The 56,897-nt window shown below is 61.2% G+C and carries 53 protein-coding genes (1 of these 53 running past the window's edge); 35 read left to right on the forward strand and 18 right to left on the reverse strand.

The features are described 5' to 3' along the window. Nucleotides 1-143, reverse strand: the beginning of a protein-coding gene (locus EI969_RS18440; RefSeq protein WP_160389056.1) for a branched-chain amino acid ABC transporter substrate-binding protein. Its footprint begins 985 nt before the window's first position; 143 of the gene's 1,128 nt are visible here — the first part of the coding sequence; its start codon is at nt 141-143; its stop codon lies off the left edge, out of view. A gap of 352 nt (nt 144-495) precedes the next feature. On the opposite strand from EI969_RS18440, the gene EI969_RS18445 reads away from it, so the two are divergent. Further along, a complete protein-coding gene (locus EI969_RS18445; RefSeq protein ID WP_160389057.1) occupies nt 496-801 on the forward strand; it encodes a DUF2288 domain-containing protein in 306 nt (101 codons plus the stop codon). Nucleotides 802-1,108: 307 nt separating this feature from the next. Here EI969_RS18445 and EI969_RS18450 read toward each other — a convergent pair whose 3' ends face one another. Continuing rightward, nucleotides 1,109-3,310 carry a hypothetical protein gene (locus EI969_RS18450; protein ID WP_160389058.1) on the reverse strand — a complete coding sequence of 734 codons (2,202 nt, stop codon included), beginning with the start codon at nt 3,308-3,310 and terminating at the stop codon, nt 1,109-1,111. Between the two features lie 196 nt (nt 3,311-3,506). On the opposite strand from EI969_RS18450, the gene EI969_RS18455 reads away from it, so the two are divergent. After that, complete coding sequence (locus tag EI969_RS18455) at nt 3,507-4,403, forward strand: NAD(P)-dependent oxidoreductase (protein WP_160389059.1); 897 nt, start codon at nt 3,507-3,509, stop codon at nt 4,401-4,403. Here the strand turns inward: EI969_RS18455 and EI969_RS18460 are convergent. Both EI969_RS18460 and EI969_RS18465 read right to left on the reverse strand, forming a co-directional pair. Beyond that, nucleotides 4,360-6,576 carry a bifunctional diguanylate cyclase/phosphodiesterase gene (locus EI969_RS18460; RefSeq protein WP_305989807.1) on the reverse strand — a complete coding sequence of 739 codons (2,217 nt, stop codon included), beginning with the start codon at nt 6,574-6,576 and terminating at the stop codon, nt 4,360-4,362. The two genes, EI969_RS18455 and EI969_RS18460, sit on opposite strands and share 44 nt — an antisense overlap. Nucleotides 6,577-6,722: 146 nt before the next feature. Continuing rightward, nucleotides 6,723-7,088 (reverse strand): YkgJ family cysteine cluster protein, encoded by a 366-nt coding sequence (locus EI969_RS18465; protein WP_150718595.1) that lies wholly within the window; start codon nt 7,086-7,088, stop codon nt 6,723-6,725. Nucleotides 7,089-7,339: 251 nt separating this feature from the next. On the opposite strand from EI969_RS18465, the gene EI969_RS18470 reads away from it, so the two are divergent. Next, the gene (locus EI969_RS18470) at nt 7,340-8,689 is read left to right on the forward strand and encodes an MFS transporter (RefSeq protein WP_160389061.1); all 1,350 of its coding nucleotides are present in this window, start codon (nt 7,340-7,342) and stop codon (nt 8,687-8,689) included. Nucleotides 8,690-8,900: 211 nt separating this feature from the next. Here the strand turns inward: EI969_RS18470 and rapA are convergent, their stop codons facing one another. Next, nucleotides 8,901-11,747, reverse strand: a complete 2,847-nt coding sequence (gene rapA, locus EI969_RS18475) for an RNA polymerase-associated protein RapA (RefSeq protein ID WP_160389062.1) — start codon at nt 11,745-11,747, stop codon at nt 8,901-8,903. Between the two features lie 218 nt (nt 11,748-11,965). On the opposite strand from rapA, the gene EI969_RS18480 reads away from it, so the two are divergent. The 3 genes from EI969_RS18480 (at nt 11,966) to ccoM (ending at nt 12,823) form a co-directional block, all read left to right on the forward strand. Next, nucleotides 11,966-12,307, forward strand: a complete 342-nt coding sequence (locus EI969_RS18480; RefSeq protein ID WP_008054180.1) for a hypothetical protein — start codon at nt 11,966-11,968, stop codon at nt 12,305-12,307. Nucleotides 12,308-12,406: 99 nt separating this feature from the next. Continuing rightward, nucleotides 12,407-12,568 (forward strand): hypothetical protein, encoded by a 162-nt coding sequence (locus tag EI969_RS30280; RefSeq protein ID WP_008016476.1) that lies wholly within the window; start codon nt 12,407-12,409, stop codon nt 12,566-12,568. Between the two features lie 144 nt (nt 12,569-12,712). Next, entirely contained in the window at nt 12,713-12,823 is a 111-nt protein-coding gene (ccoM, locus tag EI969_RS30810; protein WP_007976669.1) for a cytochrome c oxidase subunit CcoM, read from the forward strand. Nucleotides 12,824-13,099: 276 nt separating this feature from the next. Here the strand turns inward: ccoM and EI969_RS18485 are convergent, their stop codons facing one another. Both EI969_RS18485 and EI969_RS18490 read right to left on the reverse strand, forming a co-directional pair. Then, on the reverse strand, nt 13,100-14,575 hold the full coding sequence (locus EI969_RS18485; protein ID WP_160389063.1) for an inorganic phosphate transporter: 1,476 nt from the start codon (nt 14,573-14,575) through the stop codon (nt 13,100-13,102). 375 nt (nt 14,576-14,950) lie between these two features. Further along, a complete protein-coding gene (locus tag EI969_RS18490; protein ID WP_007986337.1) occupies nt 14,951-15,151 on the reverse strand; it encodes a hypothetical protein in 201 nt (66 codons plus the stop codon). A 676-nt stretch (nt 15,152-15,827) separates the two neighbouring features. On the opposite strand from EI969_RS18490, the gene pcaR reads away from it, so the two are divergent. The 11 genes from pcaR to pcaC all read left to right on the forward strand — a co-directional run bounded on the left by pcaR (nt 15,828) and on the right by pcaC (nt 26,642). Beyond that, on the forward strand, nt 15,828-16,670 hold the full coding sequence (gene pcaR / locus EI969_RS18495; RefSeq protein WP_095945396.1) for a pca regulon transcriptional regulator PcaR: 843 nt from the start codon (nt 15,828-15,830) through the stop codon (nt 16,668-16,670). A 124-nt stretch (nt 16,671-16,794) separates the two neighbouring features. Next, entirely contained in the window at nt 16,795-18,141 is a 1,347-nt protein-coding gene (locus tag EI969_RS18500) for an MFS transporter (RefSeq protein ID WP_160389064.1), read from the forward strand. Between the two features lie 267 nt (nt 18,142-18,408). Further along, on the forward strand, nt 18,409-19,266 hold the full coding sequence (locus EI969_RS18505; protein WP_020798340.1) for a CoA transferase subunit A: 858 nt from the start codon (nt 18,409-18,411) through the stop codon (nt 19,264-19,266). Beyond that, the gene (locus tag EI969_RS18510; protein WP_150718585.1) at nt 19,266-20,045 is read left to right on the forward strand and encodes a CoA-transferase subunit beta; all 780 of its coding nucleotides are present in this window, start codon (nt 19,266-19,268) and stop codon (nt 20,043-20,045) included. Before EI969_RS18505 ends, EI969_RS18510 begins: the two co-directional genes overlap by 1 nt. Further along, nucleotides 20,042-21,247, forward strand: coding sequence for a 3-oxoadipyl-CoA thiolase (gene pcaF, locus EI969_RS18515; protein WP_223459356.1), 1,206 nt, complete (start codon nt 20,042-20,044; stop codon nt 21,245-21,247). The genes EI969_RS18510 and pcaF overlap by 4 nt, the downstream gene beginning before the upstream one ends. A 29-nt stretch (nt 21,248-21,276) precedes the next feature. Then, on the forward strand, nt 21,277-21,981 hold the full coding sequence (gene pcaH / locus EI969_RS18520; protein ID WP_160389066.1) for a protocatechuate 3,4-dioxygenase subunit beta: 705 nt from the start codon (nt 21,277-21,279) through the stop codon (nt 21,979-21,981). Nucleotide 21,982: 1 nt separating this feature from the next. Then, nucleotides 21,983-22,549, forward strand: a complete 567-nt coding sequence (pcaG, locus tag EI969_RS18525) for a protocatechuate 3,4-dioxygenase subunit alpha (protein WP_160389067.1) — start codon at nt 21,983-21,985, stop codon at nt 22,547-22,549. 173 nt (nt 22,550-22,722) lie between these two features. Continuing rightward, on the forward strand, nt 22,723-24,027 hold the full coding sequence (locus tag EI969_RS18530) for an MFS family transporter (RefSeq protein ID WP_160389068.1): 1,305 nt from the start codon (nt 22,723-22,725) through the stop codon (nt 24,025-24,027). A gap of 43 nt (nt 24,028-24,070) precedes the next feature. Further along, on the forward strand, nt 24,071-25,435 hold the full coding sequence (locus EI969_RS18535; protein WP_160389069.1) for a 3-carboxy-cis,cis-muconate cycloisomerase: 1,365 nt from the start codon (nt 24,071-24,073) through the stop codon (nt 25,433-25,435). A 12-nt stretch (nt 25,436-25,447) separates the two neighbouring features. Then, on the forward strand, nt 25,448-26,239 hold the full coding sequence (gene pcaD / locus EI969_RS18540) for a 3-oxoadipate enol-lactonase (protein ID WP_160389070.1): 792 nt from the start codon (nt 25,448-25,450) through the stop codon (nt 26,237-26,239). A 10-nt stretch (nt 26,240-26,249) separates the two neighbouring features. Next, nucleotides 26,250-26,642 (forward strand): 4-carboxymuconolactone decarboxylase, encoded by a 393-nt coding sequence (gene pcaC, locus EI969_RS18545; protein WP_034146727.1) that lies wholly within the window; start codon nt 26,250-26,252, stop codon nt 26,640-26,642. Nucleotides 26,643-26,779: 137 nt separating this feature from the next. Here the strand turns inward: pcaC and EI969_RS18550 are convergent, their stop codons facing one another. The 4 genes from EI969_RS18550 to EI969_RS18565 form a co-directional block, all read right to left on the reverse strand. Beyond that, nucleotides 26,780-28,039: an OprD family porin gene (locus EI969_RS18550; protein WP_160389071.1), complete on the reverse strand. Its 1,260-nt coding sequence runs from the start codon at nt 28,037-28,039 to the stop codon at nt 26,780-26,782. Between the two features lie 439 nt (nt 28,040-28,478). After that, nucleotides 28,479-29,939, reverse strand: coding sequence for an efflux RND transporter outer membrane subunit EmhC (gene emhC, locus EI969_RS18555; protein ID WP_160389072.1), 1,461 nt, complete (start codon nt 29,937-29,939; stop codon nt 28,479-28,481). Continuing rightward, complete coding sequence (emhB, locus tag EI969_RS18560) at nt 29,936-33,100, reverse strand: efflux RND transporter permease subunit EmhB (protein ID WP_160389073.1); 3,165 nt, start codon at nt 33,098-33,100, stop codon at nt 29,936-29,938. Before emhB ends, emhC begins: the two co-directional genes overlap by 4 nt. 3 nt (nt 33,101-33,103) lie before the next feature. Further along, nucleotides 33,104-34,261, reverse strand: coding sequence for an efflux RND transporter periplasmic adaptor subunit (locus tag EI969_RS18565; RefSeq protein WP_160389074.1), 1,158 nt, complete (start codon nt 34,259-34,261; stop codon nt 33,104-33,106). A 265-nt stretch (nt 34,262-34,526) separates the two neighbouring features. On the opposite strand from EI969_RS18565, the gene emhR reads away from it, so the two are divergent. Next, complete coding sequence (emhR, locus tag EI969_RS18570; protein ID WP_160389075.1) at nt 34,527-35,159, forward strand: efflux system transcriptional repressor EmhR; 633 nt, start codon at nt 34,527-34,529, stop codon at nt 35,157-35,159. A gap of 355 nt (nt 35,160-35,514) precedes the next feature. Here emhR and EI969_RS18575 read toward each other — a convergent pair whose 3' ends face one another. The 3 genes from EI969_RS18575 to EI969_RS18585 are packed head-to-tail and all read right to left on the reverse strand — an operon-like array spanning nt 35,515 to nt 38,084. Beyond that, complete coding sequence (locus EI969_RS18575) at nt 35,515-36,564, reverse strand: alkene reductase (RefSeq protein WP_160389076.1); 1,050 nt, start codon at nt 36,562-36,564, stop codon at nt 35,515-35,517. Nucleotides 36,565-36,594: 30 nt separating this feature from the next. Beyond that, a complete protein-coding gene (locus EI969_RS18580) occupies nt 36,595-37,761 on the reverse strand; it encodes an MFS transporter (RefSeq protein WP_160389077.1) in 1,167 nt (388 codons plus the stop codon). Nucleotides 37,762-37,781: 20 nt separating this feature from the next. After that, complete coding sequence (locus EI969_RS18585; RefSeq protein WP_116262187.1) at nt 37,782-38,084, reverse strand: helix-turn-helix transcriptional regulator; 303 nt, start codon at nt 38,082-38,084, stop codon at nt 37,782-37,784. 170 nt (nt 38,085-38,254) lie between these two features. On the opposite strand from EI969_RS18585, the gene EI969_RS18590 reads away from it, so the two are divergent. Then, nucleotides 38,255-38,833 carry an ACP phosphodiesterase gene (locus tag EI969_RS18590; RefSeq protein ID WP_160389078.1) on the forward strand — a complete coding sequence of 193 codons (579 nt, stop codon included), beginning with the start codon at nt 38,255-38,257 and terminating at the stop codon, nt 38,831-38,833. 106 nt (nt 38,834-38,939) lie between these two features. Here the strand turns inward: EI969_RS18590 and EI969_RS18595 are convergent, their stop codons facing one another. Together EI969_RS18595 and olsB are read right to left on the reverse strand one after the other, a co-directional pair. After that, nucleotides 38,940-39,731, reverse strand: a complete 792-nt coding sequence (locus EI969_RS18595; protein WP_160389079.1) for a lysophospholipid acyltransferase family protein — start codon at nt 39,729-39,731, stop codon at nt 38,940-38,942. Continuing rightward, on the reverse strand, nt 39,731-40,486 hold the full coding sequence (gene olsB, locus EI969_RS18600) for an L-ornithine N(alpha)-acyltransferase (RefSeq protein WP_103394524.1): 756 nt from the start codon (nt 40,484-40,486) through the stop codon (nt 39,731-39,733). Before olsB ends, EI969_RS18595 begins: the two co-directional genes overlap by 1 nt. Nucleotides 40,487-40,641: 155 nt before the next feature. Between olsB and EI969_RS18605 the strand changes: the two genes are divergently transcribed. From EI969_RS18605 to EI969_RS18645, 9 genes are all read left to right on the forward strand, one after another. Beyond that, nucleotides 40,642-41,529, forward strand: a complete 888-nt coding sequence (locus EI969_RS18605) for an acyl-CoA dehydrogenase family protein (RefSeq protein WP_160389080.1) — start codon at nt 40,642-40,644, stop codon at nt 41,527-41,529. 165 nt (nt 41,530-41,694) lie between these two features. Next, on the forward strand, nt 41,695-42,789 hold the full coding sequence (locus EI969_RS18610; protein ID WP_160389081.1) for a serine hydrolase: 1,095 nt from the start codon (nt 41,695-41,697) through the stop codon (nt 42,787-42,789). After that, nucleotides 42,786-43,109: an amidase gene (locus EI969_RS18615; RefSeq protein ID WP_160389082.1), complete on the forward strand. Its 324-nt coding sequence runs from the start codon at nt 42,786-42,788 to the stop codon at nt 43,107-43,109. Before EI969_RS18610 ends, EI969_RS18615 begins: the two co-directional genes overlap by 4 nt. Before the next feature lie 153 nt (nt 43,110-43,262). After that, a complete protein-coding gene (locus EI969_RS18620) occupies nt 43,263-44,438 on the forward strand; it encodes a M20 aminoacylase family protein (protein ID WP_160389083.1) in 1,176 nt (391 codons plus the stop codon). A gap of 83 nt (nt 44,439-44,521) precedes the next feature. Next, on the forward strand, nt 44,522-45,832 hold the full coding sequence (locus tag EI969_RS18625; protein WP_160389084.1) for a citrate-proton symporter: 1,311 nt from the start codon (nt 44,522-44,524) through the stop codon (nt 45,830-45,832). Further along, nucleotides 45,826-47,277, forward strand: a complete 1,452-nt coding sequence (locus tag EI969_RS18630; protein ID WP_371926001.1) for an amidase — start codon at nt 45,826-45,828, stop codon at nt 47,275-47,277. The genes EI969_RS18625 and EI969_RS18630 overlap by 7 nt, the downstream gene beginning before the upstream one ends. A gap of 69 nt (nt 47,278-47,346) precedes the next feature. Then, on the forward strand, nt 47,347-48,117 hold the full coding sequence (locus EI969_RS18635; RefSeq protein WP_160389085.1) for an IclR family transcriptional regulator: 771 nt from the start codon (nt 47,347-47,349) through the stop codon (nt 48,115-48,117). A gap of 102 nt (nt 48,118-48,219) precedes the next feature. Further along, entirely contained in the window at nt 48,220-48,810 is a 591-nt protein-coding gene (locus tag EI969_RS18640) for a YceI family protein (protein WP_160389086.1), read from the forward strand. A 1-nt stretch (nt 48,811) separates the two neighbouring features. Further along, nucleotides 48,812-49,969 carry a phosphatidylserine/phosphatidylglycerophosphate/cardiolipin synthase family protein gene (locus tag EI969_RS18645; RefSeq protein WP_160389087.1) on the forward strand — a complete coding sequence of 386 codons (1,158 nt, stop codon included), beginning with the start codon at nt 48,812-48,814 and terminating at the stop codon, nt 49,967-49,969. A gap of 140 nt (nt 49,970-50,109) precedes the next feature. On the opposite strand, the gene bglX is transcribed toward EI969_RS18645, so the two are convergent. Beyond that, nucleotides 50,110-52,401: a beta-glucosidase BglX gene (gene bglX / locus EI969_RS18650; protein WP_160389088.1), complete on the reverse strand. Its 2,292-nt coding sequence runs from the start codon at nt 52,399-52,401 to the stop codon at nt 50,110-50,112. A 262-nt stretch (nt 52,402-52,663) separates the two neighbouring features. On the opposite strand from bglX, the gene EI969_RS18655 reads away from it, so the two are divergent. The 5 genes from EI969_RS18655 to EI969_RS18675 all read left to right on the forward strand — a co-directional run bounded on the left by EI969_RS18655 (nt 52,664) and on the right by EI969_RS18675 (nt 55,484). Beyond that, nucleotides 52,664-53,269, forward strand: a complete 606-nt coding sequence (locus tag EI969_RS18655) for a LemA family protein (protein WP_160389089.1) — start codon at nt 52,664-52,666, stop codon at nt 53,267-53,269. Nucleotides 53,270-53,306: 37 nt separating this feature from the next. Beyond that, the gene (locus EI969_RS18660; protein ID WP_160389090.1) at nt 53,307-54,062 is read left to right on the forward strand and encodes a YgcG family protein; all 756 of its coding nucleotides are present in this window, start codon (nt 53,307-53,309) and stop codon (nt 54,060-54,062) included. Nucleotides 54,063-54,090: 28 nt separating this feature from the next. After that, nucleotides 54,091-54,708, forward strand: a complete 618-nt coding sequence (locus tag EI969_RS18665) for a TPM domain-containing protein (RefSeq protein WP_160389091.1) — start codon at nt 54,091-54,093, stop codon at nt 54,706-54,708. Between the two features lie 130 nt (nt 54,709-54,838). After that, on the forward strand, nt 54,839-55,141 hold the full coding sequence (locus EI969_RS18670; RefSeq protein ID WP_160389092.1) for a helix-turn-helix domain-containing protein: 303 nt from the start codon (nt 54,839-54,841) through the stop codon (nt 55,139-55,141). Further along, complete coding sequence (locus EI969_RS18675) at nt 55,128-55,484, forward strand: putative holin (RefSeq protein ID WP_160389093.1); 357 nt, start codon at nt 55,128-55,130, stop codon at nt 55,482-55,484. Before EI969_RS18670 ends, EI969_RS18675 begins: the two co-directional genes overlap by 14 nt. A 23-nt stretch (nt 55,485-55,507) precedes the next feature. Here the strand turns inward: EI969_RS18675 and EI969_RS18680 are convergent, their stop codons facing one another. Then, entirely contained in the window at nt 55,508-55,930 is a 423-nt protein-coding gene (locus EI969_RS18680) for a helix-turn-helix domain-containing protein (RefSeq protein ID WP_160389094.1), read from the reverse strand. A gap of 288 nt (nt 55,931-56,218) precedes the next feature. Between EI969_RS18680 and EI969_RS18685 the strand changes: the two genes are divergently transcribed. Then, nucleotides 56,219-56,497, forward strand: a complete 279-nt coding sequence (locus tag EI969_RS18685; RefSeq protein WP_160389095.1) for an ogr/Delta-like zinc finger family protein — start codon at nt 56,219-56,221, stop codon at nt 56,495-56,497. A 2-nt stretch (nt 56,498-56,499) separates the two neighbouring features. Next, entirely contained in the window at nt 56,500-56,862 is a 363-nt protein-coding gene (locus EI969_RS18690; RefSeq protein ID WP_160389096.1) for a hypothetical protein, read from the forward strand. Nucleotides 56,863-56,897: the final 35 nt, after the last annotated feature.

Genomic DNA, 56,897 nt, shown 5'->3' on the forward strand with positions numbered 1-56,897 from the left:
ATGTCGCCGTATTGGGCTACAGGGCCGGTTTTAGGGCCGGCGATGCCGATCTTGATGGTGTCAGCTGCGAACGAATGGCTGGCAACCCCGGCCAGAACCATAGCGGCAAACAGTTTGGAAATCTGCTTAGTAGCCTTAGTCATAGTGCTCCACTCTTACTGTTGTAGTTTTTATAGTCCTGGCGCCGAAAGCAGCAGAACCGGGTCAGATATCTGCGACATTCCCCGGAAAAGTCCCTCGGCAACTGTACCGGTACAGTGTAGAGCGCCGATTGTCAGCCTGGGAAGGCAGCGCCGGGGGACAAAACCTGCAGGTGTCGCTTTATTGAAAGTAAAAGACAGAATTGCGGCGGGGGCGTTGAGGGGCTTATAGCCGGATTCGGTGCATTCCCTGGCTTTCCTGCGCTTTTCATTTCGGTCACTCAATTGCATCCGGGTTTTTCTGCCAGACCACCGACGTTATCATTCGCCGTCGATTTCTTTTCCGGACAGTCCCATGAATCAAGAACCTAGCACCCTCTATGCCAAGCTGCTTGGTGAAACCGCATCTATTACCTGGAAAGAGCTGGAACCGTTCTTCGCCAAGGGTGCCCTATTGTGGGTCGATCGCGGCCTGGATTTGATCGCTGCCGCCGAGGCCGTGGCCCAGGATGAGGGGGAGAAAGTGGCTGCCTGGCTGGCCGCTGACAAACTCGCCAAGCTCTCTGAAACGCGGGCGCTGGATCTTTTTGAGCGTGATCCGCCGTTGTGGGCCGTGGTGGTTTCGCCGTGGATTCTGATCCAGGAAAGAGCGCAGGCTTAAAGGTCGCACCTTATTGGTGCGCGCCTTTCAAAGGGAAAAGTGTGTAGCCGAGTAGCGTGATGGCAGGTTGCCGTAGAGAAAGGCCACAGCCTCACGGTGACGTAAACGTAACGGGAACAGTTGGGAGGGCAACTGAACGGCTGCTCAATTGTTTCTGGATGTTGGGATGGCTGAAATCCTCAGCGAATTTCAGGGCCTTATCGCTGGCAAGCCAGCTCCCACAATGTCCGGGACGTTCACAATTAATGTGTCCGCCACGAACCTGTGGGAGCTGGCTTGCCAGCGATTGGAGCAACTCGGTTCTGGATCAGACCGAGAAAGTCTTGCCTGTGTGGTTATTCAACGAAATCACCTTGGTCTTGCCGATGCGGTGACGGTAGATCTCGCGCAGGTACTTGATCGCTTTCTTCACGCAATCGCGGGACAGGCGGATGTCGTTGATCGAGACGAACTTTTCCTTGTCGTTGATCAGCTCGCGGTACTTCTTCTCGTACATCGGTTTGATCGCGTACCAGTTGGTATCGAGGATCTTCGCCGGGTTCTCGAATTCGTTGAGCAAGTCGTCGATACGGTCTTCGTCGAATTCTTCCTGGACGATGAAATCCAGGATCGAGTTGTCCAGGGTTTCGTCGAAACGGTACGGCGTCTTCGCGAAGCAGCGCTTGATGAAGGCCACGATCAGCGTCAGGAAATCGTCCGACAGGCACGGGCTCTTGGCGATCAGGGTGGTCAACGACAGGTTGGCCGAAGCACCGATCACCAGCGCGTAACGCTTGAGCGTGGTGTTGGGGAACAGGCTGTTGAGGTGAGTCTTCAACCGGTTCAGGTCCATGTAGGACAGCTTGTAGTCCTTGGGCAGGGACACGATCGACACCACCGACGAGCAGTTCTTGAAGAAGTGCAGGTCGTGCAGCGCGGCCGCGTCGTAGCCCGAATTCTTGTATTGCTCCAGCGACGCGCGATAGCGCTTGGACTCGATCGGCAGCAGGCTGATGCCTTCGATGGCCTGGGTGACCTTGTTGAAGTGCGGCAGGTCGATCGAGCGGAAGAACAGGTCGTCGATGTTCAGGCGCTGCGGCTCTTTCTCGAACACCTTGAACTTGTCGCTGCTCGGCGGCGGGGTTTCCGGCACCACGGACTCGGCGTAGGCAATCGCCACCGGGCCGGCCAGGCTCATGAACAGGTCGTTGGCGTCCAGGCGGATGGTTTCGCCGATGTCGATGCCGGCGCGACGGAAATAGTTCTGGTCGTAGTCGGTGGTCACCGCCTGGGCCGTAAGAATGTTGAAGATCTGCTGCGAGATGTATTGGTTGGCATGCTTTTCCATGGCATTGACATCAATGTTCTGGATGTTGCCGTCATCGTTCTCTTCGGCGTAACGCATGATGTCGTTGGAAATCAGCATCATCGCGTTCCACGGGCGGATGCGGCCCATGACGCTGGCTTCGCTGCTGTCCTCGTTGGCGAAGTTGTAGGAAAAGTCCCACTCTTCCGACAGGTATTTGCACAGCAGTCGACCGGCGTTGATGTGCAGCGCCTCGGACATTTCACTGCGGTGGTCGGAAATGTTCGGCAGCACGCAGATGCCACTGGTGAAGATCGGTTCGAAGACGAAGGAGTGACCGCTCTTGCTGTCGTGCTCGTCCATCGGTTTGGTGTCGAACGTCTTGTTCATGTACGAATGCTGCTGGGCCAGGCCGAACTCCGAGGCCATGCCCGAGCCGGTACCGCCGCCGGCACTGAAGATCGAGAAATACAGGCGCGACTGGTTGGCCTTGATGCCGCAGCTGTCGATCAGGTACGAGTGAATCATCTTCCAGTCAGGGCTGGAAAAACGCTGGGTGTCCTTGTTCAGGATGATCTTGGCCAGGTACTGGCCGAGGATCGGCGCGTTACCGGCGCCACCGGCGTGGACTTCCGACAAATCCATGATTTTCATCTTGCTGTAGTCGCGCAGGAAGCCGCTTTTTTCGCCCTTGCGCGAGAAGCGGATGCGTCCGGCGATGTCCTTGTCCAGGTCGCCGAGCATCACCAGCGGCTCGACCAGGAACACCGGCTTGGTGTTCTTGTTCTGGCCCAGGCGCAGGTTGTTGCGGATCCATTGGGCCGGGCTGTAGCCCTTTTCGGCAAAACGCTTGTCCGGCGACAGGCGATCTTCGTTGTTGAATTCGTTGAGGTAGAACTTGCGGGCGTTGTACACCAGTTCCGCCACGTCCAGCGCGATGTTCGAGCCGCAACGGCCCAGGCCGATCAGGCACACCGACGGGAATTCCTGATCGTTGTGCTGTTCGCTGTCGCCTTCCAGATGCGGTGCGCGCGGGAACACCATGTCGCGCAGGCCGTCGAGGTTGTCGAGGATACGGTCGGTGTTGGTTTCGGTGAAGTACAGGTATTGCTGGGTCGCCAGCGGGCGCGATTGAATCAATGGCTTCGGTGATGACGGGCTGTTGGCCGCTGGGCTCAACGTCAGATCGGTTACCGCAGTGGCCGGGTTGTTTTTAGAAGTCATTGTTCGCCATCTACCTGGGCTGATTGGTTGGCCGACTCACTGTCGTCGAACCGTCACGGAATACAATCGCGTCTTTTTTCAGCGCGTACTTGGACCTTGCCTTGGTCTTTGACCTGAGCATTGCTCGGGGTGAATCCTTTCCTAAGTCATGATGAATCGGCCAATATTTGGCGATCTTTAATCAAAAGGAGGCTAAATGATGTCAACGCTACCTTCGTTGGGGTTTGCCGGGATCGGCCTGATGGGGTTGCCGATGTGCCGCCGCCTGCTGGCCGCGGGTTATCAGCTGGCGGTATGGAATCGCAATCCGGACAAGTGCAAGCCGCTGGTGGAGGCGGGTGCACGCCAGGTCTCCAGCCCGGCAGAACTGTGCCGGCACGCTGATGTGGTGATGTTGTGTCTGGCGGATACGTCGGTGGTGCGCGAGGTGGTGTTTGGTCCGACCGGCATTGTCGAGGGGGCAAAAAAGGGGCAGCTGCTGGTGGATTTTTCCAGCCTGGAACCCAACGCCACGCGGGAAATGGCCGCTGAGCTCGCCGGTAAAACCGGCATGGGCTGGCTCGACACGCCGGTCTCCGGTGGCGTGGTCGGCGCCGAGGCCGGAAGCCTGGCGATCATGGTCGGCGGTGAAGCGCAGGACCTGGAACGGGTCCGGCCTGTCCTGTTGAGCCTGGGGCAGCGCGTGACGCACATGGGCGGCGTCGGGGCAGGGCAGGTGACCAAGGCGTGCAATCAGATGATCGTCGCCTGCAATGCCTTGGTGATTGCCGAAGTGGTCGCGCTGGCGGAACGCTCCGGGGTGGATGCCAGCCTGATCGCCGAAGCGCTGGCCGGTGGTTTTGCCGATTCGAAGCCCTTGCAGTTCCTTGCCCCGCAGATGGCGGAAAACCGTTTCGAACCGGTCAAGTGGCACGTGCGCACGTTGCTCAAGGATCTGGACGCGGCGGTGAAGTTTTCCCGCGAGCAAGGCTCGGCGACACCGATCAGCGGGCTGGCCGCGCAGCTGATGCGCCTGCACGGGAGTCAGGGTTTCCTCGAAAAAGACCCGTCTACATTAGTGCAGATGTACCGTGAGCCAGGCTCAGCGTCGTGACGGTGTAGGCGTGCTTGCGCTGGTTGATTTCGTCTAGCACCGGAAGCAGTTCGGTCAGCGGCACCGGCCGGCTGAGCAGATAGCCCTGGACGAAGTCACAGCCATGGTCTTCCAGGAACTGGTATTGCTCGAAGGTTTCGACCCCTTCGGTGACCACTTGCAGTTGCAGGGTGTGGGCCATGACGATAATCGCCTGGACAATCTCCATGTCCTGGGTCGCCTTGGGGATGTCCTGGATGAACGAGCGGTCGATTTTCAGCGTGTTGAGCGGCAAGCGCTTGAGGTAGGCCAGGGATGAGTAGCCGGTGCCGAAGTCATCGATGGACAGCGATACGCCGAGGGCGCGTATCTGTCGCAGCAACACCAGTGTGTTGGCGATATTGCCCATCAAGGCATTTTCCGTGACTTCCAGTTCCAGCCGCTGGGGCGCCACCCCGGCCACCCGCAATGCGAACTCGATTTCATCGGCGAGTTCTTCACGCGCCAGGTTAAGGGGCGAGCAATTCACGGCGATCTTCAGGTCTTCACAGCCCTGGCGCGACAACTCGGCCAGATCCTCGCAGGCCTTGCGCAGCACCCAGTTGTCCAGCTCGGCGATCAGGCCGTTGGCCTCGGCGATGGCGATAAAACGATCCGGTACAAGGAAACCGTGGACCGGGTGCTGCCAGCGGATCAAGGCTTCGAGCTTGCTGACCTGACCGGTCTTGAGGTCGTATATCGGTTGGTAGTAGAGCATCAGGCCGGAGTCTTCACGCAGGGCGTGGCGCAACTCTTCTTCCAGTTGCAGCTCCAGCGTGGCACGGGTTTTCAGGTTGGCGCTGAAAAAATTCAGGCCGTTGCGGCCGCTGCCCTTGGACTGATACAGCGCCAGGTCGGCGTTCTTCAGCAGTTCTTCACAGGTCTTGCCGTCTTCCGGAAACAGGCTGATGCCGATGCTGGTGGTCATCACCATGCGCCGTCCGGCCAGCTCGATGGGATCCTTCATTTTAAGCATGATCCGTTGCGCCAGCTGGCGCGCCTCGTCACGGTCATGCAGGTCGATGAGCAGGCAGAACTCGTCGCCGCCGAAGCGTGCGACCACATCTTCGTGACTGCGAACCGAGCTCTTGATGTGCCCGGCAAGCACTTTGAGCAACTCGTCGCCGGCATCGTGGCCAAGGCTGTCGTTGATCCGCTTGAAATGGTCGATGTCCAGGAACAGGACCGCCAGCATTCCGCCTTCGTTGGTTTTCTCGATGAGTTTTTCGGCGAAGATCTGATTGAACCCTCGGCGGTTGATCAGGTTGGTCAGCGCGTCGTAGTGCGCCACCTGTTGCAGCGACATGCGCGCCTGATCCAGCTGGCTGAGCAGGGAGTTGACCCGTTGCAGGTCGTGGTCCTTGTGTTGCAGTTTCTTGTCCGCCAGTGCAGCGCTGATGCTGCTGCCGATGATCAGCAGCGTCATGACCGTCACGGTCAGCGCCAGTTGCAGGTGACTGTGCTCGCCGTTCTGCGCAGGCAGGCTGCCTTCGGGCAGCACCAGGTTGAAGGCGGCCATGGCCGTGAGGTGCATGCCGAGGATGCCCGCCCCGAGCAACAGGCTGGCGCAGTATTTGAAGAGCTGATGCAGCATGCCGGCGCCGTTGCGCAGATACCAGGCCAGCAACAAGGCTGCCAGCGCGGCGCCGATCGCGATCGCGATGGACAGGGCAAACAGGCCTGGGTGGTAATAGACCGAAGCACTGGAGTGCATGGCCGTCATGCCCACGTAATGCATGGTCGCGATACCCAGGCCAACCCCGATGGATGCCTTCAGGCACCGTTGAAAACTCAAATCAGGACGACTGAGGGTCTGCATGGCCAGCCACGCGGCGAGCAGCGCGATGGTCAGCGAGAACACCGTGACAGGCAGTTGATAGTGCAGGTCGACGGGCGCCTGGAATGCCAGCATCCCGACGAAGTGCATGGCCCAGATACCGCCGGCCAGGCACCCGCTGCCCACCCAGCGCCAGCGCGTCTGGGATGCGGATTTTTCAGCGTGAGCAACCCGCTCGGCCATGTCCAGCGTCGCGAAACTGCCGACGCAGGCGACCAGATAAGCCAGCAGCACCAGAAAAGGGTCATGTGTGCAATTGAGTATGACCTGTCCACTCTCTGGTAGCTCGGTAATGAAATGCACACCAAGCCACTCCATAGCATGCCCCATCGTTATCCCTCAGGCCGGCGCAAGAGCGCCGACGAATGTCTTGGAGTATAGAGGGCATGGGTGGAGCGCAAGCGGTAGTGGCACATTGGTGCCAATCATTTTTACATTAGCCTAATAGCGATTGGTGCTAATACTCAGGCGATTTGCTTCTGAGGCGTCTCGAACGCGGGTTGCAGCGCCGGCAAGCCGAAGGCGGCGCGGGCGGCGTCGCAATCTGGGTTGGCCAGGCCATCGACCCAGGACGCATCGAACTCCCGACAGGTGCTGGAGCGTTTTTCGTAGATCGAGCACTGCACCGTACTGCCGACATCTCCCACCAGGCTGGTGCAGCGCACGGGTTTGCAGCCGGTGCCGATCATCGCGACCCGGCTGGGGCTGATCTGCTCGACAAGCTCATCGGGTACCGTCCCCCCGGACGAGGCGCACTCACCCCAGAAAAATGACACGCGAAAATGAGAACAGCAGGCACCGCAATTCAGACACGGACTGGCTTCGGACATGGGCGATTATCGTAAGGAGAGTGGAGACACAGGGGGGGAATCAAGGCCGCTATTCTAGGCTTCGCCATCGGCTTGGGAAGGGGGGGCGAGAGGTATTTTTCATCAACCGGACGGGCTGCGAAATACCCTGTGAGTGTGCGCCATGGGCAGGTATCAGCCTGGCGAATAATGAAAGACAGTTGTGCCTGGCCTGTCTAGATTGCAAAGTCCGGGGGCAGTGACGCCCCAATAACAATAAAAGAGACGGATCCATGCAGAACTCGACCCAAGCGGCCAATGCCTGGCGCATCCTGTTCCTGTTGTTCCTGGCCAACCTGTTCAATTTTTTCGACCGCACCATCCCGGCCATCATCATCGAGCCCATTCGCATGGAGTGGCACCTCAGTGATTTCCAGTTGGGGATCATCGGGACGGCATTCACCCTCGTCTACGCCATTGCCGGCTTGCCGCTCGGACGCATGGCCGATACCGGCTCGCGCAGCAAGCTGATGGGGTGGGGGCTGGCGGTGTGGAGCGGGTTGACCGCCGTCAACGGCATGGTGGGCAGTTTCTGGAGTTTCCTGATCGTGCGCATGGGCGTGGGCATTGGTGAGGCCAGTTACGCGCCAGCCGCCAACTCGCTGATCGGCGACCTGTTTCCGGCGCACCGCCGGGCCCGGGCCATGGGTATCTTCATGCTCGGGCTGCCATTGGGGCTGTTGCTGGCGTTCTTCACCATCGGCGCGATGGTCAAGGCCTTCGACAGCTGGCGCGCACCGTTCTTTATCGCGGCGGTGCCCGGGCTGATCCTTGCGATCTTCATGTTTTTCATCAAGGAACCGAAGCGCGGCGCCGCCGAGAGCGTTCAGGTCTCGCAGGAAAAGATCGATCGGCCGATCCGGCGGGTATTGGCAGTGCCGACCTTCCTGTGGCTGGTGATGGCCGGCCTGTGTTTCAACTTCGCCACCTATGCCTGCAACTCGTTCCTGGTGCCGATGCTGCAGCGTTATTTCCTGATGCCATTGCAGGAAGCGGCGGTCGCTACCGGGGTTATCGTCGGCGTGACCGGGTTGGTCGGCCTGACCCTGGGCGGCTGGATCGCGGACAAGATTCACCAGCGAGTCGCCAACGGTCGACTGTTGTTTGCGGCGTTCAGCCTGGTGATTTCGACGGTGTGCACCGCGTGGGCGCTGCATTCCGGGCGGATCGAGATCGGCGTTTTTGTCGCCGTGTTCAGTTTGGGCTGGCTGTTCGCCTACAACTTCTATACCTGCGTCTATACGGCGATTCAGGATGTAGTCGAGCCGCGTCTGCGGGCGACGGCCATGGCGTTGTTCTTCGCCGGACTGTATCTGTTGGGCGGTGGTCTTGGCCCGGTAGTGGTCGGCGCGTTGTCCGATCACTTCGCCCACACGGCGATGCTCGCGGCGGGTGCCGAACAGATGACCGAGGCCTTCAAGGCGGTCGGCCTGCATGACGCGATGTACCTGATTCCGGTGGCGCTGCTGTTCACCGTGGTGTTTCTGTTCCTGGCTTCGCGGTGTTTCGTGCGGGATGCCAAGCGGATGAAGGAAGGGTTGGTGGCGGTGGTTGAGCCTGATGGTTCTGCAGTGACTGCCTAGCCGCCATCGCGGGCAAGTCGGATCGCCGCACCGCCGCTCCCACAGTGGTTGGTGTTGTTCACAAGTTATGTGGTCAACTCTAAACCTGTGGGAGCGGCGGTGCGGCGATCCGACTTGCCCGCGATGAGGCCATCGGCATCACCACAAAAATCAGATAAAAAAAGGCCCGCATCACTGCGGGCCTTCTTTTTAGCAGGGTAGAGCAGGGGACTTAACCCGCCACCAACACCCGAATCGCTTCCAGTCGCAGCGCAGCCTTGTCGAGCATGGCCAGGCCTTGCTCGCGTTGTTTGCGCAGGGCTACCAGTTCGCTGTCGCGCACGGTCGGGTTGACCGCTTGCAAGGCAGTCAGGCGCGCCAGTTCTTCGTCGGTATCGGCGGCCAGGCGACGCTGCGCCTCGGCGACACGTTCGGTGTGGCGAGGCAGGATCTTCGCTTCACCGGCGTTGATCCGCGGCGTCAACTGGTCGCGCTGGGCCTGGATGAACTTGTTGGCGCTGGCACGCGGTACGCTTTCGAGCTGGTCGTTCAAGGTTTCGAACGCCACGCGGGCCGACAGGTCGTTGCCGTTGGTATCGAGCAGGCAGCGCAGGGCGGCCGGCGGCAGGTAGCGGCCCAGTTGCAGCGAGCGCGGGGCAACCACTTCGCTGACATACAACAGTTCCAGCAACACGGTGCCAGGCTTGAGCGCCTTGTTCTTGATCAGCGCCACGGCGGTGTTGCCCATCGAGCCGGACAGCACCAGATCCATGCCGCCCTGCACCATCGGGTGTTCCCAGGTGATGAACTGCATGTCTTCGCGAGACAGCGCCTGGTTACGGTCGTACGTGATGGTCACGCCTTCGTCGTCGCCCAGCGGGAAGCTGGCGTCGAGCATTTTTTCGCTCGGCTTGAGGATCAGCGCGTTTTCCGAATGGTCTTCGCTGTCGATGCCGAAGGCGTCGAACAGGGTTTCCATGTAGATCGGCAGGGCGAACTGGTCGTCTTGCTCGAGGATATCTTCCACCAGCGCAACGCCTTCGCCCGCGCCACCGGAGTTCAGCTCCAGCAAACGGTCACGGCCGGTGTGCAACTCGGCTTCCAGGCGCTCGCGTTCGGTGCGGGCTTCGTCGATCAGCGCTTGCCACTCGCCGTCGTCGGCTTCTTCGAGCAGCGGCAGCAGGCGCGGGCCGAACTGGTGCTGCAGGGCGTTGCCGGTCGGGCAGGTGTTGAGGAAGGCGTTCAGCGCTTCGTGGTACCACTGGAACAGGCGCTCTTGCGGGCTGGTTTCCAGGTACGGCACGTGCAGTTCGATGATGTGCTTCTGGCCGATCCGGTCCAGACGCCCGATACGTTGCTCAAGCAGGTCCGGGTGGGACGGCAGGTCGAACAGCACCAGGTGATGGGAGAACTGGAAGTTGCGGCCTTCACTGCCGATTTCCGAGCAGATCAGCACTTGCGCGCCAAATTCTTCGTCGGCGAAGTAGGCGGCGGCGCGGTCACGCTCGAGGATGTTCATGCCCTCGTGGAACACCGTGGCCGGGATGCCGGAACGCACGCGCAGGGCGTCTTCCAGGTCCATGGCGGTTTCGGCGTGGGCGCAGATCACCAGCACTTTGGTGCGCTTGAGCATCTTCAACTGGTCGATCAGCCATTCGACGCGCGGGTCGAATTTCCACCAGCGTTCTTCTTCGTTGGCATCCGGCTGGGCCTGGAAGCTGACTTCCGGGTACAGCTCGGCGTGATCGCCCAGGGGCAGTTCGAGGTATTCGTCCGGGCACGGCAACGGATACGGGTGCAGCTTGCGCTCCGGGAACCCTTGCACGGCGGCGCGGGTGTTGCGGAACAGCACGCGGCCGGTGCCGTGGCGGTCGAGCAGTTCGCGCACCAGGCGCGCGCTGGCTTCGGTGTCGCCATCGTTGACGGCGGCGAGCAGGGCTTCGCCTTCGTTGCCGAGGAAACCATGGATGGTCTTGTGCGCTTGTGGCGACAGGCGACCCTGGTCCAGCAACTCCTGAACGGCTTCGGCCACCGGGCGATAGTTTTCGCTCTCGGCACGGAAGGCGTGCAGGTCATGGAAACGGTTCGGGTCGAGCAGGCGCAGACGGGCGAAGTGGCTGTCCTGGCCCAGTTGTTCCGGGGTGGCGGTCAACAGCAGTACACCGGGAATGGTTTCAGCGAGTTGCTCGACCAGGGTGTATTCAGGGCTGGCCTGATCTTCGTGCCACACCAGGTGGTGAGCTTCGTCGACCACCAGCAAGTCCCAGCCGGCGGCGAACAGCGCGTCCTGGGCTTTTTCGTCGTCCACCAGCCATTCGAGCGCGACCAGCGCGAGCTGGGTGTCTTCGAACGGGTTGCTGGCATCGCTTTCGATGAAGCGCTCTTCGTCGAACAGTGCGACCTGCAGGTTGAAGCGGCGGCGCATTTCTACCAGCCACTGGTGCTGCAGGTTTTCCGGAACCAGGATCAGCACACGGCTGGCGCGGCCCGAGAGCAATTGGCGATGGATCACCAGGCCGGCTTCGATGGTTTTGCCCAGGCCCACTTCGTCGGCCAGCAGAACCCGTGGCGCGATACGGTCGGCGACTTCGCGGGCGATGTGCAACTGGTGCGCGATGGGTTGCGCACGCACGCCGCCCAGGCCCCAAAGGGAGGACTGCAACTGGCGGCTGGTGTGTTCCAGTGTGTGGTAACGCAGGGAGAACCAGGCCAGCGGGTCGATCTGGCCGGCGAACAGACGGTCGCTGGCCAGGCGGAACTGGATGAAGTTCGACAGTTGGGTTTCCGGCAGGGTGACCACTTCGTTCTGCGCGTTGAGGCCGTGGTAAACCAGCAGGCCATCAATGTCGTCGACTTCGCGGACGGTCAGTTTCCAGCCTTCGAAATGAGTGATGGAGTCACCCGGCGAAAACCGCACGCGGGTAAGGGGCGCATTCCGTAGCGCGTACTGGCGAGTGTCGCCAGTGGCCGGGTAGAGCACGGTCAACAAGCGGCCGTCCTGTGCCAGAACGGTGCCTAAACCCAGCTCGGCTTCGCTGTCACTGATCCAGCGTTGCCCCGGTTGATACTGCTGCGCCATGCTGCCTGACTCCCACCTTGAAAAAGCGGGCTATCTTAACGGAATGAGGGCTTCAGGGCCAAAGGACTCTCAGAAAAACTCACAGTCATACGTTAGACCACCTGTGCATGACGCGCCGCCCGGTGCACTAATGAGTGCCGATTGGGTCACAGTTTGCGACCGATGGCTCAAGTCGCCATCGCCGCAGCCGACAGCCTGCTGACAGGAGACCGAATACCATGCTGCCACCGATGCTCCCCTTGAGTGCCGTGCCGATCACTTCACAGACGGATCCGATCCGCCAGCGTCCGGATATTCCCCCGGTGGTGCCGGTGCAGGAAAGCTCCAGCGAAAGCACCATCGACCTGCAAAAACGCAATCCCGAAGAGGACGGTCTGGTGCTGCGCGAGGAACAGCGCCGCAGACAGGAGCAGGAACGCCGTCGCCACGAAGCCGACAATGACCCCGAGGCTCACCTGGCGATTCCCGGCGACGAGCTCAATGCCGACAACACCGTACCGGTGGCGCCGCTGATGGAAGATCAGCCGCGGCAGGGGTTGTGGGTCGATATCGAGATTTGAGCGCAGGCTGGTCAGCGCGGCCGTCAGGCCGCATTATTGGCGCAGGGTTGCCGAACGCTACGGCGGCCGAATTTCATTTCAAGCGATGCACTGACTGCCATGAGCCAAGACGACAAGCTGATTGACCTCAACGCCGAACGCGCCAAGCGTGTTCATGACCTCAATGACAAACGACTCAATGAAGTTCGCCAGGCGTTCGAACAGGCCATGCCGTTGGGCAAGGCTAAAAAGAAGCCGAAAAACAAACCGAAAAAACGCTGAGCCTCTCCCGCATTCATTGATGCGGGTCAAACTTCTCCCTTCCTCTTGCCCAGTCTCGGGCGACATTGATCCCGGTCAATATTCTCTCCTGCCCGTTTGGTTAACTTAGCCCTATCGCAACAGGGCAAGTTCAGGAGACGCGTCATGTTTTTCGACAACGTGGTGATCGCCGGAGTGCTGACTGTCAGCCTCATGTTTGTGTTTTTTGCAGGGTTCGGACTTTTTATCTGGAAGGATTCGCACAAGCGCAAGTAACCGTAGTTCCTTCTGGATGTAATGAGCACGCAAGGCATTTTGGGCAACTTCGGTTGCCTTTTTTTTTGCCTGCGAAAAACTATCGGTAAACACGTAACCCTGTAGGAGCGAGCTCTGCTCGCGATGACCGCAAGGACAACGCGTACATTCAGGCAGCCCGCGTCATCGTTGGCGTCCATCGCGAGCAGAGCTCGCTCCTACAGTGATTTTTTGCGATTGGCGGCAATAAAAAAGGCGCGATCCTCACGGAGCGCGCCTTTTTCGTTTGGCTGCCTGTCAGCTGCCAAGTGCCTTCGAAGCGAGCCAGAACAACCCGGCCGACAGGGCCACCGTGGCTGGCAGGGTCAATACCCAGGCCAGCAGGATGGTTTTGACGGTGCCGCCTTGCAGGCCGCTTTTGTTGGCGACCATGGTGCCCGCCACGCCGGAAGACAGCACATGGGTAGTGGAAACCGGCAGGCTGAAGATGTTCGCCAGGCCGATCAGGCTGGCGGTGGTGATCTGCGCCGACATGCCTTGGGAGTAGGTCATGCCTTGCTTGCCGATCTTCTCGCCAATGGTCAGGACCACGCGTTTCCAGCCGACCATGGTGCCCAGGCCCAAGGCCAGTGCAACCGCGAGGATCACCCAGAACGGGGCGTACTCAGTGGTGGTGGTCAGGTCTTTGCGCAGCTTGTCCAGGTCAGCCTTTTCACGGGCGCCGAGCGTTGGCAGCTTGCTGACTTTCTTCGCCGTGTCGTCCAGGCAGAGCAGGTAGCGACGGACTTCGATGCGGCTTTCCGACGACAGCGAGTGGTAGTCCGCTACACCCTTGAGGGTGCCGAGCAGGGCGGCGATGGTCGGTTCGGTCTGTTGCGGGTTGCAACGGAATTTCTCCGGCAGATCGCCTTCCACGCTCTTGCCCAGGGCCAGGAACTCGCCCAGGGTTTCCGAGTTGCGCTGGTAGAACTGGCTCAGGTGCAGCGTGGCGTCGCGGGTCCGCTCGATCTGATAGGTCGTGCTGTTCAGGTCGAGGACGAACTGCGCCGGCACGATACCGATCAGGACCAGCATGATCAGGCCGATACCTTTCTGGCCATCGTTGGAACCGTGCACGAAACTCACGGCCATGGCCGAAATCACCAATACCAGGCGATTCCAGAACGGCGGATGTTTCTTGTCGTCGATCTTGCGGCGCTGCTCCGGTGTCTTGTGCATCTTCGACAGCGGACGCCACCATTTAAGACCGATCAGGATCAGCGCGGCGATCAGGAAACCGGCCATTGGCGAGAACACCAGCGACATGCCGATATCGATCGCCTTCTGCCAGTTCACGCCATCGGCCAACGGAATTTCGTTGATCAAGGCGTTCGCCAGGCCCACGCCGAGGATCGAACCGATCAACGTATGGGAGCTGGAGGCGGGGATACCGAAGTACCAGGTGCCCAGGTTCCAGGTGATGGCTGCAGCGAGCAACGAGAACACCATCGCCAGGCCATGGCCGGTGTTCACATTGATCAGCAGCTCCACCGGCAGCAGGTGAACGATGGCATACGCCACGCCAACGCCGCCCAGCAGCACGCCGAGGAAGTTGAACACACCGGAGAAGAACACCGCCAGGTGAGGCGGCATGGCTTTGGTGTAGATAACGGTGGCCACCGCGTTAGCGGTGTCATGAAAGCCGTTGATGAACTCGAAGGCGAGGACAAAGGCCAGGGCGAGCAAGAGGCTCACAAGCACCCAAGCATCCAGTCCGCTGAATAAATCGATCATGAAGGTTTTCTGACCCGGTCATAAGGGGGCGCGATTATGCCAGAAAAGAGTGTCAATCAATGCACTAGCTGCTCGTCGGTAACATTCTTCAATGATTTTTTTGGTCGCAACACCCAAAACCCAAGGGTTTTGCTGCGTTTTTTAAGTTATTGATTTTCTTCGAAAAGATCGTAATCGTTAGCCATTCGAGCCGCAGGGGCGGGGGCTTGAAAGCTTGTATGAAAAATCTGAGAAATAGGTCAGATATCAAAAAACCGCCTGGTTCGACGACGGTGGGGCCGCTGCCCGCTCGTAGCGGGCGCGCAAGGCGACATCCATACATCCCGCTTTTAACAGGTGTACAGGCAGGCCCTTGTAAGGATCGGGCCGAAGCAGTCACGGCTCTTCGGCTTTGAGTTCCTTTTCCATTTTCTGAAGTTCTTGCTGGAAAACCTGATCCTGAACGGTGGCGCGCTTACGCCAGGGTTTGCGTTCCGGTTCGGGTTGAGCGGCGTAAGTGGTGACTTCTCCGCCGTAAACTTCCTTGTAACGTTGTTCCTGGCGCTCTAGTTCCGCGCGCAGTTCGTCTTTCGTCACAGTGCTACCTGTTTGAGTTGGGATAAATTCTGGTGAAAACGCGCTGCATCAAATCGATTGATCACATTTGTCGAATGGGCAATGCCGGCAAAGGCATCGTTTTGGCAACAACGTGAGCAATACTTCCATGTCACAGGCGGCCACGACACCAGAGATAAACAGCTGACGCAGCTTCAGTTTCCTGTTCGGCAAGCGCACTGGCAAGGCAGTGCAATGCGGATCTTGCGCTTGCAACGGGCAATGGCGATGGAACATCGCATTGCCGGGTAGCGGGTCCGGCAAGTAAAAAAACCGGGGCGCTACTGAATTGTATTATAGCGGCCGATTTGCAGAACACTATCACCAAAGAGTTAAAAGCGGGTCTTGAGGGGTGACAGTTTTGTTGCCCGCTACTTTGCGATCAATTAGAACGTCGACTGATAGCAGATTGCGGCGATGCCTTTCTGACGCCATTAAGTCGAACAAGTTACGGTATTTGTATTGCTCCATTAAGTCCTGTGTCGAATGGCTGGGTGAGCGAAAAAAACCGTGCATCAACGGATCGGGTGATTGATACAACGGATTGCGATTATCGGTCGAGCGTTCGATAATCGCCCGGAGTTGGCAGGTCGGGCTTGAGCCTCAGGCGGTAGACCTTTGTAATAGTCGCTGAACCGATTGGGTAAAAGGACCTTGTATGAACGATCAATTGCGCAATTCCTTCGCTTCAGTGGCTCCACCCATCGTTGCCTCACCGGCCAAACGGATCCAGGCACTGACCGGCGACCCGGACTTCATGACGTCCCTGGCCCGTGGCCTTGCCGTGGTGCAGGCGTTCCAGGAGCGCAAACGGCACCTGACCATTGCCCAGATCAGCCACCGCACGGAAATTCCCCGCGCCGCCGTGCGCCGTTGCCTGCACACCCTGATCAAACTCGGCTACGCCACCACCGACGGCCGCACCTATTCGTTGCTGCCCAAAGTGCTGACCCTCGGCCATGCCTATGTGTCATCGACGCCGCTGGCGGTTTCCGCGCAGCCTTACCTTGACCGCATGAGCGAACAACTGCACGAGGCCTGCAACATGGCCACGCTGGAAGGTGACGACATTCTCTACATCGCCCGCTCCGCGACTACCCAGCGCCTGATTTCGGTGGACCTGTCGGTGGGCGGGCGCCTGCCTGCCTATTGCACGTCGATGGGACGGATTCTGCTGGCCGCGCTGGATGACACTTCGCTGGGCGAATACCTCGATCACGCCGAATTGCAGGCCAAGACCAGCCGTACGATCCACACCCCCGAGGCATTGCTCGAATGCCTGCAAGAGGTGCGACAGCAAGGCTGGTGCATCGTCGACCAGGAACTCGAGCAAGGGCTGCGCTCGATTGCGGTACCGGTGTACGACGCGTCCGGCCAGGTGGTCGCGGCCCTCAACGTCAGCACCCACGCCGGGCGAGTCAGCCGCAACGAGCTGGAACAACGTTTCCTGCCCGGCCTGCTCAGTGCCAGCCGCGACCTCAGTACCCAGTTGTTCACCTAAGGTGTTCGATAAACGCACAGAGTTACGTTTGGCGAATTGACGCTGTTTCCTGTGGATCATTAATGTCGCGACTGCGTCAGCCCTGGCTGGCCCCTTCTCGACTGTGATCCATGGAATAAAAATAATGAACCAGCCCCAGTCTGCTGTCGGCAACTGCCTCGACGTGCAGTCCTTCATCAATGCTCAGCCCATTTCGCGCTACCAGTGGCGGGTGGTGATCCTGTGTTTCCTGATTGTCTTTCTCGATGGCCTCGATACCGCGGCCATGGGGTTCATCGCGCCGGCCCTTTCCCAGGATTGGGGTATCGATCGCGCCAGCCTCGGCCCGGTGATGAGTGCCGCCCTGATCGGCATGGTCTTTGGTGCACTGGGCTCCGGGCCATTGGCTGACCGCTTCGGGCGAAAAGTCGTACTGGTCGGGGCGGTGTTGTTGTTCGGCGCCTTCAGCCTGGCTTCGGCCTACAGCACTAATGTCGAGCAATTGTTGGTATTGCGCTTCCTGACCGGCCTGGGTCTGGGCGCCGGCATGCCGAACGCCACGACGCTGCTGTCGGAGTACACCCCGGAGCGCAAGAAGTCCTTGCTGGTGACCAGCATGTTCTGCGGTTTCAACCTCGGCATGGCCGGCGGCGGGTTTATCTCGGCCAAGCTCATTCCGGCTTTTGGCTGGCACAGCCTGCTGTTGATCGGCGGAATCCTGCCGCTGATCCTCGCCGTCGTTTTGCTGTTCTGGCTGCCGGAGTCGGCGCGTTACCTGGTGGTGCGCAACCGCGGCACCGACAAAGTGCGCAAGGCCCTGGCGCCGATCGACCCGACGCTGGTGGCCCAGGCGTCCGGTTTCAGTGTGCCGGAACAGAAAACCGTGAAGGCGCGCAATGTGTTCGCGGTGATCTTCTCCGGCACTTATAGCACCGGCACCTTGCTGTTGTGGCTGACTTACTTCATGGGCCTGGTCATCGTCTACCTGCTGACCAGTTGGTTGCCGACGCTGATGCGTGACAGTGGCGCGAGCATGGAGCAGGCCGCCTTCATCGGCGCGCTGTTCCAGTTTGGCGGGGTGTTGAGTGCGGTGGGCGTGGGCTGGGCGATGGACCGGTTCAATCCGCACAAGGTCATCGGCACTTTCTACCTGCTGGCCGGGGTGTTTGCCTACGCGGTAGGGCAGAGCCTGGGCAACATTACGCTGTTGGCGACGCTGGTGCTGGTCGCCGGGATGTGTGTCAACGGTGCGCAATCGGCGATGCCGTCGCTGGCGGCGCGGTTCTATCCGACTCAAGGGCGGGCCACTGGTGTGTCGTGGATGCTCGGGATCGGCCGTTTCGGTGCCATCCTGGGTGCCTGGATGGGCGCGACGCTACTGGGGTTGGGCTGGAACTTCGAGCAGGTGCTGACGGCGCTGGTGATTCCGGCGGCGCTGGCAACCACGGCGGTGGTGATCAAGGGCATGGTCAGTCATGCGGATGCGACCTGAGGCCACCATTCAGACTCTTTAGTGAATGTGCGGGCCTCTTCGCGAGCAGGCTCGCTCCCACAGGTGATCACATTCCTCTGTGGGAGCGGGCTTGCCCGCGATGCTTTTGGGGATAGGTAGCCAGACAACAATGTGTTCGATAATCGAACGCTCAGTCGATTATCGGATTGTTTGGTGTTAGGCACGGGCTTAACCTTCAGTCATTCCGGCGCTGCGCATCGGCGCCTTCTTCCACTGTCGGTTAACAACAAACGGGAGCCTGCCCCAATGGCTGAAATCCTTTCGCTGCACGACGCGGTGAAGCAATTCGTAAACGACGGCGATACGGTCGCGCTCGAAGGCTTTACCCACCTGATCCCAACGGCGGCGGGTCACGAAATCATTCGCCAGGGCAAGAAAGACCTGACCCTGGTGCGGATGACCCCTGACCTGATCTACGACCAGTTGATCGGTGCCGGTTGTGCCCGCAAGCTGATTTTCTCCTGGGGTGGCAACCCGGGCGTCGGTTCCCTGCATCGCCTGCGTGACGCTGTCGAGAAGCAGTGGCCGCACCCGCTGGAAATCGAAGAACACAGCCACGCCGACCTGGCCAATGCCTACGTCGCCGGCGCTTCCGGCCTACCGTTCGCGGTGCTGCGTGCCTACGCCGGTTCCGACCTGCCGAAGGTCAACCCGCTGATCAAGTCCGTTACCTGCCCGTTCACGGGTGAAGTGCTGGCCGCCGTGCCTTCGGTGCGCCCGGACATCACCGTGATCCATGCGCAGAAAGCCGACCGCAAGGGCAACGTATTGCTCTGGGGCATTCTCGGTGTGCAGAAAGAAGCCGCACTGGCCGCCAAGCGCTGCATCGTCACCGTTGAAGAAATCGTCGACGACCTCAACGCACCGATGAATTCCTGTGTATTGCCAACCTGGGCCTTGAGCGCGGTTTGCCACGTACCAGGCGGTGCGCATCCGTCCTACGCCCACGGTTACAACGAGCGCGACAACCGCTTCTACCAAGCCTGGGACCCGATTGCCCGCGACCGTGAAACCTTCACCGCGTGGATCAACGAATACATCCACGGCAGCGCTGACTTCAGCGAGTTCCAGGCCAAACTGGCCGCCGCTTCGGAGGCGAAGTAATGACTTACACCACCAATGAAATGATGACCGTCGCCGCCGCTCGCCGCCTGAAGAACGGATCGGTGTGCTTCGTCGGTATCGGCCTGCCGTCGAAAGCGGCCAACCTGGCGCGCCTGACGTCTTCGCCCGATGTGGTGCTGATCTATGAGTCGGGTCCGATCGGTGCCAAGCCGAGCGTACTGCCACTGTCGATCGGTGACGGTGAGCTGGCGGAAACCGCTGACACCGTGGTGCCGACCGGCGAGATTTTCCGCTACTGGCTGCAGGGCGGACGCATCGACGTCGGCTTCCTCGGCGCGGCGCAGGTCGACCGCTTCGGCAACATCAACACCACCGTGGTCGGCGATTACCACTCGCCGAAAGTCCGTCTGCCGGGCGCCGGTGGCGCACCGGAGATTGCCGGTTCGGCCAAGAGCGTGCTGATCATCCTCAAGCAATCGTCGCGTTCCTTCGTCGACAAACTCGACTTCATTACCTCGGTCGGCCACGGTGAAGGCGGCGACTCGCGCAAGCGTCTCGGCCTGCCGGGCGCCGGTCCGGTCGGGATCATCACCGACCTGTGCATCATGGAGCCGGAAGCCGGCACCCATGAGTTCGTGGTCACCGCGCTGCACCCGGGCGTGACCCGCGAGCAAGTGGTTGCCGCCACCGGTTGGGCCATTCGCTTTGCCGATCATGTAGAGCAAACTGCGGAGCCAACGGACGTCGAGTTGACCGCGCTGCGAGACCTCGAAGCCCGCACTGCGGCCGCCCATGGCCAGGCCCCCGGAGAAGCGTGATGCGTGACGTTTATATCTGCGACGCGATTCGTACCCCCATCGGCCGTTTCGGCGGCGGCCTGTCGACGGTACGTGCCGACGACCTGGCTGCCGTGCCGATCAAGGCCTTGATGGAACGCAACCCGTCGGTCGACTGGAACGCCGTGGACGAGGTGTTCCTCGGCTGTGCCAACCAGGCCGGTGAAGACAACCGCAACGTGGCGCGCATGGCGCTGCTGCTGGCGGGGCTGCCGGAAAGCATTCCCGGCGTGACCCTCAACCGCCTCTGCGCTTCGGGCATGGACGCCATCGGCACTGCGTTCCGCGCCATCGCCAGCGGCGAGATGGAGCTGGCGATTGCCGGCGGCGTCGAATCGATGTCCCGCGCGCCGTTCGTGATGGGCAAGGCTGATGCAGCGTTTTCGCGCAACATGAAACTGGAAGACACCACCATCGGCTGGCGCTTCATCAACCCGTTGATGAAGGCGCAGTACGGCGTGGACGCGATGCCGCAGACCGCCGACAACGTCGCCGACGACTACAAGGTCTCTCGCGCAGATCAGGACGCGTTCGCCCTGCGCAGCCAGCAACGCACCGCCGCCGCGCAAGCCGCAGGCTTTTTCGCCGAGGAAATCGTCGAGGTGCGCATTGCCCACAAGAAGGGTGAAACCGTGGTCAGCCAGGACGAGCATCCTCGCGCCGACACCACGCTCGAAGCGCTGACCAAACTCAAGCCGGTCAACGGTCCCGACAAAACCGTCACCGCCGGCAACGCCTCCGGTGTGAACGATGGCGCCGCCGCGTTGATTCTGGCTTCGGCTGAAGCGGTGAAGAAACACGGCCTGACCGCTCGCGCCAAAGTGCTGGGCATGGCCAGCGCCGGCGTTGCCCCTCGGGTGATGGGCATCGGCCCGGTGCCGGCAGTGCGCAAACTGATCGAGCGCCTCGGTGTGGCGGTCAGCGATTTCGACGTGATCGAACTCAACGAAGCCTTCGCCAGCCAGGGCCTGGCGGTGCTGCGTGAACTGGGGATCGCCGACGACGCGGCCCAGGTCAACCCGAACGGTGGCGCGATTGCCTTGGGCCATCCCTTGGGCATGAGCGGCGCGCGACTGGTGTTGACCGCGTTGCATCAGCTGGAAAAAACAGGTGGCAAGAAAGGTCTGGCGACCATGTGTGTAGGCGTCGGCCAGGGCCTGGCCCTGGCAATCGAACGCGTCTGACACAGCCAACAAGAACTGAGGAAAGCGTAATGACTGACAAGCCTGGATACCGTCGCCCGCAGGCGGGCACTCAGCCGGAATACCTGCACCCGACCTATCAATCCACCAACCTGCGCTCGCCATCCAAGCCGTTGGTGTTTCTGCCGCATTCGTTGTCGGAGATCACCGGTCCGACCATCGGCGCCGACCGCGTCAACGAGAAGGACAACGACCTGACGGCCCAACATGACGCGCAACCTCAGGGTGAACGCATCATCATCCACGGCCGCGTACTGGACGAAAACGGCTCGCCGGTGCCCGGGATTCTGGTAGAGATCTGGCAGGCCAATGCCGCCGGTCGCTACGCCCATGCCCGTGACCTGCACGACGCACCGCTGGACCCGAACTTCACCGGCACCGGCCGCACCGTGACCGACGCCGATGGCTGGTATCAGTTCCAGACCATCAAGCCCGGCGCCTATCCGTGGGGCAACCACCACAACGCCTGGCGCCCGGCGCACATTCACTTCTCGTTGTTCGGGCCGAGCATCCTGACGCGCCTGGTGACGCAGATGTATTTCCCGGGCGACCCGCTGCTGGCATACGACCCGATCTACAACTGCGTACCCGATACCGGTGCCAAAGAGCGTTTGATCGCCACGTTCGATCTGGAAAAAACCATCCCTTCCTATGCCCTCGGTTATCGCTGGGACATCGTATTGCGCGGCCGCGACGCCACGCCGATGGAGAAATAAGATGACGCTGACTGCGACCACGTCCCACACCGTCGGGCCGTACTACCACATCGGCCTGACCTGGCTGAACCGCGAAAACCTGACCGTCGAACAAACCCTGGGCGAGCGCGTGGCGATCACCGGGCAAGTGGTCGACGGCAACGGCGATGTCGTCAACGACGCGATGCTGGAAGTCTGGCAGGCCAACGCCGCCGGCAAGTACGATCACCCCGAAGACGACCAGGACAAACCCCTGGACCCGAACTTCGAAGGTTTTGGCCGGGTGCCGGTGGATGCCGAAGGGCGCTTCCGTTTCACTACCATCAAGCCGGGCACGGTCGAAGGCCTCAAGGGCACGACCCAGGCGCCGCACCTGGTGGTGCTGGTGTTTGCCCGCGGCCTGGTGAAGCACCTGCTGACGCGTATCTACTTTGATGGCGAGCCGGCCAACGTCGACGATCCGCTGCTCGAGTGCGTGCCGGCCGAGCGCCGCGCTACGTTGCTGGCCAAGCAGGATGCGTCGGGTGTGTACCAGTGGAATGTGATCCTGCAGGGCACCGATGCCGAGACGGTGTTCTTCGACTACTAGCAAATCACTGTAGGAGCCGGCTTGCTGGCGATTGCGGTGTGTCAGCGTCATCAATGTTGAATGACACACCGTAAATCGCCAGCAAGCCGGCTCCTACAGAGCTGATGTATCTGCGGAACGGGACTGTTGCAAAGTGTGTCTAGACTCTCACTGTCCCCATTGAGTGAAAAACAATGACAACTGACACCGCTACACAACCGCTATACACCGGTGAGGAGCGCAGCAAGCGGATCTTCGCCATCGTCGGTGCCTCGTCCGGCAACCTGGTCGAATGGTTCGACTTCTACGTCTACGCCTTCTGCGCGATCTATTTCGCCCCGGCGTTTTTCCCGTCCGACAACCCGACCGTGCAGTTGGTCAACACCGCAGGCGTGTTCGCCGCCGGGTTCCTGATGCGGCCGATCGGCGGCTGGATTTTCGGGCGGTTGGCGGACAAGCACGGGCGCAAGAACTCGATGCTGATCTCGATTCTGATGATGTGCTTCGGCTCGTTGCTCATCGCCTGCTTGCCGACCTACAACAGCATCGGGGTCTGGGCGCCGATCCTGTTGCTCTTCGCCCGTTTGCTGCAAGGCTTGTCGGTGGGCGGTGAGTACGGCACCACCGCGACCTACATGAGCGAAGTGGCGCTCAAGGGCCAGCGCGGCTTCTTCGCTTCATTCCAGTACGTGACCCTGATCGGTGGCCAACTGCTCGCGGTGTCGCTGGTGGTGATCCTGCAACAGTTCCTCAACGAAGACGAATTGCGTGCCTACGGCTGGCGGATTCCCTTTGTGGTCGGTGCCATGGCGGCGCTGGTTTCGCTGTATCTGCGTCGTTCGCTGAAAGAAACCTCCAGCAAGGAAATGCGCGAAAACAAGGACGCCGGCAGCATCAGCGCGCTGTTTCGTGACCATAAAGCCGCGTTCATCACCGTGCTGGGCTACACCGCCGGTGGCTCGCTGATTTTCTACACCTTCACCACTTACATGCAGAAGTACCTGGTGAACACCGCCGGGATGCCGGCCAAGACCGCCAGCTACATCATGACCGGCGCGCTGTTCTTCTATATGTGCATGCAGCCGATCTTCGGCATGCTCGCCGACAAGATCGGCCGGCGTAACTCGATGCTCTGGTTCGGCGCACTGGGCACGTTGTGCACCGTGCCGATCTTGCTGAGCCTGAAAAGCGTGAGCAGTCCGTTTCTGGCTTTCGTGCTGATCACCCTGGCGCTGGCGATTGTCAGTTTCTACACGTCCATCAGTGGTTTGGTGAAAGCCGAGATGTTTCCGCCGGAGGTGCGTGCCCTGGGTGTTGGCCTGGCGTATGCGGTGGCGAATGCAATCTTCGGCGGTTCGGCAGAGTATGTTGCCTTGAGCCTCAAGGCCGTGGGCATGGAGAACTCCTTCTACTGGTACGTGACGGTCATGATGGCGATAGCGTTCCTGTTCAGCCTGCGTCTGCCGAAACAAGCGAAGTATCTGCACCACGATCTGTGATCTTTACGCGGGCCTCACCGGCCCGCGCCTCTAGGAATTGTTTATGAACCAGCGACCGGGCAATCAGTTGTTCGATGCCTATTTCACCGCCCGCGATATGCGCGCCGTGTTCTGCGATCAGGGCCGGGTCCAGGCCATGCTCGACTTTGAAGCAGCACTGGCCCGGGCTGAAGCGCGGGTCGGGTTGGTCCCGTCGAGTGCGGTCGCGCCGATCGAGGCGGCTTGCAGCGCCGGGCTTTATGATTTCGCGGCATTGGGCGAGGCGATTGCCACGGCGGGAAATTCGGCGATTCCGCTGGTCAAGGCGTTGGGCAAACAGATCGCTTCGCACAATGCCGAGGCCGAGCGTTACGTGCATCTGGGCGCGACCAGCCAGGATGTGATGGACAGCGGCCTGGTGCTGCAATTGCGCCGCGCACTGGAACTGATCGAAAGCGATCTGGCGCAACTGGGGCGGATCCTCGCTACCCAGGCCCAGCGCTATGTGGCCACGCCATTGGCCGGCCGCACCTGGTTGCAACATGCGACGCCAGTGACCCTGGGCATGAAAATCGCCGGCTGGCTGGGCGCCGTGACCCGCAGTCGGCAACGCCTGGTCGAGCTGAAACCGCGTCTGTTGGTGCTGCAATTCGGCGGAGCGTCCGGAACCCTGGCGGCACTTGGCGAGCAGGCCATGCCGGTTGCCCGGGCACTGGCCGAAGAGCTGCAACTGGCCTTGCCCGATCAGCCGTGGCATACCCAGCGTGACCGTGTGGTTGAGTTCGCTGCGGTACTCGGCCTGATCGCCGGGAGTCTCGGCAAACTCGGACGCGATATCAGCCTGTTGATGCAGACCGAGGCCGCCGAAGTGTTCGAACCTTCGGCGCCGGGCAAGGGCGGTTCTTCGACCATGCCGCACAAGCGCAATCCGGTCGGCGCAGCGGTGCTGATCGGCGCGGCGACGCGCGTCCCCGGTCTGCTCTCGACACTGTTCAGCGCCATGCCCCAGGAGCATGAGCGCAGCCTCGGCCTGTGGCATGCCGAATGGGAAACCCTGCCGGAAATCTGCTGCCTGGTGTCGGGCAGCCTGCAGCAAGCGCTGTTGATCGCCCAAGGACTGGAAGTGGATGCCGAGCGCATGGCGCGCAACCTCGATCTGACCCAGGGCCTGGTCCTTGCCGAAGCGGTAAGCATCGTCCTTGCGCAACGGGTCGGCCGCGATAGCGCACACCATCTGCTCGAACAATGCTGCAAACGCGCGGTGGCCGAACAACGTCATCTGCGTGCGGTCCTCGGCGACGAACCGCAAGTGACCGCCGAACTGTCGGCGGCTGAACTCGATCATCTGCTGGACCCTGCCCACTATCTCGGCCAGGCCCGTACCTGGGTCGAGAGGGCGGTGGCTGAACATTCTGCATTGACTGCCTGAAGGAGACTTGCTGTGGCTTTTGTACAACTCGCCGAGGGCGAACTGCATTACCAACTCGATGGACCGGTCGATGCGCCGGTGCTGGTGCTGTCCAACTCCCTGGGCACGGACCTGCACATGTGGGACGCGCAGATCCCGGCGTTCACCGAGCATTTTCGCGTGTTGCGTTTTGACACCCGTGGCCACGGCCAATCCCTGGTGACGCCGGGCCCGTACAGCATCGAGCAACTGGGCCACGACGTGCTGGCGCTGCTGGATGCCTTGCACATCGAGCGCGCGCATTTTTGTGGTTTATCCATGGGCGGGCTGATCGGCCAGTGGCTGGGGATCAATGCCGGCAATCGCCTGAACAAGCTGATCGTGTGCAACACCGCAGCGAAAATCGGCGATCCGTCGGTGTGGAACCCGCGCATTGAGATGGTGCTGCGCGATGGTCAGGCCGCCATGGTCGCCCTGCGCGATGCGTCGATTGCCCGCTGGTTCACGCCGGACTTTTCTGCGGCCAACCCGGCGGCAGCCAAGCAGATTACCGACATGCTCGCGGCCACATCGCCCGAAGGTTATGCAGCCAACTGCGCAGCGGTGCGTGATGCTGACTTCCGTGATCAGTTGTCTTCGATCAAGGCGCCGTTGCTGGTGATCGCCGGGACCGAAGATGCGGTGACGCCGCCGTCCGGCGGGCACTTCATCCAGGAGCATGTGCCGGGCGCCGAGTACGCCGAGTTCCATGCGGCGCACTTGTCCAACGTCCAGGCCGGCGCTGCGTTCAGCGAGCGGGTACTGGCGTTTTTGTCGGCTCATTAAGGGGATTGTTGTGGACGAGAAACAACGTTACGACGAGGGCATGAACGTCCGTCGCGCGGTACTGGGCGACGCCCACGTCGACCGCAGCCTGACCACCCTGACCGAGTTCAACTCGGAGTTCCAGGAGATGATCACCCGCCACGCCTGGGGTGACATCTGGACCCGCCCGGGCCTGCCGCGCCACACGCGCAGCCTGATCACCATCGCCATGCTGATCGGCATGAACCGCGAAGGCGAACTCAAACTGCACCTGCGTGCCGCCGCCAATAACGGCGTGAGCCGCGGCGAGATCAAGGAAGTGATTATGCAGAGCGCCATCTACTGCGGGATTCCGGCGGCCAATGCGACCTTCCACCTGGCCGAGTCGGTGTGGGATGAGTTGGGGGTTGAATCGCGGGAGTGATCCCGGTGATTTTGCGTTGATTGAACTGACGCCATCGCGGGCAAGCCCGCTCCCACAAAGTTTTATGTCATGCCCAAATCTTGGGGCACACACAAAACCTGTGGGAGCGGGCTTGCCCGCGATGGCGTATTTGAGATTTACAACAAGCTGATCGGATAGCTGATGATCACGCGGTTCTCATCGAACTCGTTGTTGCTGTAGTCCCGGCGCATGGTCGAATTGCGCCACTTCACGTTCAAGTCTTTCAGCGCACCGCTCTGCACGGTGTAGCCCAGTTCCGATTCACGTCCCCATTCCTTGCCGTCGGTGATACTGCCGGTGTGCACATTGTCGCCGCTGATGTAGCGGTTCATCAGGGTCAGGCCCGGTACGCCGAGGGCGGCGAAGTTGTAGTCGTGGCGTACTTGCCAGGATTTCTCCTGGGCGTTGTCGTAGCTGGAGTTGTAGCTGTCGTTGGCCAGGGTGCCGCCGCTGGTGCCGTTGACCCGCATCCAGGCATTGTCGCCAGTGAGTTTTTGCAGGCCGACGTAAAAGGTGTTGCCGCCGTACTTGGCCGAGAACAAGCCGTACATGGTTTTGTTGTCCAGCTCGCCGGCCCGGGCGCTGCCGTCGTCCTTGCCGTAGAAGAAACCGAGGTTCGCGCCCAGGGTCCAGTCGCCAAGCGGCTGGCTGTGGATCAGGTTGACGAATTGCTGGCTGTAGATGTCCTTGAGCTCAGCGTTCCACAGACCGATCTGGGTGCGTTTGTCGTTGAACACGTACTCGCCGCCCTGGAAGTTGAAACGGTCGGAGGTGAACGCGGCTTTGCCGGTCATCGACATGTCGTCCATGCTGCTGTCGTCGCGCGGGCTGTTCTGGCGGAACTGGCCGCCGTAGAGCGCCAGGCCATTGATTTCCTTCGAGGTGATCTGGCCGCCACGGAAGGTTTGCGGCAGCGAACGACCATCGTCCGAACGCAGGATCGGCAGCACCGGCATCCATTCGCCGACCTTCACTTCGGTCTGCGACAGCTTGGCCTTGAACGCCACGTTGGTGCGGCCGAAGTTGTCCGCCGGGCGGCCGTCGTGGTCCAGCGGCAGCAGTTGCGTGCCTGCGGTGCCTTTGCCGCCGTCGAGCTTCACCGAATACAAGCCGAGCACATCCATGCCGAACCCGACGGTGCCCTGGGTGAACCCGGACTTGGCGTCGAGGATGAAGCTCTGCGTCCACTCTTCAGCCTTGCCCTGGGTCTTGGTCGGGTTGGTGAAGTTGCGGTTGATGTAGAAGTTGCGCAGGTTCAGGTTGACCTTGGCCCCTTCGACAAAACCCGATTCCTCGGCGTAGGCGGGCAGGGCGGCACTGGCCAGGGCGGCGGCGATCAGGCCGGGAACGAAATACTGCGCGGTGGAAGGCGTCATGAGCTCGGGTCTCTCTAATTCTTGGGGATGAAGCGGGGTGATGCCGCAACCGGGGGTTGCAGACGAACAGTCGAAATCAGCACAAACGAAGCGGATCAGCCGGAGAGGGCGGGGCGCGGGGGCATGGTGTCGAACCTGTTGTTATTGGTTTTGTGGTTCGGATGGTGAATTGAATGTACTAGATGGTTCAATTGTAAAAAGCGGGTTTTGGGCGATTATCGAACGCAACATTGATCTGGGTTTTGTAGTGCCTGTACTGGCCTCATCGCGGGCAAGCCCGCTCCCACATTGGATCTTCGGTGAACACAGTTTTTGTATTCAACACCCATTCCCTGTGGGAGCGAGCTTGCTCGCGATGGGGCCATCACTGACAACGCAACTTTTCCCGCAGCCAACAAAAAGCCCACCAAAAGGTGGGCCCCTTGTTTCCACAGCGCTATCAGAAATACTTCATCTTCGGCGCTTCTTCTTTCAACGGCTCGTTCTTCGCCGTCTGTTCGTTCCAGCCACCACCCAGGGCCTTGTACAGGTTGACCTGGCTGACCAGCTGCGCCAGACGGTCGGTGATCAGTACCTGTTGCGCACTGAACAGCTGACGCTGGGCATCGAGGAAGGTCAGGTTGCTGTCGACACCGATGCGGTAACGACGCTCGGCCAGGCGGTAGTAGTCCTGGTTGGCACTGACGAAATCTTTCTGTGCCTGCAACTGCTGGACGTAGGTCTGGCGGGCGGCCAGGCCGTCGGCGACTTCCTGGAAGGCCGTTTGAATGGACTTCTCGTAGTTCGCCACGCCGATGTCTTTCTGGATTTTCGAGTAATCCAGGCTGGCACGCAGGCTGCCGGCGTTGAAGATCGGCAGGTTGATCTGCGGCTGGAACAGCCAGGTGCCCGAACCACCCTTGAACAGACCGGACAGATCCGGGCTCAGGGTACCGGCATTGGCCGTGAGGCTGATGCTCGGGAAGAACGCAGCCCGCGCCGCGCCGATGTTGGCGTTGGCGGCCTTCAAGTTGTATTCGGCCTGGAGGATGTCCGGACGACGGTGCAGCAGGTCCGACGGCAAGCCCGGCGGAACGTCGCTCAGCAGGTCGTCGGCAAGCGGTTTGGCCGCTTGCAGGTTGGCCGGGATACCGGTGCCGAGCAGCAGCACCAGGCTGTTCTCGTCCTGGGCGACCTGACGGGTGTACTTGGCCAGTTGTGCACGGGCGTTTTCCACCGAGGTGCGCGACTGCGCGAGGTCCAGGGCGGAAGCGACACCGACTTCGTTGCTGCGGGCGGTGAGCTTGTAGCTCTCCTCGAACGCGGCGAGGGTGTCCTGGGTCAGCTTGTACAGTTCCTTGTCGGCCTGCCAGGTCAGGTAGGCATTGGCCACGCTGGCCACCAGGCTGATCTGCGTGCTGCGGCGGCCTTCTTCGGTGGCGAAGTACTTCTGCAGGGCTTCTTCGTTCAGGCTGCGAACCCGACCGAACAGGTCGAGTTCGTAGGCGCTGACGCCAACAGTTGCCGAGTAGGAACTGGTGATGCCGGCTTCGCCGGTCTGCGAAGCGTCAGCCGGAAGGCGCTGGCGGCTGCCGCTGCCGTTGGCCGAGACGGCCGGGAACAGATCGGCACGGGAGATGCGGTACTGAGCCGCGAACGCGTCGATGTTCAGGGCCGCGACACGCAGGTCACGGTTGTTTTCCAGGGCCACCTGGATCAGCTGTTGCAGCGCCGGGTCATGGAAAAACTGCTTCCAGCCCTGCTCGGCAGCCGCCTGCGCCGGTGCCTGGGCCGGCGAGTACGCCAGGCCCTGCGGGTACTGGCCCGCCACCGGTGCTTCGGGCTGCTGATAATCAGGTATCAGCGAGCAGCCACCGAGCACGAAGGCGGCGACTGCCAGGGAGAGTAGCGACTTGCTCATTGGCCAGCCTCTTTAGGAGTTTCAGTAGCGTCATCCTGGTCGACCTTTTTACGCTGGCCAATGGACGACACGGTGACGAAAAACAGCGGGACCCAGAAGATCGCCAGCACTGTGGCGGTGATCATACCGCCGATCACGCCGGTACCGATTGCATGCTGGCTACCGGAACCTGCGCCCGTGGATATCGCCAGTGGTACCACACCCAGAACGAAGGCGAGCGAGGTCATGATGATCGGTCGCAGACGCATGCGGCAGGCTTCGATTGCCGCATCGCGCAGGCTACGCCCCTGTTCGTGCAGCTCCTTGGCAAATTCGACAATCAGAATGGCGTTTTTCGCCGCCAGACCGATAGTCGTCAACAGACCCACCTGGAAGTACACGTCGTTGGACAAACCGCGCAGGCTGGTGGCCATCAGTGCACCGATGATCCCCAGCGGCACGACCAACATCACCGCGATCGGAATCGACCAGCTTTCATACAGCGCCGCCAGGCACAGGAACACCATCAGCAGCGACAGGGCGTACAGCGCCGGCGCTTGCGAACCGGACAGACGCTCTTCGTACGACAGGCCGGTCCAGGAAATACCGACACCCGCCGGCAGTTTCTTGGCAATGGCCTCGACTTCGGCCATGGCTTCACCGGTGGAGTAACCCGGGGCCGGAGCACCGAGGATTTCCATCGCTTCCACGCCGTTGTAGCGGGCCAGTTTCGGCGAACCGTAGATCCACTCGCCCTTGGCGAATGCCGAGAACGGCACCATGGTTCCCTGGGCGTTGCGCACGTACCACTTCTGCAGGTCTTCAGGGCCCATTCGCGAGCCTGGTATGCCTTGCACGTAGACCTTCTTCACCCGACCACGGTCGATGAAGTCGTTGACGTAGCTACTGCCCAGCGCAATCGACAGGGTGTTGTTGATGTCGGCGATGGTAATGCCCAGGGCACTGGCCTTCTCGTCATCGATTTCCAGCTGATACTGCGGTTCGTCGTTCAGGCCGTTCGGACGCACCTGAGTCAGGATCTTGCTTTGCGCGGCCATACCGAGGAACTGGTTGCGCGCTTCCATCAGTTTTTCGTGGCCGATGCCGGCGCGGTCCTGCAGGAACACGTCGAAACCGGTGGCGTTACCCAGTTCCAGTACCGCCGGTGGCGCGAAAGCGAACACCATGGCATCGCGGAAGGTGAAGAAGTGCTGCTGGGCACGGGCCGCCACCTTGAACACGTTGTTGTCGGCGTTACGTTCGTCCCACGGACGCAGCATGATGAACGCCATGCCCGAACTCTGGCCGCGGCCGGCGAAGTTGAAGCCGGTCACGGTAAACACCGAGTTCACCGCATCGCCTTCACCGCCGTCCTTGCCCGGACGCAGCAGGAATTCACGCATTTCGTCGACGACCACCTGGGTACGCTGAGCCGTGGAGCCTGCCGGGGTTTGCACCTGGGCGAACAGTACACCCTGGTCTTCTTCCGGCAGGAACGCCGTTGGAATGCGGGTGAACAGCCAGATCATGCCCACCACGATCAGCAGGTACGCCAGCAGATACGGGATCTTGCGCTGCAGGATGTTGCCGACACCGCGCTCGTAGCCGCGAACGCCGCGGTCGAAGTTTCGGTTGAACCAGCCAAAGAAGCCGCGTTTCGGCGTGCCGTGCTCGCCTTTCGGAATCGGCTTGAGCATGGTCGCGCAGAGCGCCGGGGTGAAGATCAGCGCAACCAGTACCGACAGGGCCATGGCCGAGACGATGGTGATCGAGAACTGCTTGTAGATCACGCCGGTGGAACCGCTGAAGAACGCCATTGGCAGCAGAACCGCCGACAGCACCAGGGCGATACCGACCAGTGCGCCCTGGATCTGGCCCATGGACTTCTTGGTGGCTTCCTTGGGTGACAGGCCTTCCTCGCTCATCACCCGTTCGACGTTTTCCACCACGACGATGGCGTCGTCCACCAGCAAGCCGATGGCCAGCACCATGCCGAACATGGTCAGGGTGTTGATGCTGAATCCAGCGGCCGCGAGGATGCCGAACGTACCGAGCAATACCACCGGTACGGTCATCGTGGTGATCACCGTGGCGCGGAAGTTTTGCAGGAACAGGAACATCACCAGGAACACCAGTGCGATCGCTTCGACCAGGGTATGAACCACGCCCTTGATCGACTCGGTCACCACCGGCGTGGTGTCGTACGGGAACACCACTTCCATCCCTTGCGGGAAGAACGGCTTGAGGCTGTCGATGGTCGTGCGCAGGGCCTTGGCGGTATCCAGAGCGTTGGCACCGGTGGCCAGTTTCACCGCCAGGCCGGAAGCCGGGGCGCCGTTGAACTGGGCGTTGATGCTGTAGTTCTCGCCACCCAGGCCGACTTCGGCAACATCTTTGAGGCGAACCTGGGAGCCGTCCTTGTTGACCTTGAGCAGGATCTTGTCGAATTGCTCGGCGGTCTGCAGGCGGGTCTTGCCGATGATCGTCGCGTTCAGCTGGGTGCCGGGCAGGGCAGGCAGGCCGCCGAGCTGGCCGGACGACACCTGGACGTTCTGCGCGGCGATGGCGGTCTTGACGTCGATCGGGGTCAGGTTGTAGTTGTTCAACTTGGCCGGGTCGAGCCAGATACGCATGGCGTACTGCGAACCGAACACCTGGAAGTCACCGACACCGGCGGTTCGCGAGATCGGGTCCTGCATGTTCGACACGATGTAGTTGGACAGGTCGTCCTTGGTCATGCTGCCGTCACGCGACACCACGCCGATCACCAACAGGAAGTTCTTCACGGCCTTGGTGACGCGGATACCTTGCTGTTGCACTTCCTGCGGCAGCAGCGGGGTGGCCAGGTTCAGCTTGTTCTGGACCTGAACCTGCGCGGTGTCGGAGTTGGTGCCTTGCTCGAAGGTCGCGGTAATGGTCATGGTGCCGTCGGAGTTACTTTCCGACGAGACATAACGCAGGTTGTCGATACCGTTGAGCTGTTGCTCGATCACCTGGACCACGGTGTCCTGTACCGTTTGTGCCGAAGCACCCGGGTAGGTCACGGAGATGGCGATCGCGGGTGGTGCGATGCTCGGGTACTGGTTGATCGGCAACCGCAGGATCGATAGTGCCCCGACCAACATGATCACCAGGGCAATTACCCAGGCGAAAATCGGACGGTCGATAAAAAATTTCGACATGGTTTACTCCCCTTTGCCGCCAGAGGCTTTGTCAGCTGCCTGGGCGGGGGCCGGGTTCTTTACGGCTACGTTGGTCGCTTCACTGGCCTTGACTTCGATGCCAGGTTTGACGAATTGCAGACCTTCGGTAATCAGGCGATCGCCGGCCTTGAGGCCGTCTTCGATCAGCCACTGGTTACCGACGGTGCGGTTGGCCTTGAGTTGACGCAGTTCGACCTTGTTGTCCGGGCCGACGACCAGTGCGGTCGGCGAACCCTTGAGGTCGCGGGTCACGCCTTGCTGCGGGGCCAGGATCGCCGCGCTGTTCACACCGGCCAGCAACTTGGCGTGCACGAACATGCCAGGCAGAAGGGTGTGGTCAGGGTTGGGGAAAATGGCGCGCAGGGTGACGGAACCGGTGGTCTGGTCAACCGAGATTTCCGAGAACTCCAGCTTGCCGTCCAGCTTGTACTCGCTGCCGTCTTCGAGGGTCAGCTTGACCGAAGCGGCGTTGTCACCGGCCTTTTGCAGGCGACCGCTTTCCAGCTCACGACGCAGTTGCAACAGCTCGACCGAGGACTGCGTCACGTCGACGTAGATCGGGTCGATCTGCTGGATCACCGCCATCGCATCGACCTGGGCATTGCTGACCAGCGCGCCTTCGGTCACCGAGGAGCGGCCGATGCGGCCGGTCAGCGGGGCATAGACCTTGGTGTAGCGCACGTTGATCTGGGCAGATTGCAGCGCGGCTTCCGATTGCAGGCGGTTGGCGACTGCGGTGTCGTATTCCTGACGGCTTACAGCCTGCTCGTCGACCAATTGCTTGTAGCGGTCGGAAATCGACTTGGTCGAACGCAGGTTGGCTTCGGCGCTTTTCAAGGTCGCGTCATAGACCGACGGATCGATCTGATACAGCTGCTGGCCGGCCTTGACGTCGCTGCCTTCCTTGAACAGGCGCTTGAGAATGATGCCGTTGACCTGCGGGCGGACTTCGGCGATGCGGAACGCACTGGTACGGCCGGGCAGATCGGAGGTCAGGGTGAAAGCTTGCGGTTGCAGAGTCACGACGCCGACCTGAGGGGGTGGGGCGACCGGTGCTGCCTCTTCCTTTTTGCATCCGCTGAGTAGCGATGCCAGGGCGACGGCGGCGACCAGAGCGGTAACAGCTGGCTTGAATTGCATGAAAATCCTCGGGTCAGGCGCGCAAGGAGCGCACCGGAAAGGTGGAAGGTTGAAATTTGTTTACCGAGTGGATAAGTAGCTTGCTAAGGAATATACTTACGTACATGGTTGTTTGTAAAGACCCAGGCTGCGTATCACCGTCGTTACACAAGACGTTGAAAGGTAGAAATTGTAGGCCGGGGACGAACCCCCAGAACGTTCGCCCCACTTTTATTCAGCTGATATTCAGACATCGCTGAAGCACCCTGATTGAGGTTGTACTGCCATGGTCCGTCGTACCAAAGAGGAAGCTCAGGAAACCCGCGCGCAAATTCTCGTGGCGGCCGAAAAGGCCTTTTACGAGCGAGGCGTGGCGCGCACGACCCTGGCGGACATCGCGACCCTGGCCGGCGTCACTCGCGGGGCCATTTACTGGCATTTCAGCAACAAGGCGGATCTGGTGCAGGCCATGCTCGACACCCTGCATGAGCCGCTGGAAGAAATGGCCAAGGCCAGCGAGAGCGAAGACGAACTCGATCCTCTGGGCTGCATGCGCAAACTGCTGATTCATTTGTTTCATCAGATTGCGCTGGACCCGAAAACCCGACGCATCAATGAGATTCTTTTTCATAAGTGCGAATTCACCGATGAAATGTGCGACCTGCGCCAGCAACGGGTGTCAGCCAGCCTCGAATGCAATCTGCGGATCGGCCTGGCGCTGAGTAATGCGGTGAATCGTGGCCAATTGCCGGAAAACCTAGACACCGCCCGCGCTGCGATCAGCCTGCATGCTTATATCGATGGCATCCTGTACCAGTGGTTGCTGGCCCCCGACAGCTTTGAGTTACACACCGAAGCCGCGCGTTGGGTCGATACAGGGCTGGACATGCTGCGCTTGAGCCCCAGCCTGCGCAAATAAAGCAAAATGCGTAATCGGCGTCTTGTGTGTCAACCGTTGAAGCCGAAGATGAACAGTTCTTCACGCGTCCTTCGACAATGGGGTGCTTTTATATACTTACAGTCGGCAGGTTGACAGGTAGCAAGCTCAGTAATTTGTAGGGATTTTGTGTCGAGTCTGTGAGCATCTGCCGATAATCGCACCCCCTGTGGGAGCGAGCTTGCTCGCGATAGCGGTGTGTCAGTCGACGTCTTCGTTGATGGTTACGCCGCCATCGCGAGCAAGCTCGCTCCCACAGTAGATGGTGTTAATCCGCCAGATAACAAAAAGCCCCGGCTCTTTCGAGTCGGGGCTTTTGCGTTTCAATGGCAGCGGCTTACAGCGTCGGGTAGTCGATGTAGCCGACCGGGCCCTTGGCGTAGAACAGTTCCGGACGCGCTTCGTTCAGCGGCGCATCGGCTTTCAAGCGGGCCGGCAAGTCCGGGTTGGCAATGAACGGCACGCCAAAGGCGACCGCATCGGCCTTGCCGCTGGCCAGCCAGGCATTGGCGCTGTCCTTGGTGAAGCGCTCGTTGGCGATGTAAGGGCCGCCGAAGGCTTCCTTGAGCTGTGGGCCGAGGCTGTCCGCACCTTCTTTCTCGCGGGAGCAGATGAAGGCGATGCCACGCTTGCCCAGTTCACGAGCCACGTAGGTGAAGGTTTCAGTCAGGTTGTCATCGCCCATGTCATGGGAATCGGCGCGTGGTGCCAGGTGCACACCGACGCGGCCGGCGCCCCAGATTTCGATGGCGGCGTCAGTCACTTCCAACAGCAGGCGGGCACGGTTTTCCAGGGAACCGCCGTAGTTGTCGGTGCGCTGGTTGGTGCTGCTTTGCAGGAACTGGTCGAGCAGGTAGCCGTTGGCGCCGTGGATTTCCACGCCGTCGAAGCCGGCGGCCTTGGCGTTCTCGGCACCGACGCGGTAAGCGTCGACGATGTCGGCGATTTCAGCGGTTTCCAGGGCGCGCGGCGTTGGGTAGTCGGCCATCGGGCGCACCAGGCTGACGTGGCCCTTTGGCTGTATGGCGCTCGGCGCGACCGGGGCATCACCGTTCAGGTACGACGGGTGCGACACCCGGCCCACGTGCCACAGTTGCAGGAAGATCTTGCCGCCCGCGCCATGGACCGCCTTGGTCACGTTGGACCAGCCACGTACCTGGTCGTTGGACCAGATGCCCGGGGTGTCCGGGTAGCCGACGCCCATCGGGGTGACCGAAGTGGCTTCGCTGAGGATCAGGCCGGCGGAGGCGCGCTGCACGTAGTACTCGGCCATCAGCGCGTTCGGCACTCGGCCTTCGTCGGCGCGGCAGCGGGTCAGCGGCGCCATGATGATGCGGTTGGCCAACTCGAGGTCGCCCAGTTTGATCGGATCGAAAATAGTCGTCATCTAATACAACCCTCGTGAGGTAATGGTGAATCAGTGGGTAGCAGGTGCCAGATCGGGATTGCCGCTCTGACGGAAAGTGATCAGGGTGACCAGCAGGGCGAGTACTGCCAGTGCGGCTGCGGCGAGCGGCACGCTGGTCAAGCCGAAGCCGTGGGCGATCACACTGCCGCCGACCCAGGCACCCAAGGCGTTGCCGACGTTGAATGCGCCGATGTTCAGGGTCGACACCAGGTTCGGTGCGGCCTTGCCGAAGGTCACTACGTTCACTTGCAGCGCCGGTACGGCGGCAAAACACGCGGTGGCCCAGAGGAACAGGGTGATTTCGGTCGGGATCAGCGCGACGCTGGTCCAGGTCAGCACGGTGGACACCACGGCCATGGTGACGAACACGCCGATCAGGGTCGCGGCCATGCCTTTGTCAGCCAGCTTGCCGCCGATGATGTTGCCCACCGTCAGGCCCAGGCCGATCAGCATCAGGGTCCAGGTCACGCCACGGGGCGAGACGCCGGTGACTTCGCCGAGCAGCGGCGCAACGTAGGTGAACAGGGTGAACACCGAGGCGGCGAACAGCGCGGTCATGCTCAGGGACAGCCAGATGCCGGCGCCCTTGAGTGCGGCCAGTTCGGCGCGCATGTCGAGTTTTTCTTCATCACGCTGTGCCGGCAGGAAGCGGATCAGACCGATCAGGGCGATCACACCAATCACGGTCACGGCCCAGAAGGTCGAGCGCCAGCCGGCTTCCTGACCGAGGGCGGTGCCCAACGGCACGCCGAGGACGTTGGCCAGGGTCAGGCCGGTGAACATCAGGGCCACGGCCGAAGCGCGTTTGTTCGCAGGCACCAGGCCGGCGGCTACCACTGAACCGATGCCGAAGAAGGCGCCATGGCACAGGGCGGTGACCACACGGGCAAACATCAGCACGTTGTAGTCGCCGGCCACTGCGCAGAGCAGGTTGCCGATAATGAAGATGCCCATCAGCGCCACCAGGGCTGCCTTGCGCGGCAGTCTGGCCGTGGCCAGCGCCATGAACGGCGCACCGATGGCCACGCCCAGGGCGTAACCGGTCACCAGCCAGCCGGCACCGGGAATCGACACACCGAGGTCGGCTGCCACGTTGGGCAGCAGGCCCATGATGACGAACTCGGTGGTGCCGATGGCGAAGGCGCTCAAGGCGAGGATGAGTAGCGAGAGGGGCATTATCTAATTCCTTTTCGGCTTCAGAGCTCTTGGCTGAAGGTCTTGAGGAATTCCTGGATGGTTTCCTCGTTGCGTTTGAAAAAGTGCCACTGGCCGACTTTGCGGCTGCTGATCAGGCCGGCGCGTTGCAGGGTCGCCAGGTGTGCGGACACCGTGGACTGCGACAGGCCGCAACGTTGATCGATCTGCCCGGCGCAAACGCCGTGCTCGTTGCTGTGGGACTGGTCGGGAAATTCGACGGTCGGGTCCTTGAGCCAGTGCAGGATTTCTCGCCGTACCGGGTGTGCCAGGGCTTTTATTATTTCGTCGAGGTTGATGGTCATGATGTGGGCTCGTGATGTTTAAAACGCTATATCGCGATGAGGCGAACTTTAAATCGGTATTTCGCGATATACAAATATGATTTGGCTCTGAGCCGCTCACATTTCGGTATATCGAGTTATAACGATACGTTGAGTGTAACAAGACAAGGGGGCAGTGCTAAGCTGCGCCCATGAACTATCTCGCACATCTTCACCTCGGTGGCCAGCGTCCCGGCCAATTGCTCGGCAGCCTGTATGGCGATTTCGTCAAGGGACGCCTGCAAGGGCAGTTCGCTCCGGAAATCGAGGGGGCTATCCAGTTGCACCGCAGCATCGACGTGTTCACCGATCGCCATCCGCTGGTGGATGTCGCGCTGTCGCGTTTCTCCCTGACCCGTCGGCGCTACGCGGGGATCGTCCTCGACGTGTTTTTCGACCATTGCCTGGCTCGGGACTGGGCGCTGTATGCCGACCGGCCTCTGGCGTTGTTCACCTCGGACGTCTATCGGGCATTGTCCAGCGAACGGCAACTGCCGGAGCGGCTGGCGAAGATCGCGCCGCACATGGTGGCCAATGACTGGTTGGGGTCGTATCAGCAGTTCGAAGTGCTGGAGCAGGTGTTGCGCGGGATCTCGCGGCGCCTGACCCGACCGGAAGAGCTGGCGGCGGCGATGCAGGAGTTGCGCCGGTTGTATGAACCGTTGAGCGAGGACTTTCGGTTGTTCTATCCGCAGCTACAGGATTTTGCCCGGAACTATCCAACACCATAAGTCACTGTGGGAGCGGGCTTGCCCGCGATTGCGGTAATTCATTCAACATCACAGTTGAATGCTAAGCCGCCATCGCGGGCAAGCCCGCTCCCACAGGGATGTGTGTTTACGCAGCAATTGCGGGGCGCATTGGAACTTGCTGTTTTTCCGGAATCGCCCCGAATAACACCTTCTGCACCGCCTGCTGCGCCTCGAACGCCAATGCCGCGCGTTCCCGACCTTCGCAAGCGATCGGCTTGAGCAGATGAATCTCCACGCCGCCACGGTCGTTGCCGAACAGGCGCATCAGGTGCGAGAGCAGATCATCGTCGCCAATGAATGGCGCCAGTGCGCAAGGCCTGCCGTCACGCACGTAACGAATCGCCACCGGCTGCATCGCCACTTCGGAATCGATGGCGGCGGACAACAGGCGGCCATGGAACGTACGCAGCGAACGGCCATCGGTGGTGGTGCCTTCCGGGAACATCAGCAGTGGGTGTGCCTGTTCCAGATGACGGGTCATCTGCTTGCGGATCAACTGGCTGTCACCCGAGCCACGACGGATGAACAGGCTGCCGGCCTTGGCCGCCAACCAACCGGCCACAGGCCAGGTGCGCACTTCGGCCTTGGACAGGAACGACAGCGGCGTGAGCATGCCCAGCAGCGGGATGTCGGTCCAGGACACGTGGTTGCTGACCCAGAGCATCGGCGCCTTCGGCAACTCGCCGTGGACGGTCACGTCGAAGGGTAGGGCGTTGCTCAGGCGGGCCATGAAAAAACGCGACCAGCGCTGCCGGCGCGCCATCGAATGGGCCAGTCCCAGGCGCTCGAACACCCCGAACACACTGGCCATGCCCAGCCCCAGCGTCACCACCAGCAGCACTCGCGCGACTCGCGCGTACACGCGCAACCGGCTCATTACACCGCCGCCTTGAAGTGTTTGGCGTAGCGCGGGCAGAGTTCGTCGCGCTTGAGCAGGATGAACACGTCGGCGACCTGGAAGTCTTCGTCCCAGCAAGGCTCGCCGCAAATCTTCGCGCCCAGGCGCATGTAGGCCTTGAGCAGCGGTGGCATTTCGGCAATCACGTTCGACGGGATGTCCAGGCTCGGCAGCGGTTTTTTCGGCTCGGCGCGCAGGTGTTCGGTGCACAGGTAGCGCTCGCGCAGACGCTGCATGATCGCGTGGGCCTGCACGCCGCCATCCTGCATCGGAATGCTCGCGCAACCCATCAGGTAGCTGTAGCCACCCTGGTTCAGGACTTCCGCCAGTTCGCCCCAGAGCACAGCGATGGTGCCGCCGTTACGGTAGGCCGGGTCGACGCAGGTGCGACCGATTTCCAGGATCGGGCCTTGCAGGTGCACCAGGCCGTGGAGGCTGAATTCTTCTTCGCTGTAGAACCTGCCCAGGCTGCTGGCCGCCGTGTGGTCGAGCAAACGGGTGGTCGCCACCAGACGCCCGGTGTTCAGGTCACGCACGCCGATGTGAGCGCAGTGAACGTCGTAGTCATCCATGTCCAGACCCAGCTCGGCACCCTTGAGTTTGGCGTTGAATTCGCCGCTGAACACGTTGAAGCGCAAGGCCTGGGCTTCCTGCAAAGCCTCGGCACCCACCAGGCGTTCGGCTTGCAGGCGGCGTTCGTTGCCGGTGTCGCTGATGCGGGCGATCTGAGTCATGACGAATCTCCGTGCGGGCTGCTCACCCGTCTTTGGGCTACAGCGAATCGACTTTCTTTGTCTAGCCGTGTTGTGCAAAGTCAGGCTATGTAGCCCCGGTGTCATCGCCATTAAGCTTTGGTGATGCTTATATGACAGCCCACAAGGAGCCTCTTATGCCCTGGCAAACCCTGTTGAACCGCCGTGATCGCTTGCCCGCCAACCCGGACCTGGCCGAAGGTTTCGCGACCTTGTTGCAGCAGTTGGGTACGGTTACGCCGTTTGAATTGGCGGTGCTGGGCGGGCGGTTGATGGCGACGCCGGGGCTGGCGTTTCTGGTGGGCTACCAAGCGGCATTGCGCATGCTCTGGCCGAGCGCGCCGCTGAGCCTCGGCGCGTTGTGCGCCACCGAACAGCGCAGCCTGCGCCCGGCGGACATGCAGACCCGACTGAGTGGCTTGCGCCTGAGCGGACGCAAGGATTTCGTCACCGCCGGCGACGCCGCCGACTGGTTGCTGGTGGCGGCGCGTAATGAGGAAGCCGACGCCGACCCACGCTTGAGCCTGGCGGTGATCTATCGCGATGAGCCGGGTGTGCGCGTGGAAAAACTGACGCCGATCCCGTTGATGCCGGACATCAGCCATGGCCGGTTGATTCTGGATAATGCGTTGTGCGAGCTGCTCGCGGGGGATGGTTGGGATGCGTACGTCAAACCGTTCCGCACGCTGGAAGACATCTATGTGCTGAGTGCGATGACAGCGTGGTTGTATGGCGTCGGTCAGGAATGCGATTGGCCGCAGGGCCTGCAATTGCGCTTGCTGGGGCTTTTGGCCGGGTGTGCGGAAACCAGTCGCCAGCCACCGACCAGCCTGGCCGGGCATGTGGTGCTGGGCGGGTTGTTTGCACAGTTCGAAGGGCTCAAGGCCGAGGTGAATGAGGCGCTGGCTGGAGGGCCTCCAGAGTGGGCGACGATGTGGCAGCGGGATCAGGCGGTGATGGAGTTGGCGGCGGGGGCTAGGGGGAAGCGGTTGGCCAAGGCACTGGCGCAATATTCGTTGAATTGACTGGCCTCATCGCTGGCAAGCCAGCTCCCACAGGGGATCTTTGGTGTGAGCGAGATCCCTGTGGGAGCTGGCTTGCCAGCGATGAGGCCCTCACAGGCAGCGCACACTTCAGAACTGTCATCAACCTCGACTAGGCTCAGCAGGTTCAATCTCCGAGCTCTCGCCATGCCCAAAGGCTTGTCCCTGATGTTCCTGCTGTTGCTCAGCTTCACGGCCCGGGCCGAATCCTGGCCCGCGGAGCAATGGCTGACCACCCCGACGCCGACCGGTCCGGCGCTGCAAGCCCTGGAGGCCTACGCCTTCCCGTCCCGCGATGACACCACTCGCCAGGGCATTCGCACCGATGCCTTGCTGGTGATTCGCGACGGCCGGTTGATCTACGAACGCTACGCCGGCCCGACGACGGCCGAGACGCCGCACCTGGCCTGGTCGATCAGCAAGAGCCTGATGGCCACGGTCCTTGGTGTGGCCTACGGCGAAGGGTTGTTCAAGCTCGACGACCCTGTGGCGAAGTTTTATCCGCCCCTGCAAAAATCCCCCGGCCTGACCATGGCCGACCTGATGCACTGGGCCTCGGGCCTGGATTGGCAAGAAGACTACGAATACGCGCCGCTGAAATCGTCGGTGGTGGCCATGCTCTACACCCGCGGTCACCACGACATGGCCGCGTTCACCGCAGCCCATGCTGCCTACGCGGCGCCAGGCCAGGCATTTCGCTACTCCAGCGGCGACAGCAACCTGTTGTCCGCCGCGCTGAAAACCATCGTCGGTCCCGGCCGTTATCCCGACTTTCCGTGGACTGCATTGTTCGAACCGCTGGGCATTCGCCACGCGATCTGGGAAACAGATGCCACGGGCACTTTCGTCGCGTCGTCCTATGCCTACCTCACTGCACGGGACCTGGCCCGGGTCGGTCTGTTGATGGCCCGCGAGGGTCGCTGGGCAGACAAGCAACTGCTGCCCAAGGATTGGGTGGCGTTCAACCGCGAACCGTTCGCTCACTATCACGCACACGAAGACGATGCCGTCCCCGGCGGTCAATGGTGGCTCAATCGAGCCGTCGAGGGGGCGGCACGACCCTGGCCCGACGCCCCCGCCGACACCTTCGCCGCGTTGGGTCATTGGGGCCAGGCAATGTACGTGATCCCCAGTGAACAGCTGGTGATCGTGCGCTATGGCGATGACCGCGACGGCAGCTACCGGCACAACGAATTGCTCAAATTCGCGCTCAAGGCCTTTTCCGGAAAGGTGCTGCCATGAGCGCTTTCATTCGCCGTCGACCGATCAGCTCTCTGTTGCTGATTCTGCTAATTGCCTTGCTCGGCTGGATCTGGCACGAGCGGGTGGCGCTGTGGGCGTTCCCCGACATCATCAGCGCTTACACCGCCAAGGAGTACTGTTCGTGCCGCTACGTGATGAACAACGATGCCGAGTACTGCCACGGTTATGTGAAACAGTGGCTACCCGCCAGCGGCTTTGCCGATGACCCGGCCGGCAAGCGTGTCACGGTCAGCGGCATGGGCCGCAGCAACAGCGCGGTGTGGGTCGGCGAGCGCCAGGGTTGCCGCTTGCAGCCCTGATTTCCCTTCAGGTTCCACCCTGTGGAACCACATTCGATTGTCCTGGCGCGCGACTCGCGGTTATCTGGCGGTGAGCGCGACCTGCCTTTGACGTGTCGCGAAATCACAGCGAACAACAAGAACGGGACTACACCCGGCCCGAGGACAATCGTCATGACCCGATATCAGCACATCCTTGCCTGGCTCAACGACGTGGCCAGCGACCTGCACGCCACCCGCCAGGACATCCACGCCCACCCGGAACTCGGCTTCGAGGAAAACCGTACCTCGGCGCTGGTGGCCAAGTCCCTGAGGGATTGGGGTTACGAGGTGCACACCGGGGTCGGCAAGACCGGTGTGGTCGGCGTCCTGCGTAACGGCAGCAGCCCGCGCAGACTTGGGCTGCGGGCGGACATGGACGCGCTGCCGATCATCGAGAACACCGGCGCAACCTACAGCAGCCGACATCAGGGCTGCATGCATGCCTGTGGGCATGACGGTCACACCACGATGTTGCTGGGCGCGGCGCGCTACCTGGCGGCGACCCGCCAGTTCGACGGCACCCTGACGTTGATTTTCCAGCCTGCCGAAGAGGGCCAGGGCGGCGCCGAGGCAATGCTCGCCGATGGCTTGCTCGAACGTTTCCCCTGCGACGCGTTGTTCGGCATGCACAACATGCCGGGGCTGCCCGCCGGCCATTTGGGTTTTCGCGAGGGGCCGATGATGGCCTCGCAGGATTTGCTTAACGTCACCATCGAAGGGGTCGGCGGCCACGGCTCGATGCCGCATCTGGCGGTCGATCCGCTGGTGGCGGCAGCCAGTGTGGTCATGGCCCTGCAGACCGTGGTCGCGCGCAACATCGATGCGCAGCAGGCGGCGGTGGTCACGGTCGGGGCGCTGCAGGCCGGGGAGGCGGCCAACGTCATTCCACAACAGGCGATCCTGCGCCTGAGCCTGCGGGCGCTGAACGCCCAGGTGCGCGAGCAGACCCTCGAACGTGTGCGCGCAATCATCGAGTCCCAGGCGCAAAGCTTCGGTTGCAGCTCACGCATTGAACATCGTCCGGCTTATCCGGTGCTGGTCAACCACGCCACCGAAACCGAGTTCGCCCGTCAGGTCGGTGTCGAGTTGGTTGGCGCTGATGCGGTGGACGGCAACACACCCAAGCTCATGGGCAGCGAAGACTTCGCCTGGATGCTGCAACGCTGCCCCGGCGCCTACCTGTTCATCGGCAATGGCGTGTCCCGGCCGATGGTCCACAACCCTGCGTATGACTTCAACGACGACATCCTGCTGACCGGTGCCGCGTACTGGGGCGCGCTGACCGAGAGCTGGCTCAAGCCGGCCTGATTCCCGCCACTGTCTACTGCCGCTGGACCGGGCACGCGCTGTCGTGCCCGCCGTTACCCAACAGGTTTCTGGAGAGTTCCCCCATGCAGACTTCGAGCACAGGCGTTTCGCGCACCCGGCAGGTGGTCGCCGCGGTTATCGGCAACGCGCTGGAATGGTATGACTTCATCGTTTACGGCTTTCTCGCGAGCATCATCGCCCGGCAGTTTTTCCCGTCTGACGACGAATACGCCTCCTTGCTGATGGCTCTGGCGACTTTCGGCGTCGGCTTTTTCATGCGTCCGGTGGGCGGCATTTTGCTGGGCATGTATTCGGACCGCAAAGGGCGTAAGGCGGCGATGCAGATGATCATTCGCCTGATGACTGTATCCATCGCACTGATTGCGTTTGCACCGAACTACGCCGCTATCGGCATGGGTGCGCCACTGTTGATCGTGGTTGCGCGGATGCTGCAAGGCTTCGCCACGGGTGGCGAATACGCCAGCGCCACGGCGTTCCTGGTGGAGAGCGCACCCGCGCACCGCAAGGGTTTGTACGGCTCGTGGCAATTGGTCGGGCAATGCCTGGCAGTGTTCTCCGGGGCGGCGATGGTCGCATTGTTCACCCACCTGCTGTCCCCTGAGGCACTTGAGAGCTGGGGCTGGCGGATTCCCTTTGTGCTGGGTCTGCTGATCGGCCCGGTCGGGCTGTGGATTCGCAAGCACATGGAAGAGCCGGAGGAGTTTCTTGAAGCGCGTAAACAGGCCAAAGGTGCGAGCCCAGGCCTGATGCAAGTGATCCGTTTACACCGACGCAGCATTCTGGTGTCGATGGGCCTGGCCTGTGGCGCGACCGTGTCGTTCTACGTGGTGTTGGTGAACATGCCGACCTTCGCCCACAAGAATCTCGGCCTGCCGCTGGATCAGGTGCTGCTCGTGCAAATGCTCGCGGTGGCGCTGATGACCGTGGTCATTCCCTTATCCGGCGCACTGTCGGACCGCCTCGGTCGCCGCCCGGTGTTGATGGCCTTCACCCTGGCGTTTTTCCTGATGGTGTATCCCTTGTACGTGTGGGTGGCGGCGGCGCCATCGGTGGAGCGTTTGCTGGTGATGCAGCTGTTGCTGTGCAGTGCGATCGGCGGGTTTTTCGGCCCGGCCCCGACCGCGCTGGCCGAGCAGTTTCCCATCGAAGTGCGCTCCACCGGGGTGTCGGTGGCTTACAACGTCGCGGTCATGGTCTTCGGCGGATTTGCGCCGCTGATCGTCACCTGGTTGAGCAAGGTCCTGGCGACACCGGTGGCGCCATCGTTCTACGTGTTGTTCGCCTGCTTGCTGACGTTGCTCGGCACCTACTGCATGCAGGAAGCACCACGGGCAAAAAGATCCGTTGAACTCAATCTTGGGGTGAAATCTTGAGCAGCCATCCGATTGTTGAAATGGACGCCGACGTGCTGTCCGGGGCCATTCATGGGCGGCAGGTGTCCTGCCGCGAGGTGATGCAGGCTTATCTGGCGCAGATCGAACGCTTCAACCCGCTGGTCAATGCGCTGGTGTCCCTGCGTCCGGCCGAGGCGTTGCTGGCAGAGGCCGACGAGTGTGATCGCCAACTCGAGCGGGGCCAGTCCCGTGGCTGGATGCACGGCATGCCGCAGGCGGTCAAAGACCTGGCGGCCACCGTCGGTTTGCGCACTACCCTGGGCTCGCCACTGTTCGCCGAGCAGGTTCCGCAACACGACGCCATCAGCGTGGCGCGGGTGCGTGACTGCGGGGCAATCATCATCGGTAAGAGCAACGTCCCGGAATTCGGCCTCGGCTCGCAAACCTTCAACAGCGTGTTCGGTACCACCACCAACGCCTACGACCCGACCCTGGTTGCCGGCGGCAGCAGTGGCGGGGCGGCGGTGGCGCTGGCGTTGCGCATGCTGCCGGTGGCCGACGGCAGCGACATGATGGGCTCGCTGCGCAATCCGGCGGCGTTCAACAACGTCTATGGATTTCGTCCATCCCAGGGGCGTGTGCCATTCGGGCCCGGGCCGGAAATGTTCGTCCAGCAACTGGCCACCGAAGGACCGATGGGCCGCACGGTCACCGATGTTGCCCGTTTGCTCGGCACCCAGGCCGGGTACGACCCGCGCGTGCCGTTGTCGCTGACTGAGGATCCGGCGGTGTTTCACCAGTCGTTGCAGCAGGATTTCAGGGATGTGCGGCTCGGCTGGCTGGGGGACTACAACGGCTACCTGCCGATGGACCCCGGTGTCATGGGGCTGTGTGAATCGGCGTTGCAGGACTTCGCGACACTGGGTTGCAAGGTCGAGGCCTGTCAGCCGGATTTCTCCATGGAGCGCCTGTGGCAAACCTGGCTGGTGCATCGCCACTGGCTGGTGCAAGGCAGCCTCGGCGGGCTGTATGCCGACGCGCAAAAACGCGAACTACTCAAACCCGAAGCCCGATGGGAAGTCGAAGGCGGGCTGCGTCTGACGGCGGCGGATGTCTATCAGGCCTCGGTCAGTCGCAGCGAGTGGTATCGGGCGTTGAACGAATTGTTCGAGCGTTACGATTTTCTGTTGCTGCCCACCACCCAAGTGTTTCCTTTTGATGCACAAACTCCGTGGCCGCGCTTCGTTGGCGGCCAGAGCATGGACACTTACCACCGCTGGATGGAGGTTGTCATCGGGCCGACCCTGGCCGGCTTGCCGAGCATGAGTGTGCCGGTGGGGTTCAACCCGGCCGGACTGCCGATGGGCCTGCAAATCATAGGCCGGGCTCATGCTGACCTTGCGGTTTTGCAACTGGCGTATGCCCATGAACAGTTGACTCAATGGGTCAAACGCAGGCCGCCCGGCTGTCTGCAACATGCCTGAGACTGGCCGATGGGCCCGCATCTTGCTGCGCAAATTGAACATCCATCTGCGCTTAGGGAGATCGAACCTATGGAGAGCAAGGCAGAATCCGGCAGCGTGCGTTCCGTCGAGCGCGCCCTGGCGATTGTCGAGTTGCTGGGTGAGCATCAGGCGTTGGGGCTGGAGGAGTTGCACTACCTGACAGCCTTGCCCAAGGCCACGGTGTCGCGCATGTTGCTGACGTTGCAGGAGCAGGGCTGGATCTATCGCGGCCTGAGCGATCGGCGTTACCGGTTGTGCGCCAAGCGCCTGTTTGGTGACAGTCAGCAGCGCTTCAAGCGGCGGCTGGTGGAAAACGCCGCTCCGCTGTTGCTGGAGTTGAGCGAGCGCACCGGGCTGGTGGCGGACCTGTCGTGCTTTGACGGCGAGCGGATCGAGGTCATGGAAAGCGCGATCCCCACGGTGCTGCGCAAGCGATATCCAAACAACTGCCAGATCGTCGGCCAGCACGCCAGCCTGTTCCATTCGGCCATGGGCCGGGCCTGCCTGGGCGAACTGGACCGCCATGAGGTGGAGCGCCTGGCCAGCCGTGAGCTAATGACGGACGAATCCCTGTTCAACACCCGTGAGCAGGCATTGCACCAAGGCTTCGGCCAGCGCACCGAGGGTTATTGGGAATATCCGGTGCGCCTGCCCTTCCTGATTCGCGCGGTGGCCCTGCCGATCCGCACTGATGGCCGTCTGGTCGGCAGCATGGCGCTGCACTGGCCGATGGATCAGGCGCCGGTGGAACGGGTACTCAACCTGCACCTCAACAGCCTGGCCACCACCATTGGCAATGTGCAACAGGCGATGGCCTGAGAGGAACTTGTGGCGGTTTAGAGACTCAAGGCAACACATTTCTTGCAACCTGTGTCAGGCCAGTTAAGGTTCAGCACAGGTTTCTTTGCCTGACGAGTCTCTATGTTCAAGCGCTCCACTCTCCAAACCCTCACTTTCCTGCTGCTGACCGGCGCCGCGTTGTCGGCCCGCGCCGACTGGTACCTCGACGGCGAGTCTTCGCGCCTGTCATTCGTCAGCACCAAGAGTGCCAATGTTTCCGAAGTGCAGCGCTTTCTGGTGTTGCACGGCAAGGTCGATCCCGAGGGGCTGGCGCGGGTGGAAGTCGAGCTGGAGTCGATCAACAGCGGCATTGCGCTGCGCGACGAGCGCATGCGCAAGGAGCTGTTCCAGATCGACCGGTTTGCCGAGGCCTTGATCACCACGAAAATCGATCTGCGCCCGATCAACGACCTCGCTCCCGGTGCGCAGCTGGAATTGCGCCTGCCGCTGACGGTCGACCTGCACGGCAAACAACATGAGTACAACGCCCAACTGCTGGCGACCCGTCTCGATGACCGGCGCTTTCAGGTGGTGACCCTCGAGCCGCTGGTGATCAACGCCGAAGATTTCGATTTGGCTCCCGGCCTGGAAGCGTTGCGCAAAATGGCCGGTTTGTCGGCGATCAGCCTGTCGGTACCGGTGAGTGCGGTACTGATTTTCGCGGCGCGCTGACATGGCCGGAGCGATTTTTCCATGGCGTGAAGGCAACCACTTCGAACTGCTGGTCGATGGTCCGCAGTTTTTTCCGCGCATGCTGGTGGCGATTGCCCGGGCTGAAGAACAGGTCGAACTGGAGCTGTATCTGGTGGAGGCGGGCGCCTGCGCCGAAGCCATGGTCCAGGCCTTGGTGCAGGCCGCCGAGCGCGGTGTGCGGGTGCGCTGCCTGTTCGATGATTACGGCAGCCTCGCCTTCACCCTGGCCTTGCGTCAGCGGCTGTTGTCCGCCGGTGTGGAGCTGCGTTTTTACAATCGCCTGAGTTGGCGACGTTGGGTCGGCAACTTCTACCGCGATCACCGCAAGCTGCTGCTGGTGGACCAGAGCCTGGCCGTGGTCGGCGGTACGGGTGTGACGGATGAGTTCTGGACACCGGGCGAAGACGTCAGCGAATGGCATGAGGTGATGGTGGAAATCACCGGCCCGCTGGTGCTCGACTGGCAGTTGCTGTTCGACCGTCAGTGGATCGCCAACCGCCATCGTCGCGCCTGGCGACCGGCCTCGCATTTCGGCTTGCCGCGCCTGCCACGGGTGCCGTCCATAGGCGAGGGCATGGGCCGGGTGGCCTATGCCGACGCCCGCCAGCACCGGGACATACTGCAATCGCTGGTGCGTGCCCTGAACAGCGGCCAGCGCCGGATCTGGCTGGCCACACCGTACTTTCTGCCGACCTGGAAAGTCCGCCGTTCCCTGCGCCGGGCCGCCGCCCGGGGCGTCGATGTGCGGTTGCTGCTGACCGGCCCGCGAACCGATCACCCGTCCGTGCGCTACGCCGGGCATCGCTACTACCCGCGACTGCTCAAGGCCGGGGTGAAGATCTTCGAGTACCAGCCATGTTTCCTGCACCTGAAAATGGTCCTGATCGATGACTGGGTGAGCATCGGCTCGTGCAATTTCGATCACTGGAACCTGCGTTTCAACCTGGAAGCCAACCTGGAAGCGCTGGACCCCGGACTGACCCGGGCGGTAGCGACGAGTTTCGAACGGGACTTCGGGTTGAGCGAGCAAGTCAGCCTGGAAGAGTGGCGGCGCCGGCCACTGTGGCGACGGGTCAAGCAGCGGGTGTGGGGATGGGTGGATCGGGTGGTGGTGAATCTGCTGGATCGACGGGGTTGACGCCGATCTTTTGAACACCACAAACCACTGTGGGAGCGGGCTTGCCCGCGATGGCGGCTTAACAGGCAACTTGGATGTTGGATGTTATGGCCTCATCGCGGGCAAGCCCGCTCCCACAGGTTTTTGCAGTGTTTGAACGGTTACAGCAACTCAAAACTCTGCTGCGTCACGTCCTCTGAATCCAGGCCGATCTGCACGTTGAACTTGCCCGGTTCCGCCGCGTATTTGAGCTGGGCGTTGTAGAACTTCAGGTCGTCCTCGGTGATGGTGAAGTGCACGACTTTCTGCTCGCCGGCCTTGATCATCACTTTCTGGAAGTTCTTCAGTTCCTTGATCGGGCGGATCATCGAACCGGCCACATCCTGGATGTACAACTGCACCACGGTCTCGCCGTCACGCTTGCCGGTGTTTTTCACCGTGACACTGGCGTCGAGCTTGCCGGTCTTGTTCAGCGTGGTCGACGACAGGGCCATGTCGCTCAGGGCGAAATCGGTGTAGCTCAGGCCATAACCGAACGGGAACAGCGGGCCCGTGGTGTCATCGAAGTACTGCGAGGTGTAGTTGCCCGGTTTGCCAGGGGTGAACGGCCGGCCGATGGTCAGGTGGTTGTAGTAGGTCGGAATCTGGCCTACCGAGCGCGGGATGCTGATCGGCAGTTTGCCCGACGGGTTGTAGTCGCCGAACAGCACGTCGGCGATGGCGTTGCCGCCCTCGGTGCCGCTGAACCAGGTTTCCAGGATCGCGTCAGCCTGTTCCTTCTCTTCGAGGATCGTCAGCGGGCGGCCGTTCATCAACACCAGCACCAGCGGTTTGCCGGTGGCTTTCAGGGCGCGGATCAGCTCGCGCTGGTTTTCCGGGATGTTCAGGTCGGTGCGGCTCGACGACTCGTGGGACATGCCACGGGATTCGCCGACGGCGGCAACGACCACATCGGCATCCTTGGCCGCTTTCACCGCTTCGTCGATCAATACGTTGGCCGGGCGCGGGTCATCCACCACTTCCGGCGCGTCGAAGTTGAGGAAGTTCAGGTAACCGAGGATTTTCGGGTCGCTGGTGATGTTGGCGCCACGGGCGTAGATCAGTGTCGACTTGTCGCCCAGGGCGTTGCTCATGCCGTCGAACAGGGTCACCGATTGAGCAGGGCGACCGGCAGCGGCCCAGCTGCCCATCATGTCGATAGGCGCCTTGGCCAGCGGGCCGACCAGGGCGATTTTCGCGGTTTTCTTCAGCGGCAGGGTTTCGTTCCGGTTCTTCAACAGCACCTGGCTGCGGCGCGCCACATCACGGGCCTCGGCGCGGTGCAGGCGGCTGTCGGCGTAGGTGTCGACCGGATCGTCCTCGGCCTTGCCGATGCGCAGGTACGGGTCCTTGAACAGGCCCATGTCGTACTTGGCGCCCAGCACCGCACGCACCGCGTTGTCGATATCGCTCTGCTGGATCTCGCCGGACTTGAGCAGCCCTGGCAGCTCTTTGCCGTACAGGGTGTCGTTCATGCTCATGTGGATGCCGGCCTTGATCGCCAGCTTCGCCGCTTCGCGACCGTCGGCGGCAACGCCGTGCTTGATCAGCTCGAAAATCGCCCCGTGGTCACTGACGGCCAGGCCCTTGAACCCCCATTCCTTGCGCAGCAGGTCGTTCATCAGCCAGGTGTTGGCGGTGGCCGGCACGCCGTTGATCGAGTTCAGCGCGACCATCACGCCGCCCGCGCCGGCCTCGATCGCCGCGTGGTAGGGCGGCAGGTAATCCTGGTACATCTTGACCGGGCTCATGTCGACCACGTTGTAGTCGCGGCCACCCTCGACCGCGCCGTACAGGGCGAAGTGCTTGACGCTGGCCATGATGCTGTCGGCCGCGTTCGCGCCCGTGCCCTGGAACGCCTTGACCATCACGCCGGCAATGCGCGACACCAGGTAGGTGTCTTCGCCGAAGCCTTCGGAGGTGCGGCCCCAGCGTGGGTCGCGGGAGATATCGACCATCGGCGCGAAGGTGATGTCGAGGCTGTCGGCCGCGGCTTCCTTGGCGGCGATGCGCCCCGACAGGCCGATGGCGTCCATGTCCCAGCTCGAGGCCAGGGCCAGCGGAATCGGGAAAATGGTGCGGTGGCCGTGGATCACGTCGTAGGCGAAGAACATCGGGATCTTCAGGCGGCTGCGCATGGCCGCGTCCTGCATCGGCCGGTTTTCCGGGCGGGTGATCGAGTTGAACGTACCGCCGATGTTGCCCGCCGCGATTTCCTTGCGGATCATTTCGCGAGGCATTTCCGGGCCGATGCTGATCAGGCGCAACTGGCCGATTTTTTCATCGAGGGTCATTTGCTTCATCAGGTTGCTGACGAAGGCGTCCTTGTTCTCCAGGGGTGCGGGCGTCGTGGCGGCCAATACGTTATGACTGGCCAGGCTGACGAACAGGCCCAGCAAACACAGCTTCTTCATGAATAGTTTTCTCAAGGGCCCAAACGGCGATGTACACGCCGGCCAGCCAAAATTTAGGGAGCGTCTATTGTTGTTCGGGTGCCGGCTCAAAAAACCAGAGCCAAAAACGACAGCCAGAGGGCGGATGCGTTTTTGCGCAGGGCCTCTTTTTAGCCCATCGGCCCGTTGCAATCCAGAGGCGCGGGCGATTATGCCCCAAGAGCCGGCCCAGAAGGTTTCACGGTCGGTTTTTTCATGAAATGCACAAGGGAGCATCATCCTGATGAATGTAAGTCCAACCTACCGCTCGCGTTTGCAGGTCGTCACGCTGCTGATGCTGGCCACGCTGCTGACCGCCTGCGGCATCAACAACATCCCGACCCTCGACGAACAGGCCAAGGCCGCCTGGGGCCAGGTGCAGAACCAGTATCAACGGCGCGCCGACCTGATTCCCAACCTGGTGGAAACCGTCAAGGGCTATGCGGCCCACGAGAAGGAAACCCTGACCGCTGTCATCGAGGCCCGGGCCAAGGCCACGTCGATCCAGGTGGACGCCTCGACCCTCGACAACCCGGAAAAACTCAAGCAGTACCAGCAGGCCCAGGATCAGCTCAGCGGTGCATTGAGCCGTTTGATGGTGGTTTCCGAGCGATATCCGGATCTGAAGGCCAACCAGAATTTCCTCGCCCTGCAGTCGCAACTGGAAGGCACCGAGAACCGCATCAGCGTGGCCCGGCGTGACTTCATCCTCGCGGTGCAGAAATACAACACCGAGATCCGCACGTTCCCCGGCCGTTTGTGGCACACCGTGATGTACAGCGACCTGCCGATGCGCGAGACCTTCGAAGCCGCACCGGGCTCGGAAAAGACCCCCGAGGTCAAATTCTGAAAAGCGCTGATCGGCGTCACTACGCAAGAGGTTGCCAATGCGCGTGTTGAAAGCGGGCCTGATGCTGTTGCTGTGGGCGGTAGTGATCACCGCCCGGGCCGAACCGAGTTTTCCGGCGCTGACCGGGCGCGTGGTCGATGGCGCGCAGATGATCGAGCCTGCGGTGCGCGAGCAGCTCAATCAACAGCTTCAGGCCCATGAGCAGGCCACCGGCGAGCAGCTTGTGGTGGTGACGTTGCCGGACTTGCAGGGCACCGACATCGCCGACTTCGGTTACCAGCTCGGCCGCCACTGGGGCATCGGGCAGAAAGACAAGAACAACGGTGCCTTGCTGATCATCGCCCGGGACGAGCGTCGGCTGCGCATCGAAGTGGGTTATGGCCTGGAGGATCGCCTGACCGATGCCCAGAGTTCGGTGATCATCAACCAGGTCATCACCCCGGCGTTCAAGACCGGCAACTTCAGCAAAGGCATCAGCGACGGTGTGGCGGCAATGCTGGTGGTGCTGGGTGGCAACCCCTTGGACGAACCCTCCACGGCGTACGAATCCAGAGGCGATCCGGGGGACGATTTCATCGCGCGCCATCCCGGGGTGTTCGTGTTTTTGGTGATGCTGTTCATCCTGACTGTTTTTGTGTGTCAGATGCTCGGTATCCTTCCCGCCGGCCGGGGCGGCTCCGGTGGATCCGGGGGCGGTTTTGGCGGTGGTGGTTTTGGCGGCGGCGGTGGAGGCGGGGGCTTCAGCGGCGGCGGGGGCAGTTTCGGCGGGGGCGGTTCGTCCGGCGGCTGGTGATAATGATAATGAGCAGGCGATTCACGACATGGCATTACTGACTGAACACGAACAACGCAAAGTGGCCGAAGCAATCGCCCGGGTCGAGCGCGACACCGACGCAGAACTGGTGACCGTGCTCGCGGCCCGCGCCGACGACTATGCGTACATCCCGTTGCTGTGGGCCAGCCTGCTGGCGCTGCTGGTGCCGGGCATCGTGCATTACCTCACCGGCTGGCTGACCATGCACAGCCTGCTGATGGTGCAATGGGCCCTCTTCATCGTGCTGTGCCTGGTGTTCCGCCTGCCGAAAGTCACCACCCATCTGGTCCCGCGCTCGGTGCGCCACTGGCGCGCCTCGAACCTGGCGCGCCGGCAGTTCCTGGAGCAGAACCTGCACCACACCGAAGGCAGCACCGGCGTGCTGATCTTTGTATCCGAGGCCGAGCGTTATGTGGAAATCCTCGTGGATGAAGGGATTTCCAGCCGCCTGGACAACAAGAACTGGGACGCCATCGTCGCCACGTTCACCCGGCAAGTGAAGCAGGGGCAGACGCTGCAAGGGTTTGTCAGCTGCGTCGAAGCCTGTGGCGAGCTGCTCAAGGTGCATGTGCCGGTGACCCATGTGCGCAACGAATTGCCGAACAGGCTGGTGGTGCTCGGCTAAGTCTTGTCTTGGTGTTGTGTAGCGCTCGCCGCTACAACTCCCGTCAATTGTCCGGGTTTGGCCTTGTCGTCAGTATTTCTCTCTAACAGTGGACACCCAGTGACGGGTGTACTCGCGAAGAGGGATTCTTATGACAGCCCGACAATCAAATGACTCTTTGGCAGGGGCAGCTCGTGGTGGAGAGGGAAGTACGCCCAAGGCGAAACTGACGGCCAAGGAAACACAAATCCTGATGTGGTGTTTCAAGGGCAAGACTTCCTGGGAAATCGCCAGGATCGAGAATTGCACGGAATCTACCGTCAATTTTCACTTCGCCAATATTCGCCGAAAGTTCGATGTCAGCTCGCGCACCTGCGCATTGCTCAGGGCGATCGAGTCGGGTGCGATCGTCGTGGACTCGGTCGTAGCGCGAGGTGCCCATGAGCCTGACTGATTCGACCTACAACGGCATCAATGGGCTCATGTTGGGGATGGGGATTGCGACACTGCCAGTTATTAATGGTGAGGTACTGTTCGGTGCAATGCTCGGCGCCTGGCTGGTCACGACCACTCGCACCAACTTCAAGGCCTGGCAGCGCATCGGTTCCTGGCTTCTGTCTGCCGGTGTCGGATACCTCTTTACGCCTGTCGCACATCCGCTGGCACCTTTTCTGACCGAGGGTGTAACGGCCTTTCTTTGCGCGCTGATCGTTATTCCCATCAGCATCAAACTCATGCAATGGATCGATGGTGCCGCTATCGGCGAGATCATCCGACACCTGAGAGGGCGAAGATGATGGACCGTGCAAAGGGGGGCATATCAGGTTTCTTTTGCCGCTTTGAGCGTTGCCAGAATAGCGGCCATTTCGCAAAGCCTTAGTTCCATATCACGTAGTCGATGTTTTTCCTCGAGTGCGTTTTGTATGGCGCAGCGATCATCTTCGCCGAGCAAGCGCCAGAGCGTGAGAATGGTGTTTTCCCGTGTGCTTTGCGGGTCTGCCTGCGAAGAGTTGGTAACTGTTTGTCTCAAGATTGGCCCTTCACCGAGCAACAGCCAGTCAAGGGAGATACCGCGTGTTTGTGCAATTTCTACGCATAATGAGTAAGGCGTGCTGTCGCGACCTTTCCAGCTACTCAGTGTCTGGGGGCTGATCTGTAGTGCGGTAGACAAAGAAGCATCGGTTTTAGTACCGGTAATTTGCTTCAGTCGAGCCAGAACAGCTTGTGATTTTTTGCTACGCAATTTGAGCCTCTTCCTTTTGACATATGCTTTTTGAGTGCCTAATTTATGCGTAATGAGTACTTTTTTTCTTGTAAGTAATCAATCATCAAAGATGAGTCAGAAGAATACGATGTCGAAACTTCCTAATAGTATCAAGGTGATTTCCTACGAGCATGGCTCGAACCCATTACAGATCTGCCCGATGCAATTCCTTATGCCTGGCAGGCACTGTTCGCAAGACCGGAACGCCGCGAAGAGTATTGCGTTTGATCAGGCTGATTGCCACCAAATGACCATAAGGAATCAAGCATGAGTACTTATAAAATGGTGTGCCCGCACTGCTTGAGCAGGATGCGCATCCGTACCAGCGAAGGCCGACATATTTTCCTGCGGGTGGCGTATCTGCAATGCACGTCGGAAGCGTGTGGGTGGTCCGTACGTGCCGAATTCGAAATGACCCATGAGCTTTCGCCCAGTGGCATGCCGAATCCGGCCGTACGCCTGCCTTGTGCCGGACCCGATTTGCGCCGTGCCGCCCGGCCTGTTGCAGAAAGTCCTGTTACGGCAGACGCGGCGCAGGAAGTGTGAACATGAAGGTCACCGATGAACACGCAGAGTTGAATGAAGAGCTGTTGGCTATTGCCCAGGCGTTTCTGGAGCGTCATGAAAGTGAAGGGGAGGCAGGTGATCAAGTGCTGTTTTGCCGAGCGGTGCGGCATCTGCAGAACATGGATGTGCCGATGTATCTGGCGGAAGGGCTGGTTAGCCGTGCCTATGGGGTACTCAAGTCATGCAACGACCGTCGGCGCCTGGACATCGCTGCAAGCTCCGAAACGGTCGCCGTGGTGACTGACCCTGCCAACGGCCTGACCTGGGCAGTACCGGTGGGGCTGATCGTCAAGCACATCATAAATTCGCCGAACAACCGCAGGCTTCGCCTGGTGGAGTCTTGAAGTTTCAAAGGCTGTGTCGGGGTCCTGGGCCGGTT

It is taken from the genome of Pseudomonas sp. PB101 (assembly GCF_009764265.1).
Classification (GTDB): domain Bacteria; phylum Pseudomonadota; class Gammaproteobacteria; order Pseudomonadales; family Pseudomonadaceae; genus Aquipseudomonas.

Coding starts and splice junctions, on each gene's coding strand:
- EI969_RS18620 (WP_160389083.1), top strand. CDS start 43,263: ATGACCCGATATCAGCACATCCTTGCCTGGCTCAACGACGTGGCCAGC.
- rapA (WP_160389062.1), bottom strand. CDS start 11,747: ATGGCGCAGCAGTATCAACCGGGGCAACGCTGGATCAGTGACAGCGAA.
- EI969_RS18530 (WP_160389068.1), top strand. CDS start 22,723: ATGACAACTGACACCGCTACACAACCGCTATACACCGGTGAGGAGCGC.
- EI969_RS18465 (WP_150718595.1), bottom strand. CDS start 7,088: ATGTCCGAAGCCAGTCCGTGTCTGAATTGCGGTGCCTGCTGTTCTCAT.
- pcaH (WP_160389066.1), top strand. CDS start 21,277: ATGACTGACAAGCCTGGATACCGTCGCCCGCAGGCGGGCACTCAGCCG.
- ccoM (WP_007976669.1), top strand. CDS start 12,713: ATGTTTTTCGACAACGTGGTGATCGCCGGAGTGCTGACTGTCAGCCTC.
- EI969_RS18455 (WP_160389059.1), top strand. CDS start 3,507: ATGATGTCAACGCTACCTTCGTTGGGGTTTGCCGGGATCGGCCTGATG.
- EI969_RS18535 (WP_160389069.1), top strand. CDS start 24,071: ATGAACCAGCGACCGGGCAATCAGTTGTTCGATGCCTATTTCACCGCC.
- EI969_RS18510 (WP_150718585.1), top strand. CDS start 19,266: ATGACTTACACCACCAATGAAATGATGACCGTCGCCGCCGCTCGCCGC.
- EI969_RS18445 (WP_160389057.1), top strand. CDS start 496: ATGAATCAAGAACCTAGCACCCTCTATGCCAAGCTGCTTGGTGAAACC.
- EI969_RS18470 (WP_160389061.1), top strand. CDS start 7,340: ATGCAGAACTCGACCCAAGCGGCCAATGCCTGGCGCATCCTGTTCCTG.
- EI969_RS18550 (WP_160389071.1), bottom strand. CDS start 28,039: ATGACGCCTTCCACCGCGCAGTATTTCGTTCCCGGCCTGATCGCCGCC.
- EI969_RS30280 (WP_008016476.1), top strand. CDS start 12,407: ATGAGCCAAGACGACAAGCTGATTGACCTCAACGCCGAACGCGCCAAG.
- emhB (WP_160389073.1), bottom strand. CDS start 33,100: ATGTCGAAATTTTTTATCGACCGTCCGATTTTCGCCTGGGTAATTGCC.
- pcaR (WP_095945396.1), top strand. CDS start 15,828: ATGAACGATCAATTGCGCAATTCCTTCGCTTCAGTGGCTCCACCCATC.
- emhC (WP_160389072.1), bottom strand. CDS start 29,939: ATGAGCAAGTCGCTACTCTCCCTGGCAGTCGCCGCCTTCGTGCTCGGT.
- EI969_RS18615 (WP_160389082.1), top strand. CDS start 42,786: ATGAGCGCTTTCATTCGCCGTCGACCGATCAGCTCTCTGTTGCTGATT.
- EI969_RS18460 (WP_305989807.1), bottom strand. CDS start 6,576: ATGGAGTGGCTTGGTGTGCATTTCATTACCGAGCTACCAGAGAGTGGA.
- olsB (WP_103394524.1), bottom strand. CDS start 40,486: ATGACTCAGATCGCCCGCATCAGCGACACCGGCAACGAACGCCGCCTG.
- EI969_RS18675 (WP_160389093.1), top strand. CDS start 55,128: ATGAGCCTGACTGATTCGACCTACAACGGCATCAATGGGCTCATGTTG.
- pcaG (WP_160389067.1), top strand. CDS start 21,983: ATGACGCTGACTGCGACCACGTCCCACACCGTCGGGCCGTACTACCAC.
- EI969_RS18590 (WP_160389078.1), top strand. CDS start 38,255: ATGAACTATCTCGCACATCTTCACCTCGGTGGCCAGCGTCCCGGCCAA.
- EI969_RS18575 (WP_160389076.1), bottom strand. CDS start 36,564: ATGACGACTATTTTCGATCCGATCAAACTGGGCGACCTCGAGTTGGCC.
- EI969_RS18645 (WP_160389087.1), top strand. CDS start 48,812: ATGGCCGGAGCGATTTTTCCATGGCGTGAAGGCAACCACTTCGAACTG.
- EI969_RS18635 (WP_160389085.1), top strand. CDS start 47,347: ATGGAGAGCAAGGCAGAATCCGGCAGCGTGCGTTCCGTCGAGCGCGCC.
- EI969_RS18670 (WP_160389092.1), top strand. CDS start 54,839: ATGACAGCCCGACAATCAAATGACTCTTTGGCAGGGGCAGCTCGTGGT.
- EI969_RS18640 (WP_160389086.1), top strand. CDS start 48,220: ATGTTCAAGCGCTCCACTCTCCAAACCCTCACTTTCCTGCTGCTGACC.
- EI969_RS18565 (WP_160389074.1), bottom strand. CDS start 34,261: ATGCAATTCAAGCCAGCTGTTACCGCTCTGGTCGCCGCCGTCGCCCTG.
- emhR (WP_160389075.1), top strand. CDS start 34,527: ATGGTCCGTCGTACCAAAGAGGAAGCTCAGGAAACCCGCGCGCAAATT.
- EI969_RS18595 (WP_160389079.1), bottom strand. CDS start 39,731: ATGAGCCGGTTGCGCGTGTACGCGCGAGTCGCGCGAGTGCTGCTGGTG.
- EI969_RS18585 (WP_116262187.1), bottom strand. CDS start 38,084: ATGACCATCAACCTCGACGAAATAATAAAAGCCCTGGCACACCCGGTA.
- EI969_RS18690 (WP_160389096.1), top strand. CDS start 56,500: ATGAAGGTCACCGATGAACACGCAGAGTTGAATGAAGAGCTGTTGGCT.
- EI969_RS18685 (WP_160389095.1), top strand. CDS start 56,219: ATGAGTACTTATAAAATGGTGTGCCCGCACTGCTTGAGCAGGATGCGC.
- EI969_RS18485 (WP_160389063.1), bottom strand. CDS start 14,575: ATGATCGATTTATTCAGCGGACTGGATGCTTGGGTGCTTGTGAGCCTC.
- EI969_RS18665 (WP_160389091.1), top strand. CDS start 54,091: ATGGCATTACTGACTGAACACGAACAACGCAAAGTGGCCGAAGCAATC.
- bglX (WP_160389088.1), bottom strand. CDS start 52,401: ATGAAGAAGCTGTGTTTGCTGGGCCTGTTCGTCAGCCTGGCCAGTCAT.
- EI969_RS18480 (WP_008054180.1), top strand. CDS start 11,966: ATGCTGCCACCGATGCTCCCCTTGAGTGCCGTGCCGATCACTTCACAG.
- EI969_RS18625 (WP_160389084.1), top strand. CDS start 44,522: ATGCAGACTTCGAGCACAGGCGTTTCGCGCACCCGGCAGGTGGTCGCC.
- EI969_RS18450 (WP_160389058.1), bottom strand. CDS start 3,310: ATGACTTCTAAAAACAACCCGGCCACTGCGGTAACCGATCTGACGTTG.
- EI969_RS18610 (WP_160389081.1), top strand. CDS start 41,695: ATGCCCAAAGGCTTGTCCCTGATGTTCCTGCTGTTGCTCAGCTTCACG.
- EI969_RS18580 (WP_160389077.1), bottom strand. CDS start 37,761: ATGCCCCTCTCGCTACTCATCCTCGCCTTGAGCGCCTTCGCCATCGGC.
- EI969_RS18655 (WP_160389089.1), top strand. CDS start 52,664: ATGAATGTAAGTCCAACCTACCGCTCGCGTTTGCAGGTCGTCACGCTG.
- EI969_RS18605 (WP_160389080.1), top strand. CDS start 40,642: ATGCCCTGGCAAACCCTGTTGAACCGCCGTGATCGCTTGCCCGCCAAC.
- EI969_RS18500 (WP_160389064.1), top strand. CDS start 16,795: ATGAACCAGCCCCAGTCTGCTGTCGGCAACTGCCTCGACGTGCAGTCC.
- EI969_RS18505 (WP_020798340.1), top strand. CDS start 18,409: ATGGCTGAAATCCTTTCGCTGCACGACGCGGTGAAGCAATTCGTAAAC.
- EI969_RS18660 (WP_160389090.1), top strand. CDS start 53,307: ATGCGCGTGTTGAAAGCGGGCCTGATGCTGTTGCTGTGGGCGGTAGTG.